The sequence below is a fragment of the Sphingobium psychrophilum genome, assembly GCF_012927105.1.
Taxonomy (GTDB): domain Bacteria; phylum Pseudomonadota; class Alphaproteobacteria; order Sphingomonadales; family Sphingomonadaceae; genus Sphingobium; species Sphingobium psychrophilum.
The window spans coordinates 56,264-113,934 of record NZ_JABBFV010000011.1 but is presented as its reverse complement, the minus strand read 5'-3'; the positions used below and the strand labels follow the sequence as shown (position 1 = coordinate 113,934).

55 protein-coding genes (2 of these 55 running past the window's edge) are annotated in these 57,671 nt (G+C 63.3%); 24 read left to right on the top strand and 31 right to left on the bottom strand.

The features are described 5' to 3' along the window. The 9 genes from HHL08_RS15715 to HHL08_RS15675 all read right to left on the bottom strand — a co-directional run. On the bottom strand, window positions 1-386 hold the 5' portion of the coding sequence (locus HHL08_RS15715; RefSeq protein ID WP_182914071.1) for a copper-binding protein. Its footprint begins 7 nt before the window's first position; the window shows 386 of its 393 coding nt (coding positions 1-386); its start codon is at window positions 384-386; its stop codon lies beyond the left edge, outside the window. Between the two features lie 11 nt (window positions 387-397). Then, window positions 398-3,541: an efflux RND transporter permease subunit gene (locus HHL08_RS15710; RefSeq protein WP_169574014.1), complete on the bottom strand. Its 3,144-nt coding sequence runs from the start codon at window positions 3,539-3,541 to the stop codon at window positions 398-400. Next, a complete protein-coding gene (locus tag HHL08_RS15705) occupies window positions 3,538-5,025 on the bottom strand; it encodes an efflux RND transporter periplasmic adaptor subunit (protein WP_066608847.1) in 1,488 nt (495 codons plus the stop codon). Before HHL08_RS15705 ends, HHL08_RS15710 begins: the two co-directional genes overlap by 4 nt. Then, the gene (locus HHL08_RS15700) at window positions 5,022-6,251 is read right to left on the bottom strand and encodes a TolC family protein (RefSeq protein ID WP_169574013.1); all 1,230 of its coding nucleotides are present in this window, start codon (window positions 6,249-6,251) and stop codon (window positions 5,022-5,024) included. Before HHL08_RS15700 ends, HHL08_RS15705 begins: the two co-directional genes overlap by 4 nt. A 128-nt stretch (window positions 6,252-6,379) precedes the next feature. Continuing rightward, the gene (locus HHL08_RS15695) at window positions 6,380-6,661 is read right to left on the bottom strand and encodes a hypothetical protein (RefSeq protein WP_024018517.1); all 282 of its coding nucleotides are present in this window, start codon (window positions 6,659-6,661) and stop codon (window positions 6,380-6,382) included. A 103-nt stretch (window positions 6,662-6,764) separates the two neighbouring features. Further along, complete coding sequence (locus tag HHL08_RS15690; protein WP_024018516.1) at window positions 6,765-7,124, bottom strand: hypothetical protein; 360 nt, start codon at window positions 7,122-7,124, stop codon at window positions 6,765-6,767. A gap of 43 nt (window positions 7,125-7,167) precedes the next feature. After that, window positions 7,168-7,614: a DUF411 domain-containing protein gene (locus tag HHL08_RS15685; protein WP_031308719.1), complete on the bottom strand. Its 447-nt coding sequence runs from the start codon at window positions 7,612-7,614 to the stop codon at window positions 7,168-7,170. Window positions 7,615-7,942: 328 nt separating this feature from the next. Further along, window positions 7,943-10,627, bottom strand: a complete 2,685-nt coding sequence (locus tag HHL08_RS15680) for an NAD-dependent epimerase/dehydratase family protein (RefSeq protein ID WP_024018514.1) — start codon at window positions 10,625-10,627, stop codon at window positions 7,943-7,945. Between the two features lie 127 nt (window positions 10,628-10,754). Continuing rightward, complete coding sequence (locus HHL08_RS15675) at window positions 10,755-11,312, bottom strand: DUF305 domain-containing protein (RefSeq protein ID WP_037529695.1); 558 nt, start codon at window positions 11,310-11,312, stop codon at window positions 10,755-10,757. Between the two features lie 645 nt (window positions 11,313-11,957). Here HHL08_RS15675 and HHL08_RS15670 point away from each other — a divergent pair. The 17 genes from HHL08_RS15670 to HHL08_RS15590 all read left to right on the top strand — a co-directional run bounded on the left by HHL08_RS15670 (window position 11,958) and on the right by HHL08_RS15590 (window position 28,140). Continuing rightward, window positions 11,958-12,317 carry a hypothetical protein gene (locus HHL08_RS15670; RefSeq protein ID WP_024018512.1) on the top strand — a complete coding sequence of 120 codons (360 nt, stop codon included), beginning with the start codon at window positions 11,958-11,960 and terminating at the stop codon, window positions 12,315-12,317. A 135-nt stretch (window positions 12,318-12,452) separates the two neighbouring features. Then, window positions 12,453-12,815, top strand: coding sequence for a hypothetical protein (locus HHL08_RS15665; protein ID WP_024018511.1), 363 nt, complete (start codon window positions 12,453-12,455; stop codon window positions 12,813-12,815). Window positions 12,816-12,989: 174 nt separating this feature from the next. After that, window positions 12,990-13,469, top strand: a complete 480-nt coding sequence (locus tag HHL08_RS15660) for a MerR family transcriptional regulator (protein WP_082679233.1) — start codon at window positions 12,990-12,992, stop codon at window positions 13,467-13,469. Window positions 13,470-13,471: 2 nt separating this feature from the next. Next, window positions 13,472-13,687: a hypothetical protein gene (locus tag HHL08_RS15655; protein WP_024018509.1), complete on the top strand. Its 216-nt coding sequence runs from the start codon at window positions 13,472-13,474 to the stop codon at window positions 13,685-13,687. 86 nt (window positions 13,688-13,773) lie between these two features. Continuing rightward, complete coding sequence (locus HHL08_RS15650; RefSeq protein ID WP_024018508.1) at window positions 13,774-14,112, top strand: hypothetical protein; 339 nt, start codon at window positions 13,774-13,776, stop codon at window positions 14,110-14,112. Window positions 14,113-14,214: 102 nt separating this feature from the next. Beyond that, a complete protein-coding gene (locus tag HHL08_RS15645; RefSeq protein WP_024018507.1) occupies window positions 14,215-14,679 on the top strand; it encodes a heavy metal-responsive transcriptional regulator in 465 nt (154 codons plus the stop codon). Window positions 14,680-15,139: 460 nt separating this feature from the next. Continuing rightward, the gene (locus HHL08_RS15640) at window positions 15,140-15,511 is read left to right on the top strand and encodes a DUF1622 domain-containing protein (protein ID WP_024018505.1); all 372 of its coding nucleotides are present in this window, start codon (window positions 15,140-15,142) and stop codon (window positions 15,509-15,511) included. A 134-nt stretch (window positions 15,512-15,645) separates the two neighbouring features. Continuing rightward, on the top strand, window positions 15,646-16,032 hold the full coding sequence (locus tag HHL08_RS15635) for a hypothetical protein (protein WP_088181972.1): 387 nt from the start codon (window positions 15,646-15,648) through the stop codon (window positions 16,030-16,032). Window positions 16,033-16,044: 12 nt separating this feature from the next. Then, complete coding sequence (locus HHL08_RS15630) at window positions 16,045-18,024, top strand: FAD-binding oxidoreductase (RefSeq protein WP_024018503.1); 1,980 nt, start codon at window positions 16,045-16,047, stop codon at window positions 18,022-18,024. A gap of 1 nt (window position 18,025) precedes the next feature. Continuing rightward, window positions 18,026-18,709, top strand: coding sequence for an iron reductase (locus tag HHL08_RS15625; RefSeq protein WP_024018502.1), 684 nt, complete (start codon window positions 18,026-18,028; stop codon window positions 18,707-18,709). Further along, the gene (locus HHL08_RS15620; RefSeq protein ID WP_024018501.1) at window positions 18,706-19,401 is read left to right on the top strand and encodes a cytochrome c3 family protein; all 696 of its coding nucleotides are present in this window, start codon (window positions 18,706-18,708) and stop codon (window positions 19,399-19,401) included. The genes HHL08_RS15625 and HHL08_RS15620 overlap by 4 nt, the downstream gene beginning before the upstream one ends. A gap of 277 nt (window positions 19,402-19,678) precedes the next feature. Further along, window positions 19,679-20,965, top strand: coding sequence for an NRAMP family divalent metal transporter (locus tag HHL08_RS15615; protein WP_052028229.1), 1,287 nt, complete (start codon window positions 19,679-19,681; stop codon window positions 20,963-20,965). 465 nt (window positions 20,966-21,430) lie between these two features. Then, a complete protein-coding gene (locus tag HHL08_RS15610; protein WP_024018499.1) occupies window positions 21,431-23,836 on the top strand; it encodes a glycosyltransferase family 4 protein in 2,406 nt (801 codons plus the stop codon). An 81-nt stretch (window positions 23,837-23,917) separates the two neighbouring features. Next, a complete protein-coding gene (gene gnd, locus HHL08_RS15605) occupies window positions 23,918-24,931 on the top strand; it encodes a phosphogluconate dehydrogenase (NAD(+)-dependent, decarboxylating) (protein ID WP_119750000.1) in 1,014 nt (337 codons plus the stop codon). Further along, a complete protein-coding gene (gene zwf, locus HHL08_RS15600; RefSeq protein ID WP_024018497.1) occupies window positions 24,928-26,358 on the top strand; it encodes a glucose-6-phosphate dehydrogenase in 1,431 nt (476 codons plus the stop codon). Before gnd ends, zwf begins: the two co-directional genes overlap by 4 nt. Continuing rightward, window positions 26,355-27,170 carry a Cof-type HAD-IIB family hydrolase gene (locus tag HHL08_RS15595; RefSeq protein WP_024018496.1) on the top strand — a complete coding sequence of 272 codons (816 nt, stop codon included), beginning with the start codon at window positions 26,355-26,357 and terminating at the stop codon, window positions 27,168-27,170. The genes zwf and HHL08_RS15595 overlap by 4 nt, the downstream gene beginning before the upstream one ends. Before the next feature lie 202 nt (window positions 27,171-27,372). After that, window positions 27,373-28,140 carry an HAD-IIB family hydrolase gene (locus HHL08_RS15590; protein ID WP_024018495.1) on the top strand — a complete coding sequence of 256 codons (768 nt, stop codon included), beginning with the start codon at window positions 27,373-27,375 and terminating at the stop codon, window positions 28,138-28,140. Between the two features lie 100 nt (window positions 28,141-28,240). On the opposite strand, the gene HHL08_RS15585 is transcribed toward HHL08_RS15590, so the two are convergent. From HHL08_RS15585 to HHL08_RS15570, 4 genes are all read right to left on the bottom strand, one after another. Then, entirely contained in the window at window positions 28,241-29,530 is a 1,290-nt protein-coding gene (locus tag HHL08_RS15585; RefSeq protein WP_024018494.1) for a glycoside hydrolase family 130 protein, read from the bottom strand. Window positions 29,531-29,711: 181 nt separating this feature from the next. Beyond that, complete coding sequence (gene adhP / locus HHL08_RS15580; RefSeq protein WP_169574012.1) at window positions 29,712-30,749, bottom strand: alcohol dehydrogenase AdhP; 1,038 nt, start codon at window positions 30,747-30,749, stop codon at window positions 29,712-29,714. A 57-nt stretch (window positions 30,750-30,806) separates the two neighbouring features. Next, entirely contained in the window at window positions 30,807-32,327 is a 1,521-nt protein-coding gene (locus HHL08_RS15575; RefSeq protein WP_024018492.1) for an aldehyde dehydrogenase family protein, read from the bottom strand. Between the two features lie 226 nt (window positions 32,328-32,553). Further along, a complete protein-coding gene (locus HHL08_RS15570) occupies window positions 32,554-33,606 on the bottom strand; it encodes a retropepsin-like aspartic protease (RefSeq protein WP_082679250.1) in 1,053 nt (350 codons plus the stop codon). Between the two features lie 384 nt (window positions 33,607-33,990). Between HHL08_RS15570 and HHL08_RS15565 the strand changes: the two genes are divergently transcribed. The 7 genes from HHL08_RS15565 to HHL08_RS15535 all read left to right on the top strand — a co-directional run bounded on the left by HHL08_RS15565 (window position 33,991) and on the right by HHL08_RS15535 (window position 39,432). Continuing rightward, a complete protein-coding gene (locus HHL08_RS15565; RefSeq protein WP_024018490.1) occupies window positions 33,991-34,353 on the top strand; it encodes a hypothetical protein in 363 nt (120 codons plus the stop codon). Between the two features lie 225 nt (window positions 34,354-34,578). Further along, window positions 34,579-36,297 carry a copper resistance system multicopper oxidase gene (locus HHL08_RS15560; RefSeq protein ID WP_031308709.1) on the top strand — a complete coding sequence of 573 codons (1,719 nt, stop codon included), beginning with the start codon at window positions 34,579-34,581 and terminating at the stop codon, window positions 36,295-36,297. A gap of 44 nt (window positions 36,298-36,341) precedes the next feature. After that, on the top strand, window positions 36,342-37,232 hold the full coding sequence (locus tag HHL08_RS15555; RefSeq protein WP_370569401.1) for a copper resistance protein B: 891 nt from the start codon (window positions 36,342-36,344) through the stop codon (window positions 37,230-37,232). Window positions 37,233-37,280: 48 nt separating this feature from the next. Next, window positions 37,281-37,730 (top strand): four-helix bundle copper-binding protein, encoded by a 450-nt coding sequence (locus tag HHL08_RS15550; RefSeq protein WP_024018487.1) that lies wholly within the window; start codon window positions 37,281-37,283, stop codon window positions 37,728-37,730. Between the two features lie 300 nt (window positions 37,731-38,030). Next, window positions 38,031-38,537 carry a hypothetical protein gene (locus HHL08_RS15545; protein WP_169574011.1) on the top strand — a complete coding sequence of 169 codons (507 nt, stop codon included), beginning with the start codon at window positions 38,031-38,033 and terminating at the stop codon, window positions 38,535-38,537. 35 nt (window positions 38,538-38,572) lie between these two features. After that, entirely contained in the window at window positions 38,573-39,010 is a 438-nt protein-coding gene (locus tag HHL08_RS15540; RefSeq protein WP_169574010.1) for a YeeE/YedE family protein, read from the top strand. Continuing rightward, a complete protein-coding gene (locus tag HHL08_RS15535; RefSeq protein WP_031308708.1) occupies window positions 39,007-39,432 on the top strand; it encodes a DUF6691 family protein in 426 nt (141 codons plus the stop codon). The genes HHL08_RS15540 and HHL08_RS15535 overlap by 4 nt, the downstream gene beginning before the upstream one ends. Window positions 39,433-39,484: 52 nt before the next feature. On the opposite strand, the gene HHL08_RS15530 is transcribed toward HHL08_RS15535, so the two are convergent. From HHL08_RS15530 to HHL08_RS15450, 18 genes are all read right to left on the bottom strand, one after another. After that, window positions 39,485-40,648: an MFS transporter gene (locus HHL08_RS15530; protein WP_161633892.1), complete on the bottom strand. Its 1,164-nt coding sequence runs from the start codon at window positions 40,646-40,648 to the stop codon at window positions 39,485-39,487. A gap of 226 nt (window positions 40,649-40,874) precedes the next feature. Continuing rightward, window positions 40,875-41,294 carry a response regulator transcription factor gene (locus HHL08_RS15525; RefSeq protein ID WP_024018482.1) on the bottom strand — a complete coding sequence of 140 codons (420 nt, stop codon included), beginning with the start codon at window positions 41,292-41,294 and terminating at the stop codon, window positions 40,875-40,877. 94 nt (window positions 41,295-41,388) lie between these two features. Then, a complete protein-coding gene (locus HHL08_RS15520) occupies window positions 41,389-42,015 on the bottom strand; it encodes a response regulator transcription factor (protein WP_031308706.1) in 627 nt (208 codons plus the stop codon). After that, window positions 42,005-43,537, bottom strand: a complete 1,533-nt coding sequence (locus tag HHL08_RS15515; protein ID WP_088181988.1) for a PAS domain-containing sensor histidine kinase — start codon at window positions 43,535-43,537, stop codon at window positions 42,005-42,007. The genes HHL08_RS15520 and HHL08_RS15515 overlap by 11 nt, the downstream gene beginning before the upstream one ends. Before the next feature lie 467 nt (window positions 43,538-44,004). After that, window positions 44,005-45,483 (bottom strand): multicopper oxidase family protein, encoded by a 1,479-nt coding sequence (locus HHL08_RS15510; protein ID WP_031308704.1) that lies wholly within the window; start codon window positions 45,481-45,483, stop codon window positions 44,005-44,007. A gap of 447 nt (window positions 45,484-45,930) precedes the next feature. Beyond that, window positions 45,931-47,127 (bottom strand): acetate/propionate family kinase, encoded by a 1,197-nt coding sequence (locus HHL08_RS15505; protein WP_031308703.1) that lies wholly within the window; start codon window positions 47,125-47,127, stop codon window positions 45,931-45,933. After that, a complete protein-coding gene (locus HHL08_RS15500; RefSeq protein ID WP_066608841.1) occupies window positions 47,124-48,545 on the bottom strand; it encodes a bifunctional enoyl-CoA hydratase/phosphate acetyltransferase in 1,422 nt (473 codons plus the stop codon). Before HHL08_RS15500 ends, HHL08_RS15505 begins: the two co-directional genes overlap by 4 nt. A 3-nt stretch (window positions 48,546-48,548) precedes the next feature. After that, window positions 48,549-50,306: a PHA/PHB synthase family protein gene (locus tag HHL08_RS15495; RefSeq protein ID WP_169574009.1), complete on the bottom strand. Its 1,758-nt coding sequence runs from the start codon at window positions 50,304-50,306 to the stop codon at window positions 48,549-48,551. A 158-nt stretch (window positions 50,307-50,464) separates the two neighbouring features. Continuing rightward, window positions 50,465-52,846 (bottom strand): phosphoketolase family protein, encoded by a 2,382-nt coding sequence (locus HHL08_RS15490; RefSeq protein ID WP_031308588.1) that lies wholly within the window; start codon window positions 52,844-52,846, stop codon window positions 50,465-50,467. A 2-nt stretch (window positions 52,847-52,848) separates the two neighbouring features. Next, entirely contained in the window at window positions 52,849-52,980 is a 132-nt protein-coding gene (locus tag HHL08_RS25950) for a hypothetical protein (protein ID WP_024018192.1), read from the bottom strand. Between the two features lie 79 nt (window positions 52,981-53,059). Beyond that, complete coding sequence (locus HHL08_RS15485; RefSeq protein ID WP_024018191.1) at window positions 53,060-53,926, bottom strand: F0F1 ATP synthase subunit gamma; 867 nt, start codon at window positions 53,924-53,926, stop codon at window positions 53,060-53,062. Further along, window positions 53,923-55,443: a F0F1 ATP synthase subunit alpha gene (locus HHL08_RS15480; RefSeq protein ID WP_024018190.1), complete on the bottom strand. Its 1,521-nt coding sequence runs from the start codon at window positions 55,441-55,443 to the stop codon at window positions 53,923-53,925. The genes HHL08_RS15485 and HHL08_RS15480 overlap by 4 nt, the downstream gene beginning before the upstream one ends. Further along, window positions 55,424-56,176 carry a F0F1 ATP synthase subunit B family protein gene (locus tag HHL08_RS15475; protein WP_024018189.1) on the bottom strand — a complete coding sequence of 251 codons (753 nt, stop codon included), beginning with the start codon at window positions 56,174-56,176 and terminating at the stop codon, window positions 55,424-55,426. The genes HHL08_RS15480 and HHL08_RS15475 overlap by 20 nt, the downstream gene beginning before the upstream one ends. 1 nt (window position 56,177) lies before the next feature. Beyond that, window positions 56,178-56,420, bottom strand: coding sequence for a F0F1 ATP synthase subunit C (locus HHL08_RS15470; protein WP_010405656.1), 243 nt, complete (start codon window positions 56,418-56,420; stop codon window positions 56,178-56,180). Next, window positions 56,417-57,121, bottom strand: a complete 705-nt coding sequence (locus HHL08_RS15465; protein WP_024018188.1) for a F0F1 ATP synthase subunit A — start codon at window positions 57,119-57,121, stop codon at window positions 56,417-56,419. Before HHL08_RS15465 ends, HHL08_RS15470 begins: the two co-directional genes overlap by 4 nt. Further along, entirely contained in the window at window positions 57,118-57,384 is a 267-nt protein-coding gene (locus tag HHL08_RS15460) for an N-ATPase subunit AtpR (RefSeq protein WP_024018187.1), read from the bottom strand. Before HHL08_RS15460 ends, HHL08_RS15465 begins: the two co-directional genes overlap by 4 nt. Continuing rightward, window positions 57,381-57,662, bottom strand: coding sequence for an AtpZ/AtpI family protein (locus tag HHL08_RS15455; protein ID WP_024018186.1), 282 nt, complete (start codon window positions 57,660-57,662; stop codon window positions 57,381-57,383). Before HHL08_RS15455 ends, HHL08_RS15460 begins: the two co-directional genes overlap by 4 nt. Beyond that, window positions 57,659-57,671, bottom strand: partial view of a F0F1 ATP synthase subunit epsilon gene (locus HHL08_RS15450; protein WP_024018185.1) — the 3' end only. 398 nt of this gene lie beyond the right edge of the window; only the last 13 of its 411 coding nucleotides appear in the window; the start codon falls outside the window, past its right edge; the stop codon is at window positions 57,659-57,661. The genes HHL08_RS15455 and HHL08_RS15450 overlap by 4 nt, the downstream gene beginning before the upstream one ends.

The window sequence follows — 57,671 nt, the reverse complement described above, 5'->3', positions numbered from 1 at the left end:
TTCTTTTGGATCGCTGTTACCTCACCGGCGCTGCCCACAAGCGTGACATCAAAATCGACCTTGTCGCCCACCTTCGCCGCGTCGGATATCGCAGGCGCGGCCTTGAACGCCATGGTCATTGCCGGCCAGTTGGCTTCCGGGATCGGGCCATGGTCGAGCGTGATCGTGCCAGCGGTCTTGTCGATCGCGGTGACCGTGCCATGACCCTTGGCCATGATCGGCGCAGTGGCAGCTGGTGCCATCGCCATATTGCCCATGTCACCGCTCATGGCGGCGGCGGGCGCCGCCTGGTTGGTCTCGGCCGCAACCGGCGTTTCCGCTTTCTTACCGCACGCAGCGGTCAAGGCGGCGAGGCCGAGGGCAATAGTCAGTCGTGCATGCTTCATGGTCTTCTCCTTCATGAAATAAGAGGTTGAGGTGTGGGCTTGCTCTTCGGCCGCCGGAGCAGAAGATAGGCCGCAGGAAGTACGAACATGGACAGGAGCGGCGCGGTGAGCATGCCGCCGATCATCGGCGCGGCGATCCGGCTCATCACTTCCGAGCCCGCGCCAGATCCCAATAGGATCGGCAGCAGGCCGGCGAGGATAACCGCGACCGTCATCGCCTTAGGCCGGACGCGGAGCAGCGCACCTTCGCGCACCGCAGCCTCGACCTGAGTAGCATCGGGACCGGCGCCGCGTTCTTCCAGTGCGTTCTTGAGGTAGATCAGCATCACCACGCCGAACTCGGCCGAAACGCCGGCGAGCGCGATAAACCCGACGCCGGTCGCGACCGATTGGTTGAAACCTAGCAAATAGAGAATCCAGATGCCACCTGTGAGCGCAAACGGCAGCGTGCCCATGATCAGCGCGGCTTCATCGAACCGGCCGAAGATCATGTAGAGCAGCACAAAGATGATCAGCAGGGTCGCGGGCACAACCAGCTTCAGCTTGTCGACCGCACGCTCGAGATATTCGAACTGGCCGGAATAGGCGATGCTGACGCCCGGCGAGAGCTTGACCTGCTTCGCCACCGCGCGCTGGAGATCGCCGACGACGGAGGCGAGATCGCGCCCGCGAACATCGACATAGACCCAGGTGGAGGGGCGCGCATTTTCGGTCTTGAGCATCGGCGGCCCTTCAGCGATCGATATGTTCGCGACCGTGCCGAGCGTGATCTGCTGCCCCGATGGCGTCAGGACCGGGAGCGTGCGGAGGCCTTCCAGGCTGTCGCGCACCTCGCGCGGGTAGCGCACGCTGATCGGGTAGCGGGCTAGGCCTTCGACCGTTTCGCCAATCGTCTCGCCCCCGATCGCACCCGAAACGATCGCCTGCACATCGGTGATGTTGAGCCCGAACCTGGCGGCGGAAGCCCGATCGATGTCGACATCGACATAGCGCCCACCGGTCAGCCGCTCGGCCAGCGCCGAACTGACGCCGGGCACGGTCTTCGCCACCGTCTCGACATCATGGGCGATCCGGTCGAGCTGGACGAGATCGGACCCCGACACCTTGACCCCGATCGGGCTCTTGATGCCGGTCGCCAGCATATCGATGCGGTTGCGGATCGGCGGCACCCAGACATTGGCGAGGCCGGGGAGCTTCACCGTGCGGTCCAGTTCTTCAACGAGCTTGTCGGGCGTCATGCCCGGCCGCCATTGATCGCGCGGCTTGAACTGGATGGTCGTCTCGAACATTTCGAGTGGCGCCGGATCGGTCGCGGTCTCGGCACGGCCGGCCTTGCCGAATACGCTCTCAACCTCGGGCACGGTCTTGATCAGCCGGTCGGTCTGCTGGAGCAGTTGCGAGGCTTTCGCCGCCGACAACCCGGGCAGCGCCGAGGGCATGTAAAGCAGGTCGCCTTCGTCCATATTGGGCATGAACTCACCGCCGAGGTGTGTGAGTGGCCAGGCCGTGGTCGCAAAGACCAGCGCCGCGATCAATAGCACGGTCTTGGGTCGCCGCATCGTCCAGTCGATCGCGGGCCGGTAGATGTTGGTGAGCCAGCGGTTGACCGGGTTGGATTGCTCGGGCGGGATCTTCCCGCGGATCAGCAGACCCATCAGGATCGGCACCAAGGTCACCGATAGGATCGCCGCCGACGCCATCGCGTAGGTCTTGGTGAAAGCGAGCGGCGCGAACAGCCGCCCTTCCTGTCCTTCGAGTGTAAACACCGGAATGAAGGAGAGCGTGATGATCAGCAGGCTGAAGAACAGGGCGGGGCCAACCTCTGCGGCGGCTTCGGTGATGACAATCCAGCGCATCTCGCCCTCGAGATGCTTGCCCGGATGATCCTGTTCCCAGTGCTCGATCTTCTTGTGGGCATTCTCGATCATGACGACGGCCGCATCGACCATCGCGCCGATCGCGATGGCGATGCCGCCCAAGGACATGATGTTGGCATTCACCCCCTGGAAGCGCATCACGACGAACGCCGCCAGCACCCCCAGCGGAAGAGTGAGGATCGCGACCAGCGCTGAACGGACGTGCCAGAGGAACAGGCCGCAGACGATGGCGACGACGATGAACTCTTCGACCAGCTTGTGGGTGAGATTCTCGACTGCGCGATCAATGAGCTGCGAACGATCGTAGACCGTCACCACCTCGACGCCGGGTGGCAGGCTCTTTTTCAGTTCGGTGAGCTTGTCCTTGACTCCGGCGATCGTTTCGCGCGCGTTCTTGCCCGAACGCAGGATCACCACGCCACCGGCGACCTCGCCTTCGCCGTTCAGCTCGGCGATGCCGCGTCGCATCTCCGGGCCGATCTGGATGGTGGCGACATCGCCCAACCGCACGGGCACGCCACCGGCGCCGGTCCTGAGCGGAATCGCCCGGAAATCGTCGAGCGTCTTCAGATAGCCCGAGGCGCGAACCATATATTCGGCTTCGGCCATCTCCAGCACCGAGCCGCCCGCTTCCTGATTGGCTTGGCTGATCGCCTGGACCGCTTGCTGATGGGTGATCCCATAAGCGGCCAGCTTCACCGGATCGAGCAGCACCTGATACTGCTTGACCATGCCGCCCATGCTGGCCACCTCAGCGACGCCGGTCACGGTCTTCAGCTCGTAGCGCAGGAACCAGTCCTGAATCCCACGGAGCTGCGACAGGTCGTGGCGGCCGGTGCGGTCGACCAGCGCATATTCATAGACCCAGCCAACCCCGGTGGCGTCCGGTCCGAGCGCGCTGCGGGCGCTTGCCGGCAGCCGTCCCTGCACCTGATTGAGATATTCGAGCACCCGGCTGCGCGCCCAATAAAGGTCGGTGCCGTCTTCGAAGATCACATAGACGAAGCTATCGCCGAAGAAGGAATAGCCGCGCACCGTCTTCGCGCCGGGAACCGACAGCATGGTGGTGGTCAGCGGATAGGTGACCTGGTTCTCGACGATCTGCGGCGCCTGTCCCGGATAGCTGGTGCGGATGATGACTTGGGTATCGGAGAGATCGGGCAGCGCATCGATCGGGGTCGAACGCACCGCCCACAGCCCCGCCCCGACCAGCGCAAGCATGCCGATCAGGACGAAGAACCGGTTACGGACCGACCAGCGGATGAGATGGGCGATCACTGGCCCGCGACCTTCGCCATGCGCCGCACAGTGGCTCCGGCGGAAGGTTGATCGAATCCAAAACGGACCCGATCGCCGGTCTTGAGGCCGCGCGCGATCTTAGGATCGGGTAGCTGGAAGGTCATCGTCATCGCCGGCCAACCGATCGCAGGCACCGGCTCATGGCTGAGCGTCACCGAATTGGCGGTGATCTGCTCGATCTTTCCAACGGTCTCGTAGAGTCTGCCAGTAGCAGCGGGTTTGGCGGCTATAGGCGCGCCACCCCCGATCGGCCGCGCCTGGACTCCGGACAGGCTCGCCTCGGAGTCTATCAGGAACTGGCCCGACGCGACGATCTTCTCACCCTCGCCCAGGCCCGCCAGGATCTCAGTCTGGCCCCCGGATTCCCGCCCGGTCTGGACCTCGGCCGGCCGATAGCGGCCCTTGTCGAGCGCGAGCATCACCAATGTCCGCTTGCCGGTACGGATCAGCGCTTCGGAGGGCACCAGCAGCGCCGGTTGCGTGGCTCCGCCAAACGACACGGTTGCGAACATGCCGGGACGCAGGCGTCCGCTGCGGTTGGGCAACTCGATCCGCACGGTCAGCGTCCGGCTGTCGGCTTGCGTCTGCGGCAGGATCGCTGAAACGCGGCCCGACAAGATCTCGCCGGGAAATGCCGCGAGCGTCGCCCGCACGGTTTGCCCGGGTTTGAGCGGTCCGGCGATCGCCTCGGGCACGGCGGCATTGAGCCAGACAGTGCCGAGACCATTCACCTCTGCGAGCGTCTGTCCTGCCGTCAGTGTCATGCCGGCTCGCACGTCCAATGTTTTGACAACGCCGCCGATCGGCGTGGAGATCGTGATGACATTGTGCGGACGGCCGCCGCGCTCGACCGACGCGATGGTGCCAGACGGCATGCCAAGCAGCATGAGTCGCTGGCGGGCCGCCTGGGTCAGTGCTGCGTTGCCGGTGCGGCGCACCGCGAGAAACTCGGCCTGCGCCCCGCCCCACTCCGGCACCAGGATATCGGCGAGCGGCGCCCCCGCGCCGACCACGTCACCCGGCGCGCGACCATAGACTCGCTGCACGAAGCCCCCGGCACGTGCCTGGACGATCGCGACATCGCGCTGGTTGAAGTCGATTGTACCGGTCGCGGTGAGGCTGCTAGCCAGCTCGCCGCGTTGCACCGTGGCGATCCGCAGACCGAGCGCCTGCGAGGCGGAAGCGTCGACCGAAATGCCCGGCACCTGCGCGCTTGCTCCGCCCTCGTCCGCATAACGAGGGATCGTCTGCATACCCATGGATGAGAGACCCGGACCCTCATGGTGCTCGGCCGGTATCATCGGATCGTACCAATAAAGAATCTTGCGCGCTGCCGGCTTTACGGCCCCACCATCTTTTGTGCCCTGGAAGCCCGCTAGAGCGAACCCGAGACCGCCGGCAGCAAGCGCAAGAGCAGCAGCTGCGCCAAAGAGCCACCCGCGGGCTATCATAACCTGGCTCATCGATTTCCGCTCCGGTAGGTGAGTGTCAGCCGCGCACCGTCCGCGGTGACCAGGGCTTCACGATCAAGAGTCGTGATGGTGGCATCGGCCAGCGCGGCATAGGCGTCGGCGATATCGACGAGACTGGCACGACCAGCCGCATAACTGGCGGTTTCCAATTTCACGCGCTGCTCAGCGAGCGGTTGCAGTGTGCTCTGCGCACGCATCCATTGCTCATGGTGCATGACATGGTCGGCGATATCCGCATCAAGGTCGGCGGCGAGCGCGCGCCGCGAGGCCTCGCGTTCAGCCATCACTCGTCCGGCATTTGCCTGGGCTGCCGCGATCCCGGCATTCTGGCGACTGCGCGTGAAGAACGGCAGGCTGACCGTCACACCGGCCGAGACATAGTCGCCGAACCGGGGATCGCGGCGCTGGTAGGCCAGGTTGACACCAAAATCGGAACGCCGGCCGGCATCGGCTACGCGCACATCGGCATCCGCCTGCCCGGCCTGGGCATCGATCATCTGGATGGTGGGGTGGCGGTCGAGTCCTGCGCGCAGACCCGCTGCGTCGACCGCAAAATCGGGGATCGGTCCGGCGATCTCCGGCGCGGGGTCTCCGGTCCACCGGGTTAGCGTCGCGCGTGCCCGCGCCACGTTCGAGACCAGTTCACTGCGGCGATCCTGCATCGCGGCGACGGCTTGGCGCCCTGCAAGGGTCTGCGCCGGGCGCGCGCCTCCCGATGCGACCGCACCTGGCGTCGTTCCCACCACACGCTCGAGACCGGACAGAATATCGTCGAGCACGGCGAGCCTGCGCTCGGCATAGGCCAAGTTGATCCAGGCTAGCGCGGTGCCAACCTCGACCGTGCGCGCCTGGACTGCGGTATCAGCCTCGGCCGCCTTTATGTCGCTGTCGGCGCGCGCCTGTTGCGCATGGCGCTTGGCGAGATTGGGAATGTCCTGGGACACGCCGACCCGCGCCATGCTGAAATTGTCGCGCTGCGGCTCGAACGCGAGCGGTCCCGATACCGGGAAACTGTCGATCCCAACTGCAAGCGTCGGATCAGGCAGGGCGCCGGCCGCGCCGCGCACGGAACGGGCGGCGTTGGCACCGAGCGCCTTCGCCTTGAGCGACGGCGCTTCCTGCCGGGCGCGCTGGAGGGCCGCGTCGAAGGTGAGCGGCTCGGCGAAGGCAATGCCGGGGATTGCCGCTAACAGCGGCATACACAAAAATAATCGCATGGAGATCTCCTGATCGGAGGTTCAGGCAAGCGTGGCACACCAGGCATGTCAGTGGCGGCAGGAAGGGGTATCCCGCCGCCACTGCTGGCCTAGCCGTCTATGCGACCTGAAGCGGCCAGAACCTGCTGCTAGCCAGCCGAGGCGCCGGACGGAGACATCATGCCATGCATCTCCTTCATACAATCCGCGGAGCTCATCTTCATCATGTCGCAGTCGCAGTTGGCCATCTTCGCGGTATCAGGCACCCAGACGCGCCGCTGAGCCGGTCCCGTGGCGCGCGGGCCATATTGGGGAACCGACTTCCACTCATAATGACCGGATTGTTGGCTGTGGTCGGGCTGGCCGGCGAATGCGGCGGCAGGCGCGGCAAGGGCTACGCCCAGCAGGGCGTAGAAAACACGGTTTTTCATGACTGTAATCCTTTGGCAAATCATCGTGGTAGCCGCAGATCGGACAGGATGTTTGAGTGCGCGATAGGCGCACCGATCCTGTCAGCCTGACGGCTGTGGTCGATCAGCCAAGGATAGTCGGTGGTTCAGGCTCGGGGGTCAGATCACTGCCATGCAGGGTCGACGTCGTGGTCCAGAATGCCATAGCTCCGTGAGCCACCGGCGATGCCGGGACGCGCGGCGCGTCGCGCAGAACCATCGGAACGACACAGCCCATTGATGCGACGCAGTCGAGCGTCAGCCCCTTGCAGGGCTTGCCCGAGGGCTGTTGTTTCTGAGCCATCGCATTCATGCAATCTGCGCTCATTCCCGAAATCGCCATCGGCGCGGAAACCGGGGCCGGGTTAGAGGCATAGGCCGCCGCTTGGCCCATGAGGCCAACCAAGGCTCCCAGCAGGAGGAAGAGATGCAGTACCCGTTTCACAGCCGTTACTTCTTACACCCGTCCTTATCGTAGAACAACGACATCATCGTCCGCCATGACGCGCAAAGACATGCTGTCCACCTGGACCGAAGGCGACGACATTATAGGGGTCCACGTGTTGCCCCGGGACTTCCATCCCCGGCGAGCCCATCGGCATCCCGGCAACCGCAAGTCCACGCACGCCGCGCGGCTTCTGGGCAAGGACGCGCTTCATGTCGGTAATCGGGACATGACCCTCGAATGCCATGCCGTCTACAATCGCTGTATGGCAGGATGACAGGCCCGAAGGAACGCCTTGGGTCCGCTGGAAGCTGGAGCGCTGGCGATCGTCGATGATGGTTACTTGGCGCCCGAACTGCTTACGCACCTGCGCCGCCCACTGCGCGCAGCAGCCACAGCCCGGATCGCGGTGAACCACGATAGGCGTCGCCGCCGCGCTGGCGACCGAAACCGACGCAAGGACCAACGACAATGCGACTTTGAGTTTCATATCGTCCTTCACCGCACCCATTCATCAAGGCTACCACTCTTCATAATACGCGCGACCGCCGCCTACCCCTCAAAAAGTGGCAGACGGTCGCAAGATTACCGTAGCGATCACGAACCGACATTCGTCGATGGGCAATCCAGGGTCGTTGCAGACCTCTCGCACTCGCGTCGATTTATGCAGTCGAAAAGCATTATTGCACCCGAGCAGGCCGCATTTCACATCTCAGCGACCCGGTCGCACGGCCGTAAGTTGACCGTTCGGAGTCCCGCATTCCCAACAGACGTGACGTATCTTTTCCTGTTCAATTCCACGTCGAGCAGAGCGACCCTCAGATCACATATTTGTCCCAGCTCGCATAATGTTCAGCGCTGCGCTTGCCGCGCGGAAGGCTGAGACCGACGAGGGCGAGCCCTATGATCACCGAAACGATCGTTCCCAGGTGGCCGGCCCCCGTCAGCAGGAAAGGGGCAGCAACCAGCCAGGCGCCGAGCGCGCCATTGATGAAGCGCACGGCGCGGGCAACTTCGGCGGTGGCGATGATCGCGACGGTGATGACCAGGGCACCAATGACATGGTCGCTGTTCGCCATGGCGCCCTCATTGCCCAGTGTCACCCGCGTGAGCATGAGGAATGCGCCGAGCGCGATACTGACCGCCAGCGTCCACGGCAGGGTCAGCCCCCGCTTTGCATCGGCCCAAAATGCGGCAGGCGACGACATCAGGTCGGAGGCGTCCTCACTGCCGGCCTCGCTCGCGTCGCCCTGGAAGAAGGTGCGAATCAGCGGCTTGCCGCGGCATTTCGCCCACACAAGGAACTGACCCATGGCGATGACCTCGTCGAGCGCGAAAGGGATCATGATCAGCATGGCGAGGGCGGCGATCAGCGCCAGCGTGCTCCAGGTGCCAATGACGATGGGCTGGCTGATGATGAAATAGATGCTGACCACGCCGAGTGGAATGACCAGGATGCCGAAGAAGGTCACCATCCACGGCATCGTGCGCCAGCGGTCGCGGGTGCCCATCACCGCCATCAGGATCTCGAGCACGTAGCTGATGGTGCCGAGACCGCCGTCGGGAATCGGCCACGCCTTTGACATGTTAGACGTGATGATCTCCTCGGTACCATTGCGCGGATCGCTCAACGAGCCGACAAAGAAGGGTTCCCAGACGCTATCGATGTGGCCCAGTTGGTATGCCGTCAGGATGCGCGAGGTAAGAAGACCTATCAGACCCATCACGACGATCGGCAGCCGCTGGGCATCGGTAGACGGCGAATAGGTCCAGCCGGGTGGGATGTTCTTGGGGTCCATCATCCCTGCCATGCTCATACCCGGCATCATCGGCACGAGCACCGACAGCGCGATCACAGCCGAGCCGATGAGCAAATCGTTGTTGTACTGCGCCGCGCTCGGGCTCCAAAAGATCAACGGCGCGAACAGCAGCCAGATCCCAACGAATGCGACCGCCCACTGAGCCCACGTCTTGGTGCGTGGTACAAGCGACAGCGCACCGAACAGCGCGATGGCAAGCCCGCTGACAAGATCGCTTACGGCCAGCGCGCTTGCACGCCACTCGATCGACGGCAGACCGCGATCGACCGTTACGAACCGCGCCGCCTCACCGACGCGCTGCGCGGTCATGGAGTCGTAGATGAGCGGGCTCGAGGCGAGCCACAGACCGAGGCCGATGTTGGCGTAGAGCGCCCAGCGCGCACGGCGCTCGTCGCGGTCCATCATGGCCATGTGATCGCCATGTGCACCGTGGCTGGACATCGCCATGTCCCCAGCCCCGTGCCCCACAGCGGCATGATCCATGTTGCCATGGTCCTTAGCTCCGTGCTCCATGCCGGGCATCGCGCCGGCTGCCGCTTCAGGCGGGTTATGGTCCAGCTCGGCCGGCTTCGGATCGGACTTGTCGTTCCAGGCGACGAGGTTTTCGTTGAGCTTGTTGTTCCGGTACCAGGCGCGCGGGTGGCGCTTCAACGCCGCAACGATCGTCGGAAGCGTTTCGCGAAGACTGTGCTTCGGCTCCCATCCAAGTAGCGACCGTGCGCGCGAGATATCGAGAATGTAGTGGTCGTTGCTGCTGTCGATCATCCAGGGCTGGATGAAATCGTCGTCGCCGAGTGCCTCGTTCTGAAGAACGATACCAGCCTTCGCGAGCGGCTGCGGGATGCGGATCGTCTTCCAGCCCTCGCCGTGGAGCGCCTCGCCGACGATGTCCTGGATTTCGGCGTAGCCGGGGGCATCGGGTTCGCCGATGAGCAGGGGCAGTTCAGACGGAAGATCGTGCCGCCGATCGACCAGGCGCACCACGGCTTCCGCCAGGTCATCGCGGTGCACCGATGATTGCGCCGCGCACAGCATGCCAGGATAGAAATGCGAGATCAGGCGGTGCTCGTAGATCTGCGATATCTGCTGTGCGAGGAACGCTGAGCGTCCCTCGTCGGCATAGACTCCTGCGGGTCGCAGGTAGACGACGGGTATCCGTCCGTGACGCTCGTGCAGCAGCGCCTCTGTGTCGACTTTGGACTGCGGATACGCCCAGGAGGCACCGATCGGCGATTCCTCGTTGATGCGCTCCTGCGGAGTGGCGGTCGGTTTATGGACCAGCATCGTGCTGGCGAAGACGAATTGCTCGACATCGAACGACTGGAGTCCGTCGATCAGCCGCCGTGTCCCTTGGACGGTTACCTTGTCGTAGAGCGGATTGGGATCGCCAGAAATGTCATAATACGCGGCGAGATGAATGACGGAAGCAATGCGGTTGCCGTATCGCGCGCGAACCTCCTCGAGCGCAGCGTGAACCGCTTCATCCGAGCCGACATCAATGTCGATAGCGGCGGCGGGCGGTGGTGGCTCGGGCGGACCGGCGCGATCGAGACCGACGACCGTGTAGCGCTCGCCGAGCCGGGCGATCAGGGCCGCGGCGATAAAACCGCTCGCTCCGGTGACGAGGACGATCTCAGAAGCGCCTTTGGCGCCACTCGGACCGCTGCGCTCGATGTCGGTCATACTTCCACCATCCTGCTTCTTTCGCGAAGAGCGTCGATCGCTGGATATTTGAGCAAGATGCGCATGACGAAGCCTTTCCGACAGTACCCGATCATGTGCCCATCCTGTTTACTTCGAAGAACACACCTCAGGAAATCGGCTTTCGTGTATCTATTCCGGTGCTTTCGTCGGTTTGCGGTGGCGGGGGCGACGCACCGCGATCGCGATAGGAGGGCAGGTCCGGAGCGCCATCCGGCGCCGGGTTAGCTTGCAGGCGCGCGATCATCTGTTTCATTTGGGCGATCTCGCGTACCTGCGCGTCGATGATGCCATCGGCCAGCTTTCGAACCTCGGGGTCCTTGATGTGCGCGCGCTCGCTGGTCATGATCGCAATCGAGTGGTGCGGGATCATCGCCTTCATGTAGGAGACGTCGTCGACCGTTTCCTGGCTCCGCACCAGCCAAAGCGCTAAACCAAAAATGGCAGCGCTACCGAGCAGGATGCCGATATTGAGGCGGGTGTTCTTGTACATGCCCCACATGAAACTGAGCATGATCACCGCCATGACCGCGCCCATGACGAGCGCCATCCAGGTGCGCGTCTGGCTGAACTGGACATGGCTCAGCGCATAGGTGTTGAGATACATCAGCCCGAACATCACGACCGTAGACGTCGCAATCATCGCCACGAACCGGCCATAGCCCATGCCTATGCCCATGCCATTCTTCTTGTCTTCCATTGACCGACTCCGTCCTACCTCTAGGCTCCTCACCCTCCTCGGCTGCCAAGGGGGCATGCCTGCAACTCACTTCATACCCAAAGGGATCCAAGATCACCTGGAGTATGACCGGGAGGATGGACATTCAACTTTGATCATAGCCGGGTTTCCGCTGCGCCGTACCTCTGCATTGTTCAGCCAGGCTCTTGGGCGGCGACGCTTAACCGGCCAAGTTCTGAGGGCGCCCTGATGTCGACCGGCTTTGTCGCTATCAATTCCTTGAGCGGCCCGAGCAGCTATGATGATCCTGTTGCATACTGCGGGCGTGAGTGATTTGATCCTTGTACCGCCCGACGGCACCCTGGACCGCGAGAATCGCCCTAATTTACAGGCCATCGAGTACGCGTACCCCTTATCGCCAGAGCACAACCCGCTAGTAGCGGGAGCGTATCAAAAGATGCGATTAGTGCGACGACGTTTTGGCACGGGGTTTGCCCGGAGCTTTGATGGGGCTTCGTAAGATTACGCATATTGAGTCGGGAGCCGGGTCCATAGTCTTGGTGGCGAAGAAAGGTTCTTCACCGCCAGTTTTCCTCGGCGGGTCTTGTAAACTCAGCCAAGGAGGCTTCCACCATGTTGCTCAAGAAGAAGATCACCATAGCGCTTGCAGGCCTCGCCGTGCTCGGCGCCGCGCCTACCTACGCCCAGGGCATCGGCCACAGCTTTTTCATGCGTGGATCGATCGTCGGCAAGGACACGACCGGAACGGTCGTTTGTGTGGGTAAGGCCGACGGCGCGACCGTAGGCCAGGTCCTCGAGGTCTACCGTGTGGAAAGCACACCTGGACCTTCGAAGACCCCCGGCGCGGGCTTCCGGCGCGTGGCCGTCGGGCACGTCAAGATCGATCACATTTTCGATGACCATTTCGCGCATGTGAGCATCGCCGACGGCACGCCGAAGGTCCACGACATCGTCGAACTCCGCAGGAAATAAGTCGGCAGCGGGGACGGCGACCGCCGTCCCCACCATCAACGCCACCTCGCTGCAGAACGAGACCGGCACGATCGCTCGCAACCAAGCGACGAACACCGGCCTGGGTGCACGAGACATGAATTGAAAGGAATCGAGATGCGCTTCAAGAAGTCAATATCGATGGCCATGGCGAGTATCGCCCTCGCCGGCGCGGTCCCCGCTCTGGCGACCGGCATCGGCCACAGCTTTTTTATGCGTGGATCGATCATCGGCAAGGACACGACCGGAACGATCGTGTGTGTCGGCAAAGCAGATGGCGCGACAGTCGGACAGGTGCTTGACGTCTATCGCGTGAAGACGCTGCCCGGCTCCGGCTACAAAGGAAGCGGCCCCGCTTATCGCCGAGACCTCATCGGCCACGTCAGGGTCGATCATATATTTGACGACCATTTTGCGCATGTGAGCGTCGCCGACGGCGCTCCCGCAGTTCACGACATCGTCGAGCTCCGCAAGAAATAAGGGCGTGCCGGGGAGGGGCTTGCCGCTCCCCATGATGCCTGATGGCGGCCGCAAGCGACGAAAAGTCGCGCGGCCTTTGAGCGGACAGGAGAGCGGCGATGATCGACCGACGTCCAAATATTTCTCTTGACCCTGGACCTAGGTCCAAGCGGCACTGTGCCTCCGAGACTTGCCATGTCACGGCTTAGAATCGGTGAGCTGGCCGAGGCTGCCGGCGTTCGAAAGGACACCATACGTTATTATGAGCGCACCGGCCTGCTCCCCGCTCCGCAACGGACCAGTGCAGGATACCGCGTCTATCATCCTGCAGACGTCGAACGCATCAAGTTCGTTCGCGCTGCACAGGGGCTCGGTTACACCCTCACCGAAACGCACGCGCTCCTGCTGGTGCGGGCCGGAGACGCCCTCGCCGGGTCGGATATCCTCGCCGTCACGCGGGTCAAACTGCGCGAAGCACTGGTCAGGGTGGAACAGCTCAAGCTTATCGAAACAGGCCTTGAGCAGCTGGGTGAAGCGCCCTCGCACGAAGCCGAAAGCGACCCTTGCCCGATCCTCTTTCTGGTTCGGGACGGGCGGCTGTCTCAATTGGCCGCAGATCAGCCAGAACAAATGTCCGTGGGAGAGGACCACACCACCTGCACAGGGAAGGACTGAACATGAAATACTCTATCTCGCTGGGATTGCTACCACTGGCGCTGCTCGGCGCTTGCGCGACCCTTCCGCCGACTAGCGCGCAGATCGCGAGCTGCAAGGCCATGGAAGACAATATGGGTCTCGCGACGCCCCATGATCACAACGAGATGAAGGGACAGGGGCGCAACCCGATGAATCTCTCGCACGATCGCTGCCTGCAGATTCTCAAGCAGCAATGACACCCTGATCTGTCGGTCGAGCACGCTTATCAAGCTCGTCCGACGGGATTTGCGTTCGACCGCTCACTCTCATTCGGAGACACATCATGAAGACTCACCTCACGAATACGTCCGGGAAGATCGTCTCGGGGCTCACAGCCCTTGCGCTTCTCGGAACGCTTGCTGCGTGCGGCAAGAAGACGGACGGCACGCAAAACCAGGCTGCCTCCAATGCCTCTGCAAGCGCGCCCGGCGCTCTTGAAAACGACACCGCCGCCGCCACGGACTCTGTCGGGACCGACAACACGGCGGCCGATATGGATGAGCGCCACCGTCAGGATATGGACCACAGCGACATGCGCCGGGGTGGGCCGATGATGCCCAATGGCGCCCCGCCTACGAGCACGCCCGACAACAGTCAGTCCGCCCCGATGAAGGATATGTAAGCCGAGCAGGCTGAAAACCCCGGCACTGCCCGACCTGAGCAAGACCAATTCGAAGGAATAATGCCGCGACCTTTCGAATGGTCGCGGCAACGGAGACGCGCCATGACATATTTCACGATCGGAAAGCTGTCGCGTGCGCTCGGCATCCGTCCCGATACCATCCGCTATTACGAGCGCAACGGTCTGCTTCCTCCGCCCGCCCGGTCTTCTGCCGGTTACCGCACCTATGGCGACGCCGATCTCGAGCGCGTGCGGTTCATTCGCAAGGGGCAGCAGCTGGGTTTCACGCTTCGCGAAATCGGAAGCCTGCTCGATTTGCGCGCGTCCGACACCGCGACAACCGCCGATGTCCTGGCCATCACCGAGAGCAAGATAAATGAAGCGACCACCCGTATCGATGATCTGACCCGCATCAAGACCGCCCTGTCCGCCCTGTCCGCCCAATGCTCGATCGACATTCCCATCGCGGATTGCCCGATCCTCGCGCATCTCGCGAGCATTCCCAGGGGAAGCCCACCTGGCGACGGCGACCCTCATGCCGCCCGCGCAGTGAAGGCGTCCATATGAGACCTGTTTTGCAGCGTTTGGGTTTACTGCTGCTTTGGGCAAGTCGGCGCCAAGCGCGCGCGCTCCTCAGCCGAGCAAGTTTAGCCTTGGCTGTTATCGCTGCGGTTGGCGGCCTGGCCCAGCCTTCTGTTGCCGAGCATCTGCCCGGTCAGCATTTGGGCTCGAAGACGGATCTCATCGGTATCTGGTCATTCGACGCCCGGTCCGGGTGCAAGACCGGTACAGCCTGGGAGTTCCGGGCGGATGGATCTTATAATGAGATCAGTTTGCCCGACCGTGCACCGCAGGCCACCGGGACGTGGTACGAACGCGGTGACATCATCTTTTATTCCCTGGCGCGGCCAGAGACAGTCGCCCCGGGGCGGCCTGACAAACGCATGGTGATCATCGAACGCGAACCCGATCGCCTCGTCGCATTGGGAGGTCGCAGAGTTCGCCACGTGATGCACAGGTGTCCGTGATGACCGAGAGCCTCATTGTGGAGGGCATCCACTGGATCACGCGTGCCATCGAAGTCACCGGGACGGCGATCATCGTCGTGGGCGCCGGTTCTTCGCTGATCAGATTCCTGCAGCAATCCCTGAAAGGTCCGATCGACCAACATGTCGTCGGCAACTTCAGGTCGAGCCTCGGTGAAGCCATTCTTCTCGGACTCGAATTCCTGGTTGCGGCCGACATCATCAACACTATCGCGATCCAGCCAACGCTTAGCAGTCTCGCGGTCCTTGCCGGCATTGTGCTGATACGAACCTTCCTGAGTTTCTCGCTAGAGGTCGAGATCAAGGGTCGTTGGCCCTGGCAGCGGGCGACGGGAACCCCGCGCGATGATTGAGCATCGGCGCCGGCTCCGGGCGCCCGGGCGACAACGCCGGGGAAACAGGAAACTACGTATATTGGCGAAAATCGATTTGTGGTCCCTCGGGGCCGTTGCCAGCCGGATGTTCGGCCGGTCATAGCAATGGAGTATTGATCATGATCATGACGCGTTCTTCCCGCTTGCGCGCGCTCGCCCTAGGGGGTGCAATCGTGCTGTCGCCCGCCATCGCCTCGGCCCAGGGGCAAACCACCGGCCATCCGTCGACCCAGTCTGCGCCCTCCGCCAACGGGTCGATGCCGGCAGGCGGCATGGAGAAGCACGACGCGATGCCAGGCATGGCCGGCATGCCGATGCAGGACGACAAGATGCCTGCGGCCATGCCTCCGATGGCAAAGAAGGCCGGATGCTGCGGCATGAAGAAGATGCCGATGGCCAAGCACAAGGCAGCCCCGCACCGCCGCCATGCGAAACCCGCCACCGCGAAGCCGGCGCCGATGCCCGCGGACAAGCCGATGCCCATGAAGGATGACATGTAAGGAAGTCCTCAGGTGACGCGCCCTCACAACAACATCACCGGCCTCAAGCTATCGCGGGCTTTGAGGACGAGCGGTATCGCACTCGCGCTGGCGATGATCTCCGGATCACCGCCAGCGTCGGCGCAGATGGCCGAGTCAGAGCACGCGTCGCATCATCCAGCGGGCGGAGCCGCCGCGCCAGCGGCGATGCCAGCGGGCAACGTGATGGGGGCAGCAGCTCCGGCCGCGGCGAAAGCTGCCGATCCCATGGCGGCGATGATGAAAGGGATGATGGTGCCGTCGCCGGGTACCAAAATGGGCGCGGGACCGGCGGGATGCTGTGGAAACGGCGGCGCCAAACCCTTCTACCCCTCGCTGATGGACTGGCCCGTCCTGACCGATGAGGCACGACGGACGGTACGCGCCGCGGCTCTCGCCCGCCTGGGGTCGGGCGCCGAGGTCCTGACCGCGGAGCAAGCCCGGCTTCACCACGCTCTCATGTCGAACGACACGAAAGGAGCCCAGGATGCGATCAGGGGCGCCCGCGAAGGCCTCGCACTCGCGGACAGCGGAGCAGGCGCGCTCAGGGGCCTCGAAGAGGGCCGCCCTCCCCGGCAGATTGCCCTGAGCTGGTTCAAGACCCAGTCGGGTTTTGCCGTCAGCGACCAGATGGCATACGGAAACGAGCTGGCGGGCCTTTCCTGGTGGCACCTGATCGCGATGGCGCTGCTGGCGGCGGCTCTGGTTGCGGCGCTGCTACTCCGATGGGCGCGGCTGCGCCGCATCGCAAGCTTGGTGGAGCGGCTCGCACCAGGCGGGGCTACACCACCGGCCAGTCCGGCCACCTCTCCGGCCCCGGCCCCCATCGTGCCGGCGCCCGCTGCTCCTGCAGGCGCAGCTACGCCCGGCAGCGCCACGCCGGCAGCGCCGCGCCTGTGGAAAGGCGTCCTGCGGATCACCGCGATCTTCGACGAGACCCCGAGCGTCAAGACGTTCCGGCTCATGGAACCGAACCGCGGGCCGATGCCGTTCACGTTCCTGCCCGGCCAATATGCCTCGATCACCTCGGAGATCGAAGGCCAGAAGGTCCGACGATCCTACACGATCTCGTCATCGCCCACACAGCGCGACTATATCGAGCTCACGATCAAGCGCGAACAATATGGGCTGGAATCGCGCCATCTCCATGATCATGCCGCTACGGGCGACCTTCTCGAGATTGCGGCGCCCGCGGGCCGGTTCTTCTTCACCGGCAAGGAAGCCGAGGGGATCGTCCTGATCGCCGGCGGAGTCGGCATCACACCGATGATGAGTGTGCTGCGCAGCCTGACGGACCGCTCCTATGAACACGACATCTACCTCCTCTACGGTGTCAACACGCCGACGGATCTGATCTTTCGCGAGGAATGCGACTATCTGGCGCGGCGCCACCACAAGCTTCACATCGTCTCCATCGTCGCAAAGCCCGAAGGGACCGACTGGGCCGGGCCTTCCGGTTATTTGACGGCCGATTTCATCGCTGCTTCCGTTCCCGAAATCGCCAGCAGGCGCGTTCACCTGTGCGGCCCACCGCCGATGATGGACGCGGTGAAGGCGGCGCTTGCGCAGCTCAAGGTGCCGGCGGAGCAGGTCAAGACCGAGGAATTCGCGCCCCCCAAAGGCGGTCCCGTCCTTGAAGATGAACCGGCGGAGACCGCGACCGACAGCTCGGCATCGGCCGCCCCGCAGACGCCGCCCGCCATTCCTTCCGCGCAGGCGACGATCGCTTTTTCGAAGTCCGGCAAAAGCGGTGCACTCGCACCCGATCAGTCCGTGCTCGAGGCGGCGGAGGCCATTGGCGTGGCCATCGACTATGAATGCAGGGTCGGCATCTGCGGAAGGTGCAAGGTCCCGCTGCGGCAGGGCCAAGTGACGATGGAAGTGGAAGACGCTCTCGCCGCCGACGAGAAGGCCGACGGTATCATCCTCGCCTGCCAGGCAAAATCGGTGGGCGATCTCGTGGTGGACGCTTGAGATGACCGAAACCGAGAAAGTAACGGTCGGCGCTCTCTTGACTGCTCTTGCGCTGCTGGTCCCGGCCTTCCTGCTGCATTCCGCGCCGCGGTTCCCCGGGAGCCTGGCGGGAGGCCTGTTCGGCATCGCCGCCGCCCTGCTTTTCGTGCTCCTGCTCGTCTACAGCATCGTGAAGCGGCAGGCGTGGGTCAAGCAGCGCACGCAGCGTCTCGTCTCGCTTGGCGGACTGCTCAGTTTCCATGTGTATGCCGGCGCGATCGGCGCGCTGCTCGGGATTATCCATTCAGGGCACAAGTTTCAAAGTCCGATCGGCATCGCCCTCGTGATCGCGATGCTGACAGTCGTCGTCACGGGCTTCATCGGCCGATATTATCTGGCGCAGGTCGGCCAGGAATTGCGGTTTCAGCAAAAGGAACTCAAGGTCCTGCGCGACCGCTATGACGTCCTGGCGGCCGTATCGGCCGATCTGCACGGTCAGAACATCGTTGATCCATCAGGACTGCCGCTGGACTCGCTGCTCGGCGCGATAGCCGATCTCGAATTCACGATTACCGCACGCGACGTCATCAAGGCCACGCTCGACAGGTGGATCGTCGTGCATATCGTCGCGGCGATCATCATGTACGGATTGCTGACGATGCACATCTGGAGCAGCATCTACTTCGGCCTGCGGTGGTGGCCATGAACCGGACGACCATCGTCTATCTGATCCTTGCGACGCTCGCGGTGGCCGCCGCGATCGCCGTCCCCCTCACCATCTACCGCTCGGGCAGCACCGCGCTGCCGCAATGGGCGTCGTCGGTTCGACCCGGGCCGCTATCGAACGCCCATGCATTTCTCGAAGGCAAGTGCGAGAGCTGTCACACGCCCAATCGCGGGATCAAGGCCGAAACCTGTATTGCCTGCCATGCGTCGGCGCCGGAATTGCTTATGAAGCCGGAGACCGCCTTCCACGTTAACGTCACGGAATGCGCCGGCTGCCATGTCGAACATCAGGGGAGAGACATTCGGCCGGTCCGCATGGATCATGCCGTACTCGAGAAGATCGCCCAGCGTGGCATGAACCATCCCGCGGGGCTCGACTGCCAGTCCTGTCATGCCCCCCGGGACACGCATAAGGGCTTCTTCGGCACGGACTGCGCCAGCTGCCATCTCACGAGCAGCTGGAAGATCAGCGGATTTCTCCACCCCAGCCCCAAATCAACCGAATGTTCGCAGTGCCACAAGCCGCCGCCGAGCCATAACATGATGCACTTCGAAATGATGGACAAGACGATCACCGGCGAGAAGAGCGCCCGCGTGGAGCAGTGCTTCGCGTGTCACCAGACCGACTCATTCAACAATATCAAGGGTGTCGGCATGGTGAAGGTCCATTGACCCGTCATAGGGGTGTACCGGCAACAGTCGCTACGCGCGCTTTACTCCAGCCCGAAAGAGCAATTCGAGGATTTCCCGGAGTTGGAAAGGGCGCTGCCCGACAGCTTTTCCTCGCGCCACGTCCGTTCGCGCGAAAATGCCGCTGCCCGCAGACCACATTCACGAAACCGAACTCAAGGATCCGTAACCGGCCGACCAAAGAACTGGAAAAATGGGACCAGCGTGCACGAGAACCCCGTTGGCGCGCGAGCCGGATTCCCAACAGGACGGCCCTTTGATGAAAGCTCCACGCCCAAAGGCGTCTCGCACCCGCCGATTGCGACGCATCCGCCAAATATTTGGCCCAGGATTTATTGCCGGAGCCGCCGACGACGATCCCAGCGGGATTGCAACCTATGCGCAAGCCGGCGCGGCTTATGGATATATGCTTGGCTGGACCATGCTTCTCACCTGGCCGCTTGCCGCGGCCGTGCAGGAGATCTGTGGTCGAATAGGGCGAAGTACCCGCGCCGGGCTGGCTGAAACCATTCGTCGTCGTTGTCCATCACCCGTTCTAAGGCTCGTTGTCCTCCTCCTGTTCATCGCAAATATCATCAATCTCGGGGCCGACCTGGGTGCAATGGGCTCGGCGATGTCTCTCATAGGCGGCGGTCCCCCGCACCCCTGGGTGATCGTCTTTGCGCTTGCTTCAACATTGCTCGAGACGTTTGTGGACTATCAGCGATATGCCCGGCTCTTGCGATGGATGACCCTGGCGCTCCTGGCTTATGCGGCGACGGCATTTGTGGTGCATGTATCCTGGGGCTCGGTCTTGCGCGGGCTTGTAGTACCAGCCATGCCCGGCTCGGGAGCGTGGATGCTGGTGGCGGCGATCTTTGGCACCACGATCAGCCCCTATCTTTTCTTTTGGCAGGCCTCGCAGGAAGCCGAAGAAGCGGGCCTGGCCAGCGCTGGTGATGCGGAGCCAGGGCCAGACTGGCAAGTGCGCCGTATCCGACTGGACAGCTGGCTCGGAATGCTGTTCTCGAACGTCATTGCCATCTTCATCATCGTGACGACGGCCGCAACTCTGAATGTCGCTGGAACCACCCAGATTGATACGGCTGCTCAAGCGGCCGAGGCGCTTCGACCGCTTGCAGGCGATTTTGCCTTCGCGCTTTTCGCTGTCGGAATCATCGGGACCGGCATGCTCGCCATTCCGGTGCTCGCCGGCTCTGCGGCCTATGCCGTTTCTGAAGCATTTGGTTGGCGGACCGGCCTTGCGCAAAGCGCTGGGCGGGCCAAGGCCTTCTATGGCGTAATTGCTGCCGCGGGGTTGCTGGGTGTGCTTGTGCACTTCTCCTCGATCGATCCGATGAGGGCATTGCTATGGAGTGCTGTCGTCAACGGCTTTGTTGCAGCCCCACTTATTGCCCTGGTGATATGGCTCGGCTCGGATTCCGAAGCGATGAACGGCCAGCCCATTCCTCGGCGGCTGCAACTGCTCGGTGGCGCAGCCTGTCTGGTCATGGTCGGTGTTGCCATAATGACCACAGTTTCGTGGATCGCCCCGACCGCGCGATAAATGATGATGATCCCCTGGCGATCCAGCGCTCGCACGCACAGATCAAGCTTGGCACGAGATTGACGCGTTCCGCCCTCAGCAATTTCAGCATCGTGAATCCGGCCGACGCGCGGCCTGGCTCAGGCGACGCCGGTCAGCAAGTCCTGCGCACATTACGTAACGCGACGTGTGTGTGCTTGCCATAAATCGAAGAAATGCAAGCCAATCGCCCAAGTCACCGCGCCAGCATTAACGCCGTCAGGCCGGCGCGGCCGCGCAATCCTGTGTCCAAGCTGCTCAGGCGTGGAGACAGAATATTGGCCTTGACTCTGGACGGTGGTCGAAGCCCGACAACATGGTCGGATCATGAACCCCATTGCTCGGCAACCGTCGTCTTGCCGCGGCGCGAACACGAGGGAGCAGCGGACGCGGCCCCCAAGGCGGCATGAGCCGCTCTGAGAGATATTTTCATATTTGAGGTCGAGCATGAACCACTCTGTGATCATTCCCCCGCTCAAGCGTATCGCTGTCGTAGGAACCTGCATTCCAAGGCAGTGTGGCATCGCCACCTTCACCAACGATCTGCAGCAGGCGTTGAAGAACTGCGATTCCGATCTCTCTTCAATGACGATCGCGTTGACGGACGATGCCAACACTTACGCCTATCCGCCCGATGTCGCCCTGGAGATCCAGCAGGCCTCGCCCGCGTCCTATGCAGTCGCCGCCGACTTCCTCAACGTGTCGAACGTCGATCTCGTTTCTCTTCAGCACGAGTTCGGGATCTTCGGAGGTGAGGCCGGTGAATTCATCCTTGGCCTTCTCAGCGGCCTCAACGCTCCGATCGTCACGACGCTGCACACCGTACTGGCCAACCCCAACCCTGCACAACGTCGCGTCATGGATGGCATCATCAAACACTCATCCCGCCTCGTCGTCATGGCGGACAAAGGACGGCGCATTCTGCAGGACGTCTATGATGTCCCGACCGAGCACATCGCCGTGATACCCCACGGCGTTCCGGACCGCGCCTTTATCGATCCGGCGATGGCGAAGCACAAACTGGGACTTGCAGACCGGACCTTGTTGATGACCTTTGGCCTGCTTGGTCCAGGCAAAGGTATCGAAACGGCAATTCGCGCAGTGCCGGCACTCGTTCGCGACCATCCCAATCTGCTCTATATGATTGTCGGCGCGACCCACCCCAACCTCGTTAGGGATGAAGGCGAACGCTATCGCGATAGCCTCGTTGCACTCGCAACCGAACTCGGCGTCATCGAGAATATTTGCTTTGTCGACCGTTATCTCTCACTGGATGAGCTGCTCGACCATTTGGCTGCATGCGATATCTACCTATCGCCTTACCCCAATGAAGCGCAGATCGTTTCAGGAACGCTCGCTTACGCTGTTGCCCTTGGTAAAGCGGTCGTCTCCACGCCCTTCTGGTATGCGCAGGAACTGCTCGCCGACCATTGTGGCGTGCTGGTGCCTTTTTCGGAACCGGATGCACTCGGAGCTGCCGTCGCTCGATTGATCGTCGATGGCGCGTCGCGTAGCGAGATTAGAACCCGCGCGTACGAGCGCGGTCGCGCGATGATCTGGTCGAGCGTGGCGAAGCAGTACCTGAAAGTCTTCTCCGATGTCCGATTTGAAAGACGCTCCGGCGCTTCTCGGGCTATACGTCCTGTAAATGACGAAGCCTGGAACAGGGCGCTTCCACCGATAAACACGGACCATCTCGCCGCTCTTACCGACATGGTCGGCGTAACCCAGCACACAAAATTCGCGGTTCCGGACCGGAGACACGGCTATTGCCTCGATGACAACGCGCGCGCGCTGTTGCTTCTCTCCGAACTATCGACGCTGCGTTCTCTTACTCCACACGAGGAGCAGCTTGCGTTGACATATGCCGCATTCGTTGAGCACGCCTGGTCGCCAAAGGATAACCGCGTCCACAATTTCATGGGGTTCGACCGCACATGGCTCGACGATGCGGGAGCCGACGACGCGCATGGCCGCACGGTCTGGGCGCTGGGGGCGGTCGCAATGCGAAAAGACGATCGATTCCTGGACGGATGGGCCGCCGCGCGCTTGCTGGAGATGGCGCCGGCGTTGGTAGCGCTGACCACGCCGCGTGCCTGGGCCTACGGGCTGCTCGGCATCTCAAAGCTTCTCCGGCGCTTCCCGGGCCATCGCAATCTGGAACAGCTGCGAGGAGAACTGTCCAATCGCTTGTTCCAACGTTGGTCTGACGCCGCCGCGCCCGACTGGATCTGGTTCGAAGACAGGCTCGGCTATGACAATGCCCGATTGTGTGAAGCTCTCATCGAAAGCGGCCATGACACTGGCAACGAGTCTCACCTTGATGCCGGCCTCGATACGCTGCGCTGGCTGATGACGCTGCAGACGGCTGAAGCTGGGCACTTTCGGCCGATCGGAACCGAAACATTTGGAAGCGACAGGCGGCGCCCGCAGCCGTTCGACCAGCAGCCTCTCGAGGCTTGTGCAGCGGTGAGCGCATGCCTTACCGCGGCCCGAGTCACCAGCGACGTCCGGTGGAAGCGCGAAGCGCGCCGGGCCTTCAATTGGTTTCTCGGGGCAAACGACCTTGGCATCCCCGTCGTGGACGTCGAACGAGGCGCCTGCTTCGATGGTCTCCATCCAGACCGGCGCAATGCCAACCAAGGCGCTGAATCGACGCTCGCATATCTTTCCGCACTGACCGCGATCCTGAGCACGGCCGAACAGGATAGCTCGTCGAGCAGAGCGGCACGCGTAGTCGAACTCTGCGCGGCCGGTACTAAGCCTCTCAGGCGGGTACCCAACGGGGTCCGAACAGGTCTTCCCGAAGACCGCCCAGAAGCTCAGCTTTCCTGTGGATGCCCAAATCCATGACGACGGTATCGGCTCAGCCGGCTGAAAAGGCCCGAGCGCTCAAAAGGTCCGCGACCGACTCCATCGGTCCGTTGGCGATGGATGCCGTACAGAAAGCTGAGGCATGAGCAGATGCGTATAGCGATGATCGGCCTCGGCAGGATGGGTGCCAATATCGCGCGCCGTCTGATGCGCGGCGGTCACGAGATCGTCGCCTATGATCGGAACCCGCCGCTGGTGGCCATGCTGGCCGGCGAAGGCGCGACCCCCGCCGCTTCGCTTGAGGAGGTCGCAGCCACGCTGGAGGGGCCGCGCATCTTCTGGGTGATGCTGCCAGCCGGACCGCCGACGGAGAGCACGATCGAGACGCTGATGGGCCTCGCCTCCCCAGGCGACATAATCATCGACGGCGGCAACAGCTTCTACAAGGACGACATCCGCCGGGCGAAGCTGTGCGCCATGAAGGGGCTCCACTATGTCGATGTGGGCACCTCAGGCGGCGTGTGGGGCCTCGACCGAGGCTATTGCATGATGATCGGAGGCGATGCTGCGACGCTCGTCAGTCTCGATCCTCTCTTCGAGGCCCTGGCACCAGGCTTCGGGACGATCGCACGCACGCCGGATCGCGGCGATCCCAACGAGGATGCCCGTGCCGAGAAGGGCTATATCCACACCGGTCCCGCCGGCTCGGGCCATTTCGTCAAGATGGTGCACAACGGCATCGAATATGGCTTGATGCAGGCCTATGCTGAGGGGTTCGACATCCTGAAGGGCAAGTCATCGGCCAAGCTGCCGGAAGACGAGCGCTTCGACCTCAACCTGACGGACATCGCCGAAGTTTGGCGTCGCGGAAGCGTCATCTCCTCGTGGTTGCTCGATCTGACCGCAACGGCGCTCGCGAAGGACCAAATGCTGGAACAATTCTCCGGCCAGGTCGCGGATTCCGGCGAGGGTCACTGGACGATCGAGGCGGCAATGGAGGAGGCAGTCCCTGCCTACGTGCTCTCAGCGGCACTGTTCGCGCGCTACCGCAGCCGCGTCGACACAACGTTCGGCGACAAGCTGCTCTCGGCGATGCGGTTCGGCTTCGGTGGCCATGTCGAGATGCCGCAATGAGCGATGCTCCGACTGCGCCCTCTGCCACCTTCGTTATCTTCGGCGCACTCGGAGACCTCGCCCGCCGCTTGCTGATACCCGCGCTCGTCAACCTCGCTCGGGCCGACTTGCTGAAGGAGGATTTGGCGCTCGTCGGTGTCAGCCATCATGACATCGACGACGAACAGCTGCGCGCGGCGCTTGACGAAGGCGTGGAGGACGATGCCAACTGGCAATGGCTCCGCAGTCGTATCCGCTATTTGAAAGGCGATTTCGCCGACCCGGCAATGTATCAGGGTCTCGGCCGCCAACTCGCCGGCAACGCGATATTCTACCTCGCCACCGCGCCGACTTTCTTCGGGACCGTCGTCAATCAGCTCGGCGATGCAGGACTGCTCACCGAGACCGATGGTTTCCGCCGCGTCGTGATCGAAAAACCGTTCGGGACCGACCTTGTCTCCGCGCAGGCGCTGAACCGGCAAATCCTTTCCCGCGCCAGCGAGTCCCAGATCTACCGGATCGATCATTTCCTTGGGAAGGAGACCGTGCAGAACATCATGGTCACACGCTTCGGCAACACCATGATGGAGGCCGTCTGGAACAACCGCTACGTTGACCATGTCCAGATAACGGCGGCCGAGGCAGTGACCGTCGGCACCCGCGGCAGATTCTACGACGCCACCGGCGCATTGCGGGACATGGTTCCCAATCATCTCTTCCAGCTACTGGCGATGATAGCGATGGAGCCCCCGATCAGCTTCGATGCCGATGCGATCCGCACGGAGAAGGAGAAGGTGATTGCCGCCATCCTGCCGATCGACCCGGCCGAGGCCATTCGCGGGCGCTATTGCTCGGGCTCAGTCGCTGGCAAGGCCGTTCCCGCCTATCTCGACGAGCCCGACGTGGACCCTGCCAGCCGCACGGAGACCTTCGCCGCACTCAAGTTGCACGTAGAGACATGGCGGTGGTCGGGCGTGCCCTTTTATCTACGCACCGGGAAGGCGCTGGCGACCCGTGATACCGAGATCGTCGTCCAATTCCGCGACGTGCCGCTGGCGCTTTTCCAGGAGACGGTGGTGGACCGGCTGCCCCCCAACCGTCTTGTGGTGCAAATCCAGCCCGACGAGGGCATCAGCCTCGAGTTTGTGGTCAAGCGGCCTGGGCTCGTCGTGAACACTGCGCCAGTGGCAATGGATTTCCGCTACCGTGACCATTTCGACGTTGGCCACCAGACCGGCTACGAAACTTTGCTGTATGACGTGCAATCCGGCGACCAGACGCTGTTTCAGCGCGCCGCGCAAATCGAAGGTGGCTGGCGCGCTGTGCAGCCGCTCCTCGATCTGTGGACGCAGGGCACTCCCGAGGACTATGCCGCAGGCAGCGCCGGCCCAGAAAGTGCGGATGCGCTGATGCACCGCTCGCATCGACGCTGGCATCACCTGGGATGAGCAGCCCTATTCGCCTGATCGTCTCCGATATAGATGGCACGCTCGTCCGCCAGGACAAAAGCCTCTCCGAAGGCGTCATCTCTGCAGTTGGACGCGCCAGAGCAGCTGGTATTGCGGTGAGCCTGATCAGTGCTCGCCCGCCCAGCGGCATGCTTTGGATCGCGAGACGGCTGGAACTCCCGGGCGTCATCGGCGCTTTCAATGGCGGCACGATCGTCGAGACGGATGGGGCTGTCATCTCGGCCGACCAACTCGATCCCGAGTGCGCCGCGCGGACGCTCGCCCTGCTCGAGCACCCAGCCGTCACGCCCTGGCTGTTCACGGGCGGCCTCTGGTACGCACGCGCGGCCGACGATGTGTACGTTCCGCGCGAGCGCCGCGCGGCAAACATCGAGCCGATAATCAGGGACAACTTCGCGGGATTGCTCGCACACACTGACAAGATCGTCGGCGTCAGCAACGACCAAGCACTCCTCGCGCGACTTGACGGCGATATCGCGGCAGCGCTCGGACGCTCTGCGACTGTCGGCCGTTCACAGCCTTACTATCTCGACATTACCGCCGCCCAGGCCAACAAAGGTGATGGCGTCGCCGCCCTGGCAGCCGCGATCGGAGTGCCGCTCGCCAACGTTGCCGTCTTGGGGGACGAGCGCAATGACCTTCCAATGTTCGCGCGCGCTGGCCTCTCAATTGCGATGGGACAGGGTCCCGACGCGGTCCGCTCAGCCGCTGACCAGGTGACTGTGTCGAACGAGGAGGACGGCGCTGCCCAGGCGATAGACAATATCATCCAGACGGAGGCTGCGAGATGATCCAGCCATTGTCGGTCGCGCCATCGATGTGCGCGACGAGGTGGCGCGCAAAAAATGTGCAGCGCCGCACGAGCCGGGCCAAAGGCGGATCCGCTGCGGCATCTTGGAAAGGCGCATCGCGTTCGGAGATCCACCAGAGCCGGCGATCGTGCCTTAGCGCCGCCTACCTGCCGAGCGACCGCACCCTGATTGGAGTCCACCGATGAAGCGACTTTTCGCCTTCGATCTCGACGGCACGCTGGCTGAAAGCAAGCAGCCGATCGACCAGAATATGGTCGAGTTGCTTGCCGCGCTGCTCGATCTCGTCGGCGTCGCGGTTATCTCCGGTGGCGACTGGCCGCAGTTCGAAGCGCAAGTCGTGTCGCTGCTGCCGAGCAGTGCCAACCTCCGGCAGCTCTTCATTATGCCGACGACGGGCACCAAACTCTACCGTTTCGAGAGCAGCTGGAAACCAGTCTATGCTGATGTGTTCGACCCCGACGAACGCCAGCGCATTCTGCGCGCGTTTGAACAGGCTCTGGACGAGATGGACCTGGCGCACGAGAAGATATGGGGCGAGCGGATCGAGGACCGCGGAAGCCAGATTACTTTCTCTGGACTTGGACAGGAGGCGCCGCTCGATGCAAAGAAAGCGTGGGATCCCGACTTCGCCAAGCGCAAGGCACTGCAGGCGGCGCTTCGATCACGACTGCCGGAATTGTCCGTCAACGTGGGAGGATCAACCTCCATCGACATTACTCGCCAAGGTATCGACAAGGCCTACGGAATGCGCCGTCTTTCCGAGGAATCCGGCATTCCGCAGTCGGCCATGCTGTTCATGGGGGACGCGATCTATCCCGGTGGCAATGACGATCCCGTTCGCGCAGCCGGAATCGACGTAATCCCCGTGCGAGACGTGGCGGAGACCCGAACCGCGATCATGGCAATCCTCGCTTGCCTCGCGCCTGATCCCGCTCTGGCCGAGCAATAACCACAGGTGCGAGATGACCCGCCGCCCGGGCGCGTCTCACGCCGGCCGGAACAAGAATTCTCCACCCGGCGGCCGACTATTCCCTGTGAGCCAAAGTGACCTACTCCATCACATCGAGGAGATTGTCGATCGATGCCGTAGCGAAGGCAGTAAAGCTGTCCGCCACGCCATAAGGGAGCAACATCGTCCGACCCTGAACAATCGCACCGCAACTGTAGACGACGTTGGGCACGTAACCGTCTCGCTCGTGGGGACTGGGGAAGAGCACCGGGCGCGGCGTGCGGGCCAGCAGCTTCGATGGGTCGTTCTTGTCGAGCAGACACGCGCCGATGCAGTAGTTTCGCACCGTGCCGACACCGTGGGTCATCACCAGCCAGCCTTCGTCGAGCTCGATCGGCGACCCGCAATTTCCCACCTGCACGAATTCCCAGGGGAACTTTGGCGTAATGAGCTTTTCGCCCCCTTCCCAGTTCAGCAGCTCATCGGAAAAATGTAGCCAGATGTTCTTGCTGTCCTGACGCCCAAGCATTGCGTACTTGCCCGCGATGCGCCGCGGAAAGAGGGCCATACCCTTTCCGCTCGAGGCGCGACCGCTCAGAACGCGCATGTCGAACGACCGAAAATCGGACGTCGTCAGCAATTCCGATCGCACTTGGCCCCCGCCGAACGCGGTATAGGTTCCATGATAGATCATGCTGCCGTCATCTTCGCAGAAGCGGACGAGGCGCGTATCTTCGATGCCTTGCGTTTGGCTTGGCAGTACCGGGAACAGCACGGTCTCCGAAATCGACCTGCCACCAGCGCAGCAAAGGCGCGCCGCTACGCCCTCACCTCTCGGACAGGTATCGATAAGGGGCGCTACCGATGTCGGACTGGCATCATCGACGACGAGCGCTCCTCCCGGCGTCCAGGTGCCAGTGCGGAACGTCACGGACGACACATGTCCCTCGCCAATTCCCCGCAACGAGATCACGAAACGGATGGTGCCTTCGGCAAGACCCGACTGGTCGGGATGGAGTACCGCGCTTGGATTGAACAAGGCGGCCGCCTCATATGCAAATTCCTCGCTGCAATAGGCACCGATCAATCGTCGTTGCGCAGCGTTCGTCCGATCAGCGCCTTTAATCCGACCGGCGATATCGTCGAATTGGCGAAGCAGCATGGCATCAACATCACGATGGTTCTCGTCCAGCGACAGCGTCACGCCTTTCAACTGGCGGGCCAACTCAGCCTCGTCGAGACCCATGATCAGGTCGACTGTCTCCTGCGTGCGGGATGGACCGTCGTCGAAGCCTCTGGGGTAACTCGGCTCAAATGGCCGGACGACAGTGCGTGATGGATCGGGTCGAAGCACGCGGTCGTAAAAGGTGAGCTTGGCGCGTTCGGTCATGCCGGCCGGTCTCCACCCAGGGCGCTGCCGCGACCAAGGAGATCTATGACCGCTTTGTGCCGGTCCCACGGTACGAGAAAACTCGCCCCGGGGTCGCGGCACGTGACCCGCCGACGTCGAGAGCCGAGGCTAACTCGATGCGAGAGCGGTTGTTCCGCGCAGGCTTTGAGCGAGCGCGCCGTCACTGGGCGCCGCCCTCGAAGTCGATCACGATCCGGCCTTCGATTTCGCCATGATGCATGCGCGCGAAGATGTCGTTGATATTCTCCAGCGTGTCCGTCGTGACGGTCGCGTGAACCTTGCCCTCGGCGGCAAAATCAAGGGCTTCCTGCAGATCGAGGCGAGTGCCGACAATGGAGCCGCGAACGGTGATCCCGTTGAGGACCGTGTCGAAGATCGACAGCGGAAAGTCGCCTGGCGGAAGCCCGTTCAACGCCACCGTGCCGCCCCGCCTGACCATGCCGAGTGCCTGCTTGAATGCGATCGGCGACACGGCGGTGACAAGTGCGCCATGGGCGCCCCCGATCTCCTTCTTGATGAATGCCGCGGGGTCGACGTTGCGCGCGTTGACGGAGAGATCTGCGCCCTGTCGCTCCGCGAGCGCGAGCTTGGCGTCGTCGATATCGACGGCCACGACATTGAGCCCCATCGCCTTGGCATATTGCACGGCCATATGCCCGAGACCGCCGATGCCCGAGATCGCCACCCAATTGCCGGGCCGTGTGTCCGTGACCTTCAGCCCCTTGTAGACCGTCACGCCGGCGCACAGGATCGGGGCGATGTCGATGAACCCGATATTGGCCGGCAGGTGACCGACATAGTTGGGATCGGCGAGAACATATTCGGCAAAACTGCCATTCACCGAATAGCCGGTATTCTGCTGGGCCTCGCAGAGCGTTTCCCATCCGCCGAGGCAATGAACACAGTGCCCGCAGGCGGTGTAGAGCCAGGGGACGCCGACACGGTCGCCCTCCTTCACATAGGTCACGCCGCTACCCACCGCGACCACATGACCGACACCCTCATGGCCGGGAATGAACGGTGGATTGGGCTTGACCGGCCAGTCCCCCTCGGCCGCGTGAAGGTCTGTATGACAAACGCCGGTCGCCGCGATCTTCACCAGGATCTGGCCCGGGCCAGGCATCGTGACCGGCACTTCCTCGATCACCAGCGGTTGGCCAAATTCGCGTACGACCGCAGCTTTCATGGTCTTGTTCATCGTGGTGTTCCTTGCAGAGGCGGCCGCGCGGATTGGCCGCGGCCTGGGTGAGCCGGGTCAAAAGAGGCCGAGGGCCGTCTCGTCGTAGCTGACCAGCAGATTCTTGGTCTGCTGATAGTGGTCGAGCATCATCTTGTGGTTTTCACGCCCGAACCCGGAGGCCTTATATCCTCCGAACGCCGCGTGCGCGGGATAGGCATGATAGCAGTTGGTCCACACCCGACCGGCCTCGATCGCGCGGCCCAGCCGATAGGCATGATTGCCGTTACGGGTCCACACACCGGCGCCCAATCCGTAGATGGTGTCGTTGGCGATCGAGATCGCGTCCTCGATCGTCTTGAACGGGGTCACCGACAGGACCGGCCCGAAAATCTCCTCCTGGAAGATCCGCATCTTGTTGTTGCCGACAAACACGGTGGGCTCGACGAAGAAGCCGTCGTCGAGCTCGCCTCCCGGACGGGCGCGCTGCCCCCCCGTCAGGCACTCGGCGCCTTCCTGCTTGCCGATGTCGATATAGCCCAGGATCTTGTGGAGCTGGTCCTCCGACGCCTGCGCGCCCATCTGCGTGAGCGGATCGAGCGGGTCGCCGACCCGGATCGCCGCGACGCGCGCGACCGCCCTTTCGACAAACCGGTCGAAGATCGATTCGTGGACCAGCGCGCGCGAGGGGCAGGTGCAGACCTCACCCTTGTTGAACGCGAACAGGGCGAAGCCTTCCAGCGCCTTGTCGAGGAAATTGTCGTCCTCGTTCATGACGTCCGCCAGGAAGATGTTCGGGGACTTTCCGCCCAGCTCCATCGTCTGCGGGATCAGGTGCTCGGCGGCATAGCCCATGATCTGCCGGCCGGTCGTCGTTTCGCCGGTGAAGGACACTTTCGCAATCCGCGGATTGGCCGCGATCGCGCGTCCGACCGACCCACCCGGTCCGGTCACGATATTGACCACCCCCGGCGGCAGGATATCGGCGGTCAGCTCGGCGAACAGCAGCAGCGAAAGCGGCGTCTGCGAGGCGGGCTTGATGACCGTGCAGTTGCCGGCCGCGAGCGCCGGGGCAATCTTCCAGGCCGCCATCAGCAGCGGGAAATTCCACGGAATGATCTGTCCGACGACGCCCAGCGGCTCGCGGAAATGATAGGCGATCGTCTTCTCGTCGATTGTCGAGATCGACCCTTCCTCCGCGCGGACGCAGCCGGCGAAATAGCGGAAGTGATCGATGGCCAGCGGCACATCGGCGGCGCGGGTCTCCCGGATCGGCTTCCCGTTGTCCATGGTCTCGGCCAGCGCGAGCAGCTCGAGATTGTCCTCGAGCCGGTCAGCCACGCGATTGAGGATCCTTGCGCGCTCGGCGGGGCACATGCGCGCCCAGCCCTCCTTCGCCCGGTGGGCAGCATCCAGCGCTGCCTCCACATCCTCTGGCGAAGACTTCGCGATCTCGGCGAGCTGCCGGCCGTTGATCGGACTATGGTCCGTAAAATATTCGCCGCGTATCGGCTCCACCCATCGTCCACCGATGAAGTTGCCATAACGCGACGGTGCGTGACCCTTCGCCCGGACGGTGTCGATCGCTTGCTGGAACATGAAACATCTCCGCTATACATGGCCCGGCGCCCAGGTGTGCGGCACCGCGGACTCAATATTCTCCCTCGCAGGAGGGCTGCGTTGCGGATGTGCGAGATGACGACTTTGCGAAGTATTGGGATTGTTACGTAGCGGCTGATAGAGCAATCCGGGGCCGGTTGGATGCGGTGTCGATCGGCAACAAGAAGCCGTGCGTCGCGACCGAACGCCGACACGGGCGTCAACGTCAGTAATAATCTGCGAGCGTCAGCAGCCGCACGATACCGGATCCGTCGACGAGCCTGAAGTGGGTGCCGGCAGGAAGGAAGCGCCAGCGCCAAAGCTGCCCACGCGTGTAGCTTGCATTGATTGGCCGCCCGTCGATACGGACGATCCGATCGCCGACCGACCAGCCGCTCTTCTCGGCCGGACTATGGACCGCGACATGGGCGACGGTCAGGGCGGAAGGCGAAACCGCCAGGCCGAAGCCTGAACGGTCTTTCAGCATCGGGAGCCTGTGTTTTGGCGGCGCCGGACGCAGCCACAGGCTTTCCGCAGTGATATCCATGATCACATCGAATTGCGCGATGAGCGGCAATCCGATGCTCCCCACCGCGCTGTCGGATTGCCAATGATCCAGCCCCGCCACCGGCACCCCGGCAATGTGCACTTCGCCGATAACAATGTCGTCCAGAACAAAGGCGGTCACAATCTGGACCCCATCAAGGCTTCCCAGCGCCGCGGTCGACCGGGCCTTGCCGGCGAGGAGGTCCTGCGCAGCGACAAAGGGGGTAGAGAGCATGAGCGCATTTGCGCTCCCGAGATCGAAAATGAGTTGCACGGGGCTCCCGCCCCCGATCGACGCTGTGACCAGCAGTTCGCTGCGAGTCCCGTGCGTCAGAGGAAGGCGACGCCAGCCGCTCCCGCCGGCAAAACTCCCCGTCGGGGCGAAGCCGATCCGGTCCTGCGTGAAGTCGAGGGCGACACAGCGCCCCGCCAAGATGTCCTCCCCCAGGACCAGATCGATCGGGCGCCCGAATGCGGACGATATCGCCGCAAGGTCGCTCACGATGGCGAACGGCAAGCGCCTGCGATCGTCGGCGACGGTGAGGGCAACGTCGCTGATCTCGGTGACCTCGACGCGGCCACCGGTGCCGCGAATGATCCGTTTCCCGGATGGGGCGATATCCAGACTCTCCACCAGGCGCGTATTGATGATCGAAGCGGCGCTTCCGCTGTCTAGAATGGCGCGGACGGGACTGCCGGCCACCTCTGCCGAGACCATCAGCGTATCGCCCATCGCGATCTCCGCTGACGTCCAGGCAAAGGAACCCCACCCATCGCCTGCGCGGGCGAGAGACGTCAGAGGGAAGCCAGCCGACGAGGCGCCCAGGAGCGACGCGGCGGACAGGCCGCGGGCGAGAAGCGTCCGGCGATGCATCCTGTGATAAGCGTCCGCGTCGTTTTCCAATCTGCCCTGCCTGCTTCTGGAAAACCGCCCCGTTCGATCGACGCCGCACAGGCGGTCTCATTGCCCGGCATGATCGTTCGCATGCTGCGCCGGCGGCAGGCATCCGTAACAAAACGTATATTTCCCGAACGGCTCGAACGGCACTTCTGCTGGCATCTTCAAACGGATCGAAATCTTGCGGTCCCCACGTCCAATTCTTCGAGGAGCCAAGTCATGCAGAATATTTTCCGTAGCAAAGCTGGCCTGATCGTCCCCGCCATCGCTGCGCTTGTCGCGCTCTCGGCGACGCAGGCTTGGGCGGATGAGGCCCCGCCGGTGCCGGCAAAAGTCGTCAAGCACCAGAACCACGAGGCGCATCAGGCCCATCAGGCAGGGATGAAGCATGGCGCGAGACAGATGCATGACGAGATGATGCACGACCATCAGATGGGCGTGAACGCGTCGGGCGGCATGCAGATGGGATGTGGCGGGGCGGCCGGGTGCAAGGACAAGATGCCGATGGCGCCCAAAGCGAAGCCGGACCAGGCGCCGCCCGCCGCCAGCATGCCCGCCACGCCGATGAGCGACGACATGTAGGAAGCGCGGAAGTGAAGGGCCGACAGCGTTGGCGAGACAGATGCGAGGGTCCGGCAGATACGGATGTCTCCACCGGACGCTGATCCTGCGCGCCTTTCACTTCCTCGGCCGGGTTTCATGCGCCCCTGACCCCGCCTGCCCGGTCGGCCGTCTCTGCGACCATGCCCCCGCGGGGCAATCGGCTCCGCGGCGTCTCTTCAGGTCTGGTTCCGAAAGTTCAAATTGATGCGGACTCTACTTCCCCCGCTTGCCGATACGACCACCGGTCGCCGAGGCTTCGTGCAAGGTCTTTTGCTCGCGACAGCCCTTGCCACGCTGGGTTGGCCCGCGCACGCGCTCGCGGCACCGGCGGTGAAGACGCCGGACGTGCTGAGCGGCACCGAGATCGATCTCGACATCAGCCGGGTCACGGTCAACTATTCCGGAAAAGCGAGCGTCGCCACGGCCGTCAACGGGAGCGTGCCGGGCCCGCTGATCAGGCTGCGCGAAGGCGACGCTGTAACGATCAGGGTCAAGAACAGTCTGGATGAAATGACCAGCATCCATTGGCATGGCCTGATCCTGCCGACGGACATGGATGGCGTGCCAGGGATCAGCTTTGGCGGAATAGCGCCGGGCGAAACCTTTACCTACCGCTTTGTCGTGAAGCAGAGCGGCACCTTCTGGTACCATGCTCATACATTGGCGGAGCAGACGGGCCTTTATGGCCCGATGATCATCGAATCGAAGAGCGAGACGCCCCTCGCCGCCGACCGCGACTATACGGTCATGCTCAGCGACTGGACGGACGAGGCTCCGCTTCAGGTCTATCTGAACCTGAAGAAGATGAGCAGCTATTATAATTTCGCGCAGCCGACCGCCGGCGATTTTGCGCGCGATGCCGGCAAGCTCGGGCTGGGCGGTGCTTTGTCGAAGCGCGCGATGTGGAACAAGGCGCGCATGAATCCGACCGATCTGAGCGACGTGTCCGCCGCCACCTACACCTATCTCCTGAACGGCGCGCCCTCCGCCAGGCACTGGACGGGCATCGCGAGCAAGGGCGAAAGGGTTCGCCTGCGCTTTATCGGCGCCGGAACCGCCACCTATTTCGACGTTCGGATTCCCGGCCTGATGCTCACGGTCGTCGCCGCCGACGGACAACCCGTCGAGCCGGTCGACGTGGATGAATTCCGGATCGGACCCGGTGAAACCTACGACGTCATCGCGACCATCGCGGACGACAAGGCCTATGCGATCTTCGCCCAGTCCATGGATCGCACCGGCTTTGTCCACGGCGTGCTCGCGCCGCGTGACGGCATGAGCGCGGACATTCCCCCGGTCGATCCGCGCTCCTGGCTCGATCCGATCGACATGATGGGTGGGATGGCCGGGATGGCGGGGATGGGACCGGCCGGTCACGACCATGGCATGGTCGAGACGACACCCAAAGCCCGCCATGCGCGTACCGAATATGGTGCCAATACCGACATGCGCGTCGACTTTCCGCGTACCAATCTCGATGATCCCGGCGTCGGGCTGCGGCGCAATGGGCGCCGGACCCTGACCTATGCGGATCTGAAGACAGCAGGGCCGGCGGCAGACCCCCGCGAACCGCAGCGCGAGATCGAACTCCATCTGACCGGCAACATGGAACGCTTCGTGTGGGCATTCGACGGCGTGAAGCTCAACGATTCGAAGCCCCTGCATTTCACCCCGAACGAACGGCTCAGGATCATCCTCGTCAACGATACGATGATGACCCACCCGATGCACCTGCACGGGATGTGGAGCGATCTTGAATCGCCCGACGGACAGTTCCAGGTCCGCAAGCACACCATTTCGGTGCAACCGGCCCAGCGCGTGGCCTTTCGCGTGACGGCCGACGCGATGGGCCGGTGGGCCTTTCACTGCCACCTTCTCTACCACATGGCGGCGGGCATGTTCCGCGAGGTGGTCGTGGCATGACAAGCTCGCGCTCAACTTGGTTGCTGGCTCTCACCGGGCTCGCGATGACCACCATCACCGAACCCGCGCTCAGCCAGCAGGTGAAACCCGCGGGCAACGCCGAGGCCGCCAGCTCCAATGATCAGGCCATGCCGCCGGATATGCAGATGGGCGACCAGCAAAAAGATGGCAGCAGCGCGCCCCCGATGAACATGCCCGGCATGGACATGAGTGGCGGAAAGCCCGGCGCCGATGCGCGCGACCCGGACGCTTATTCCGACGGCTACAGGAATTCGACGCTGCCCGGCTATGAGATGGCCGACAAAATTTCGGTGGCCAAGGTGCTCGTGGATGAGCTCGAGTTCCTCACGAACAAGCAAGGCCAAGGCATCAGCTGGTCGGGTCAGATTACCAATGGCCCGGACAACGACAAACTCTTGCTGCGGAGCCAGGGCCTGAAACAATCCGGTGAGCGGCTTGATCCGGAATCCTCGGTCGAGGCGTTCTGGTGGCACGGACAGCGCCCGTTTTGGGGAACGATCCTTGGCGTGCGTCAGGACATCGGCCCGGGAGCCCATCGCTGGATCGCCGGGGGGATCGAGGGCCTGGCCCCCTATTGGTTCGATGTCCAGCTGACCGGCTACGTTGGAGACGATGGCCGTCTCGCGGCACGTCTGAAGGCATCCTATGACGTGCTGCTCACCAACCGCCTCATCCTCGTACCGCAGCTGGAATCGAACGCCTACAGCAAGGCGGCTCCCGAGCGCGGGCTCGGCGGAGGCCTGAGCAACCTCGAGCTCGGCTTGCGGATGCGCTACGAGATTCACCGAAAAGTCGCTCCCTATGTCGGCTTTGTATGGGAGCGCTCCTTTGGTGAGACGGCGGATTTTCGTCGCCTTGCTGGCGAAAATCCCACCGAACACCGGTTTGTGGCTGGCTTACGGATCTGGTGGTGAGACGCGCGCTGAACCGCAGCGGCTAAACTTTTTGGAAAGGACCAAATCATGCTTGATCGTCGCGCCGTCATCGGTTCGGGACTCACCTTCGCGGCGCTTACCGGGGCTGTCGCCGCGGCAGGCCCGGCCATCGCGGCGCCAAGGAAGCGTGGTGACGGCATGATGACGCTCGACGAGTGCGTCGACAGCTGTATCGCATCGCACCGCATGTGCCTGGAAACCGCGCGATACTGCACCGAGCAAGGCGCACCGGCTCATATCGAGGCGACGCACATCGCTTTGCTTCTGGACTGCGCGGAGCTCTGCCAGACAACCGCCAATTCCATGCTGCGCCGATCGCCGCAGCATGCCCTGTTGTGCGACGCCTGTGCCCGGATGTGCGAAGCCTGCGCGCGCGATTGCGCGAAGATCTCCGGCGACGCCCGCATGCAGGCCTGCGCCCAGACCTGCAGGGATTGCGCGGCGAGCTGCAAGGAAATGGCCAGTATGGGAATGTGATCTGGCCGGTCACCGCTTGCCTCCGGATCCGCACCCGACGTTCATTCCGCAAGCCACGCGACCGGCCAATCAGCCGCGGGCACGATCGTGCCAGATTTCCGCTGCGGACCGCATGTTTGCCGGCCCCAGGCCACCCGTCTGAGCCAGCAACAACTTCCCGGCGCTTTGCGTTCTGGCGCAACAGCATCTGGCATATCCGTCCCGCACTCATAGGGCGCCGCATCCGAGCCGGCATAAGCACGAGAAGCATTCGTATATTTCCGTAGAGACCCGGCGCGACCCAATTGCGACTTTCAATGCATGGAGGCGGTCATGAACGAGTGCGATATTCCTTACTTGCTACGGCGCGTGCGCGCCCACCGGTCACAGGCAGCGGCGGCGAATTGCCCCGAGGCGCGCTTGATCCACCGACGCTTCGTCGAGAATTATCAGCATTTGCTGGTGGGAATACGGCGGGACCAACTTCGTGAGCGAGGCGACCGGGGAAGCCAGCCTTGTGCTGAACGCGCCTGCCTTTGCGAAGGGCAAGACCCGGAAATGGCCCAGAGCCGTCGCGCAACATCCGCAGCCGCCGCAGCGGGTGAACGTGGAGAAAATGAGGCGGTCCCAGCCATTCGGTACAAGCCGGCCAGCGTACTGGTCCATCACGACCTGACCGCCCTTGGCCGACAGAGCGTTCCTGAAGCCCCTCAGCTTTTCAACGCGAACGTAACTGTCGCGACGGCCAGTGCTGCGACGGCGGCACACCAACGCATCAACCCTGCCGACCGCCAGGCTCAAGCGATGGCGATGGACGCCACAGCCTGAATGGCGCCATTGAGGTTGCCGCTGGATATGCTCTGATGGACTGGACCAACGCCACGCCGCTCGCTGCCTTGACGGGCGGAATATTGATCGGATTGGCGTGCGCGATCATGTTGCTCGGCCTCGGCCGGATAGCGGGCGTGAGCGGCCTCGCCGCGCGTGCCTTCGCCCTCTCACAGACTGGCCCGCCCTGGAGCATCGCTGCGGCTTTCATTGTCGGCCTGCCGTTCGGAGCGGGGATCGTGAACCTGATCTCAGGTCCGGTAATTGCCCGTTTTCCATCCTCGCCGGCGGTGGTCCTGATCGGCGGGCTGCTGGTCGGCTTCGGTACCCGGATGGGCAGCGGCTGTACCAGCGGCCACGGCGTGTGTGGCCTCTCCCGCCTGTCAGCGCGATCGATCGTAGCAACTTTGAGCTTCGTGAGCTTTGGCTTCGCGACCGTCGCGGTGATGCGCGTGCTAGGCGTTTTGTGGTGAGGGTCCGCATCCCTATCGCACTCATTGCCGGGCTCCTGTTTGGCGCAGGACTCGCCTGTTCCGGCATGTCAGATCCGACCCGCGTGCGTGCCTTCCTCGATCTGTTCGGAGGCCGCTGGGACCCTACGCTTGCTTTCGTGATGGGAGGCGCCATCGCCCCGATGGCCTTGGCCTGGGTGATCCGGCGGCGGATGGAGACGCCACTTGCCGACAGCCGCTTCTCGCTGCCGGATGCCCGCGAGATCACCGCGCGCCTGATCGGCGGTAGTGCAATCTTCGGGATCGGCTGGGGAATTGCCGGCCTCTGCCCCGGTCCGGCGATTGCGGACCTTGCCATCCGCCCGACGCTTGCCGCGCCCTTCGTGATCGCGATGCTGGCAGGGTTCGCGGTGCACCGCTTCATCGATCGCCCGAAGATCTGAATCGGAGCCGGCCCTTTGATGTACTTTGACGACGGAGCGAACGAGAGGCGCCTCAATCTTTCAACCGTAACGTCATCGCCGTGACCGCCAACGCGGCGGCAGCGGCAAGCCACAGCATCAAATGCTCCGACGCGCTTGCCCATCCAGTGACGATCGACGCCGCAGCCTGACTGGCGCTCACCGCCGCGTACTGGAGCGCAAGGCCCGAACCCTGCGTGCCCGGAGACGCTTTCGACGTCAGATAATTGGTGAGCAGCTTCAGCGTCGCGGTGCTCCAGCCGGCGAGCAGAAATACAGGCACGAGCACCCACAAGGTCCGGGCGAAGACGGCAATGATCAATGCGGCGGCCAGCCCGGCGAGCATTGGCCGCAACAGCCAGGCCGCGCCGACCGTGACTCTGCGCCCTGTGAACGGGACGAGCTGCGCCACCAGCATCGCTGCACCGCACAGAGCGAACAGCATCGAGACGTTCTCGCGGAACAGATCCCGCGCGCCCGATCCAAGCGACAACGTCAGATGCAGAACGGTGAGGCACCCGGACGCAATGGCCGAGATCAGGAGCAGCGGGACAAGCGCCTCACGCGCTTTCGGGCGTGGAACGCTGCCGACCGGACCAGTGGCACTTTCCCGTGAAACCAGAAGAAGACCGGGCATGGCGATCGCGCTCAATGCAGCTGGCGCCAGGAATGGCGACGTTGCTCCGAGCGCCACCGAAATTTCTCCAAGGAGCGGGCCGGTCAGGTCGCCCGCGAAGACCAGGGCGTTCAGCCAGGTGAACTGACGCGCTCGCCGAACCAGATCTGGTGAACGATCGGCGACCATCGCAAATGCCGTCGGCACGACGGCCGCCGCAAACACGCCATTGAGCAACCGCAAAACATAGAGTCGCTCGAATCCGACCGCGGAATACAACGCCATTGTCAGGCTGAAACCCAACAGCCCCACGACCAGGATCGGCCACCGTTTCCACCGGTCGGAAATCCAGCCCCATAACGGCGCCGAGAGACACCCTGCGATCTGGGAAACCGTGACCAGGGCGACGACAAGGCGCCCTCTCGCGAGGGCACTCGCGTCCGGAGACATTTGACCCACCATTTCTGGCAGGAATGGCAGGACGACGCTATTACCCAGGGCAACCGCCGTGGCCGCGAAGAGAAGAACGACGAAGCCAAGTTCGCCCCGATCGCGCGCCGCTTCGATGACCGTGGCGGGCAAGCTCGCCTCCATATGCTACGACCCGGCCATGAATACCCGGATCGCGCTGGCCCCGCCCTTGCAGTCACCAGGGCCGGGCGCGCCCGCGAAGAAGATCGCACGCGGAATCGCGCGCATATCCACCATCAGAAGGCGGCGGAGAAAATGCCTTGTGGGACGAGCGCCGGTCCCGGGAAGGTGCGAGGATGTCGCAGAGGTTCCGATCACGGCGCGATATTCCATTTCCCTAGCAGTGATCGCTGCCAACTTTCCGCCCGGCGGAGATTACTTCGCCGATGGTCTGTACCAGCACACCATCGCGCAGAGGTTTCTCGAGCACAGCGGCAAAGCCCGCTTCCTGCGCGCTTTCGGCGAGCTTATCGGCGTAATGCGCCGTGATCAGGATCGCCGGCCCACACCAGCCCGCCGACCGAAGCTTCCTCAGGATCGAAATGCCGTCGATGTCCGGCATAAGATAATCGACCACGAGGCAATCGCCCGATTGCGTTTGCGGATCGAGCAGCAAGGCAGTGCCACTCGCATAGGACAGGACGCCAAAGCCGCGGGACCGCAACAAGAGATGAAGGGACCTGCGTACCGAGACATCGTCGTCAGACAACAGGATCAGGGCCGCTTTCTCGCTCGTTTGGTGATCGATAACGCCCATGACCGACGATGCTGCCTCTTCGCTGATCCACCCTCGGATCCTGGGCATGCATCGCAAATGAACAGGAGGCCGTCGCTACGTAGTGATCCCAAGCTCACGATTCCGGCGCATCGCCCAATCCGGCCGAAAACGCGATCCTCAGCGCGTCCGACAGGCTATGCACTTCGAGCTTGGTCATGAGGTTCGCCCGATGAACTTCCACCGTTCGAGTCGATATGTCGAGATCATAGGCGATGGTCTTGTTGGGAAAGCCGTTGGCGAGGCCGATGAGAACCTCTCGTTCGCGAGGCGTGAGCACGGCGACCCGCACCCTCGCCTCCGCCTCTCGAAGCGACCGCGCGTCGGACTTATCGAGCCTCGAGAAAGCCACGCCGATCGAGGCCAGGAGCGCGGTCTTCTCGAACGGCTTCTCCAGGAAATCGACCGCCCCTGCCTTCATGACGCGAACCGCGATCCCGACATCGCCATGCCCGGTCAAAACGATCACCGGCATGGTGACACCACGCTCTGCAAGCACCTCCTGGACCTCGAGCCCGTCCATGCCGGGCATGCGAACGTCAAGCAGAATGCATCCCGGCTCAGCGGTCTTGACGGCTTTCAGAAACGCAATGCCGGAGGCATAGGTCTGGACGGCGAATCCCGATGTCTTCAGCATGAAGCCGGCCGACTTGCGGATGGATTCTTCGTCATCGACCAAATGGACAATACGTTTAGGCGTCATGCTCATCCTCCGGGCGGGCCTGCATCAAGGTGAAATGAAAAGCAGCGCCTCCGTTCGGCGCGCCGTCGGTCCAGATCCGGCCGCCATGGGCTTCGATGATCGTTCGACAGATCGAAAGGCCAAGGCCCATGCCGTCGGTCTTGCTGCTCACAAAGGCTTCGAAAAGTTGGGGCGCGACCTGCTCGGATATGCCTGGGCCCGTGTCCGCCACGGACACCTGAACCATTGCCTTCGGCCGCCGCCGCGTCGTGATCGTGAGGTCGCGAATGGCGACCTGCGCCATCGCCTCGACCGCATTGCGGATCAGATTCACGAGGACCTGCTGAACCTGTATGCGATCGGCGAGCACCGGCGAGGCCGCCGGATCAAAATCGAAAAAACTGCGAACGCCTCGTTCACGGGCGCCGACAAGGCCGAGAGCAGCGGCTTCCTCAATCAGCCGCGGCAAATCCTCGATCCGCTTCTCGGTCTCCCCTCGCGCCACGAAATCACGAAGTCTTCGGACGATATGCCCCGCGCGGTGGGACTCCTTAGCTGCCTCGTCGAGCGCGTCGCGCACGATCGCGACGGTCTCGGCATCGGGATCGACAAGCAGGTCGCGCGTCGTTTCCAGATAATTGGCGATCGCGGTAAGCGGCTGGTTCAACTCATGGGCCAGCGTCGACGCCATCGTGCCCATCGCGCTGAGGCGCGAGACGTGAATCAATTCGGCTTGCAGCTCCTTGAGCTGCAGTTCGTTGCGGTCGCTTTCTGTCAGGTCGTGAATGAAGCCCGTGAAGACGCGGTGGCCACGGTGACCGGCCTCTCCGATCGAGAGTTCCATCGGAAAGGTGGTACCGTCCCGCCGTTGGCCAACGACGATCCTGCCAATACCGATGATCCGCCGTTCGCTCGTCGACAGATATCGGCCGATATAGGAATCATGCCGTTCACGGTCCGGGGACGGCATGAGGCTGCTCACATTGGCGCCGAGCACCTCTGCTTCCGAATATCCGAACAAGCGCTCGGCCGCGGCGCTGAAGGACGTTATCAGCCCGCGCTCATCGATGATGACCATGGCATCGGGAACTGTATCCAGGATCGACTGGAGATGCTGCTCGCGGGCAACGATCGCTTCCTTGGTCGCGGCTTCATCGGTCGTGTCGCGCAGGATCTTGCCATAGCCGCTCAGCTGGCCGGCCTCATCGTGGAGCGCCGTCGTCGTCAGATGGGCGAGGAACTCCGACCCGTTTTTCCGAACGCGCCAAGACTCTTGCTCGACCCGGCCAAGCTGCTCCACCTGCGCGAGGTGCCTATCCGCAACGCCCGCCGCGATATCTTCCGCGCAATACAGGAACGAATGGTGTTTCCCGATCGCATCGGAGCTGGCCCATCCCGTAATTTCTTCACAGCCGGCGGTCCAAACTGTCACGAGGCCCTTAGGGTCAAGCGCATAGACGGCGTAATTTGGCGCGCTCTTCACTACCTGAATGATCGTGCCCGAATCGGGATCGAGGCCATTCGCCTTTTGGCTCTCAATCATGCCCCCATCCATCTCCCCGTCATCCACAGTCAAACAAGGTTAGAATGGATTTGCGGACAGGCGCCGACAGCCGTCGGAGGCAGGGTTTCTGCCATCGTTCCCACCATGCACCCGGCGAGCGAAAATCGGCGTTGGCTTTCGAAACGAGACATCAAGCGTGGCTCCCCATAACTCTATACGCAGGAGCAGCGGTTACCCCTCACGCTCCGTTTCCCCGGTCACGGCGTCCGAGCTATCGGGCTGCGCCAAGATCATCATTGTGGACCTTGGACCATAGTCCTGGGTCAAGCGATATTGACGAGCCTAAAACGGCAGCGCCTGGAGAGTTCATGCTGTCACGAAGATGTCGCTGGACGAGAGTGGCACGGCCAGGCGTTGCCGTCCGAGCGACAGGGGCCACCGGCGTTGGCCGCGTCCGTGAGATGCACCCGCTCCTGGCAGGCTTTGGGCGACGCACCCGGATTGAATCAACCGACCGTGAATTGCCCCATCATGCCTTCATCCTCATGTTCCAGGATATGGCAGTGATACATAAAAGGTGCTTTGGTGGCCGGCTGGTCGAACCGGACCAACAATTCTACCGCCTCCTTCACGACGATCGTATCGCGAGGCCCCTGATCGAGAAGGTCCGGGTCGTCGCCATCGCGGCGTAGCACGTCGAAATGCACGCCGTGGATATGGAAGGGATGCGCCATCTTCTTCCCGGAGACTTTCCATATCTCGACGTCCCCGAGACCGACTTCCTCGTCGATGCGATCAATGTCGAACGGCCTGTCGTTGATCGCGTATGCGCCGTCATCGCTGTCCATCATACCGCCCATCGACATATTGAGCACGAAGCGCCGGCGCCTTACGGCCGCTTCAGGATCTGGTACGGTGCGTGCCGCCAGGAGCAGTGGTACAGCGGCTGCGGCCCGCCCGCCCAAGCCCGGGCGCGGTGAGAAGGTCAGCACCGTCTCCGTCGTTGAAGCGTCGTCTTCATCGTCGTGATGGTCGCCCATCATTCCCATACCTCCCATCATCCCCATCATCGACGCGCTCGCATCTTGAGCGGTGACCAGAGCGACCGGCTTGCCATCGGCGAAGCTTACCAATATCTCGGCACGCTGGCCGGGTGCCAGGGTGAGGGCCTGCAGTTCGACGGACCTCGCCAGGAGACCGCCCTCGGTGCCGATCCAATGAAACGTCCGGTCATCGCTGAACGAAAGCTCATAGATGCGGGCGTTCGAACCGTTCACGAGCCGCAACCGCACCAGGCGGTCCGGAACATCGGCCCGAGGCGTGGGTGCGCCATTGACCAGAATCGTGTTGCCACGGCGGCCCTGCGAAGCAACCATCATGCCGGTCGGCATGACCAGCCGGCCATCCTCGAATTGCCGGTCCTGAATCAGGACGGGCAGATCATCAACGCCATAGTCCGACGGCAGTCCAAGGCCCTGCTCTTCCTCATCCGTCACAACCAGCATGCCCGCGAGCCCCGAATAGACTTGCTCACCCGTCAACCCATGCGCATGCGAGTGATAGAAGAGGGTCGCCGCCGGCTGGCGGATCGGCAGCGTAGGACGCCAGGTCGCACCGGGAGCGATCAGCTGGTGCGGGCTACCGTCCAGTTCGCCCGGCACGAGCAGCCCGTGCCAGTGAACCGTTGTGTCAGCCGACAGGCTGTTGCCGACGGTCATCGTCACATCGTCGCCGCGGTGAACCCGCAGCGTCGGGCCGAGATAGCTACCATTGTACCCGAGCGTGGCGCTTCGCCGGCCAGGGAAGAACGTGGTCTCGCCTTCCTGTGCTCTCAGGTTGATCAGCTGGCCGTGTTGGCGCGCGTCGACCAGGCGCGGGATCGGAAGCGTCCCGGCACGCTCGGGCGAACCGAATTTTCGCGTACACGCCGCCGCCAGGAGCAGACCCCCGCTCGCCAGCAACGTCCGCCGGTTCAGTAACATCATGACCGCCTCCTGGTTGGCGCGGAGCGCCTGCTTTGCTAAATGCGAATTCAGCGAGCCACCAGCTGATCGAGGATCGGGCATCCCGACCGGTCGTCACCACCGCATCGATCCGCGAGATCGAGCAGCGGCACGCGCGTCGTCTGGAGCTTGCGAGCCTGACAGCTGTTCGGCGCGCGTGATGGGCAAGCGACATGACCTCGGCCTGGAGCGCTCGAAATCGCTCCAAAGGGAGAGGGAGACGAGATCCGCGATCTCCACGATAGGAAAACCGAGATCGCGAGCGATCGCGCGATAAAATGGCAACTGGTGGGCGGGAAACGAACAGTCGCGATAACCCGTTATCGCTGCGAAGCCTGGTTCGCATCAGGGCGATCTTCTCATAGTGCCGGATCACCCGCGGTGATACACTGCTCCGCCGGTGCGTGACCGAAGGATCAACACGCGGCCTCACCGCCGCCCCCTTCCATGGCGATTGATAAGAGCGACCGTATGATCGGCGATCACGCGCTCCTCATCAGTGGGAACGATCCGCACGATCACTCTGCTATCTGGCGCGCTGATGACAGGCGCATTCGATGCATTTGCGTCGAGATCAAGAATGACGCCAGTCCAAGCTAAGCGCTCGCAAATCGCAGCCCTAATCTCTGAATCATTCTCGCCAATGCCGGCGGTGAAGACGAGACCGTCGAGACCGCCGAGCGCGGGAATGAGAGCGGCGGCCTGACGGCCAGCTTGCTGGACGAAAAGGGCGACCGCCTCCTTCGCTTCCGGCGCGTCGCTTGCATGCAACGTACGCATATCGCCTGAAATCCCGGACACACCGAGTAAGCCCGACTGCTCATAGAGCAACGTCTCCACCGCCTGTGCGGCCATACCGACCTGAGTCTGAAGATGAAGCACCACGCCGGGGTCGATCGCGCCCGAGCGCGTGCCCATCATCAATCCGTCAAGCGCCGTGAAGCCCATCGTCGTATCGACGCTCGCCCCGGCACGCATTGCGCACATGCTCGCACCGTTGCCTAGGTGCGCGGCGATGACGCGGCCTGCGGCCAGAGCAGGGTCGATCTCGCGAAGGCGGCCCGCAATGTATTCATAGGACAAACCGTGAAAGCCATACCGGCGCACGCCCTGGCCGTGAAAAGCGCGCGGAATCGGCAGGCGCGTCGCCAACGGCGGCATGCCATGGTGAAACGCGGTATCGAAGCAGGCGATCTGCGGCAGCAAAGGCGCCAGCAGGCGCAAGGCCCGGACCGCGGCGAGGTTATGCGGCTGATGGAGCGGCGCCAATGGGATCAAGGCATCGAGCGCATCCAGCAAAGTATCATCGATGATCTGCGGCGCGGCGAAGCGCACGCCGCCATGGACGATACGATGGCCGATCGCGGCGACCTTGCGGTCTCCCAATTGGGTTGCCGCCCAGGCAAAGAGGTCCTCGAGCAGATTCTCGTGCGAGAGTGCGTCCCCGCCCGGCCACGTCTTTTCCACGATGGTCTCGCTGCCCGCGTCGCGCGCGACGAGCCGGGGGCTAGTGCCGATACCCTCGATCTTGCCGCCCGCATCGAAGTCGAGCTGTCCGCCCGACAAGCGATAGAGCGCGAACTTGATGCTCGACGAGCCGGCATTGAGACTGACGATCGCCTTCATGCCGGCTTCGCTATCGGGCCGGGCGTGGCTCTGGGGGCGGCCCGCGCCAGCAACAGCGCGATTGCGCATGACGCTACGCTGGTGCGGAGCGAATCCGCCCGGCTGGTGAGAATGATGGGTACCCGCGCGCCCAGCACCACGCCGGCCGCGTCCGCGCCGCCGAGAAAGGTCAGCTGCTTGGCAAGCATATTGCCGGCTTCCAGATTGGGAACGACGAGGACTTCGGCGCGCCCTGCAACGGGGGAGACGATGCCCTTGTCCTTTGCCGCCTTCTCGCTGATCGCGTTGTCGAAGGCGAGCGGACCGTCAAGGACGCCGCCGACGATCTGTCCGCGATCGGCCATCTTGCACAAGGCGGCCGCATCGAGCGTCGAGCGGATCGCCGGATTGACCGTCTCCACGGCAGACAAGATCGCGACCTTCGGACAGGCGATGCCGATGACATGCGCGAGGTCGATCGCATTGCGGATGATATCGGCCTTGTCTTCCAGGCTCGGATCGATGTTGATCGCCGCGTCGGTGATGATGAGCGGCGCCGGATGCCCGGGGACGTCCAGCAGATAGGCATGACTGATGCGGCGCTCGGTTCGCAGGCCCGTCGCAGCCGGAACGACAGCACCCATAAGTTCGTCGGTGTGCAGCGATCCCTTCATCAGCAGCAGTGCTTCGCCCGAGCGGACCAGTTCGACCGCACGCGCCGCGGCGGCATGGCTGTGGGGCACGTCGATCAGGCGGAGGGCACCGATATCCTTGCCGGCGTCCTTGGCAGCCACACGGATGCGAGCCTCGGGGCCGATCAGGATCGGCACGATCAGGCCGGCTTCGGCAGCGGCTGCCGCAGCCAGGATCGCGGCGGTGGTGCAGGGATGTGCGATCGCCGTGGGAACGGGCTCGACGCTTCTCGTCATCTCGATCAGCCGGCGGAAGCCGTCATGATCCGAGAGCTGGATATCGGGCAGCGCCATGCGCGGGCGCCTTACTTTCTCGGTTGGCGCTTTGACCTCAGCCTCGCCGTTGATCACCTCCTCGCCGGCCTGGTTGATGCAGCAACAGTCGAAGACGACGATATGATGCTTGGCGCGCTTCTCGCGTACCGTGACCGACGCGACAATCGTATCCCCCAACCCTACGGGTCGCTTGAACCGAAGGCTCTGGCTCAGATAGATCGCGCCCGGCCCAGGGAGCTGCGTGCCGAGCACGGCCGAGATCAGACCACCACCCCATAGGCCGTGCGCGATCACCCGCCCGAACATGTCGCCGGCGGCATATTCGGCATCGAGATGGGCCGGATTGACGTCGCCCGAAACCAGGGCGAACAGCTGAATGTCCTGCTCGCCCAAGGTCCGCGTGACGCTCGCCGTCTCACCCACGACGATCTCGTCGAAGGTCCGGTTCTCGATCATTTTGAGGCTGCCCATTGCTCAGCGCTCCAGCACATAATGGCCGGGTGCATCGCAGAGCGCTACGAGGCCCCTGTCCGGATTACCCATCGGCGGCGGGGCCTGCGGCGCGCCGGAATGATCGCCGAGCCAGGCCACCCAGTCCGTCCACCATCCCTCGCGCGCCTCGGCCTGGTCCAGCCAATCGTCCGGATCGAGCGCGGGGCGGTCGAGGACGCGGGTCGCGACATGATAGCTGCGGTGGCGATGCCCGGGCTCGGACACGATGCCGGCATTGTGGCCGCCGCTGGTCAGGACGAAGCGGATCTCGGCGCTGCTCAGCCAGTGCAGCTTGTGGACCGACCGCCACGGCGCGACAAGATCGCGCTCGGTCCCCACCACGAAGATCGGCTGACGCAGCGACGAGAGCGTGATCGTGCGCCCTTCGACCTTGAACCGGCCTTCGGCCAGATCGTCGTCGAGAAAGAGCGTGCGCAGATATTCGCTGTGCATGGCGTAGGGCATGCGGGTGCCGTCCGCATTCCATGCCATCAGGTCGGTCATGGGTTCGCGCTCGCCCATCAGGTAGGTGCCGAGGATGTGCGACCAGATCAGGTCGTTGGACCGCAATATCTGGAAGGCGCCGCCCATCTGGCTACTGTCGAGATAGCCACGGCTCCACATCATATTGTCGAGCAGGTTGAGCTGCGCCTCGTCGATGAACAGGCCGAGCTCGCCCGGCTCGCTGAACTCGGTCTGCACCGCGAACAGGCTGAGCGATGCGAAGCGTTCGTCGCCGTCGCGAACCATGGCCGCCGCCGTGATCGCCAGCAGCGTCCCGCCCAGGCAATAGCCGACGCCGTGGACCTTGTCCGAGCCCGTGATCGCTATGACCGCGTCGAGCGCCGCCATCGGCCCGAGGCGAAGATAGGCGTCGATATCGAGGTCGCGGTCCGCGCTCTGGGGATTGTGCCAGGACAGGACGAACACGGTATAGCCCTCGGCCACCAGCCAGCGGATTAGCGAGTTCTCCGGCGACAGGTCGAGAATGTAATATTTCATGATCCAGGCGGGAACGATGAGGATCGGCTCGGGGCGGACAATCCCGGTCGTCGGCGCATATTGGATGAGCTCGACCAGCGCGTTGCGGAACACCACCTTGCCGGGCGTGATCGCCACCGTCTCCCCGGCGCGGAACGCCTCAGTCCCTACGGGCGGCTCGCCTCGGGCGCGCCGCTCCGCATCCTCCATCCAATGCTTCGCACCCTCGACCAGGCACTCACCACCGGACTCGATGATCTTGCGCTGGAGCACGGGATTGGTCGCGAGGAAGTTGGTGGGCGCGATGACGTCGAGCATCTGCCGTGCCGCGAACGCCACCATCTCTTCATGATGCCTGGACACGCCGCTGATGCCGGTGGTCGCCGCATGCCACCATTGCTGGGTGAGAAGGAAGGATTGCGAGATCAGGTCGAAAGGGAACTGCCGCCAGGCCGGATCGATAAAGCGCCGGTCCTGCGGTAGCGGCTCGATCGCCGGCGCGGCATCGACCTGCCCCACACGTCGCACGGCATAATCGGCAATCCGCTGGACCTTTCGCCCTGCCTTGCCGGCAAGCTGCAGCCGCTTGCCCGGCGATATGGTGAGATGAGCACACCAGTCCAGCCACGCCTGCATCATTGTCACCGGCGACAGGCCAGAGGTCATCTGCGCGATTGCCGCGGCCGAGGCATGGTCGAGCGTCCGAGCGATGCCGTCGAGTGGGTCGCACTTGGCACAGTCTGCGGACGTATCGATCATGCAGCGTTTCTCCGGGGGACGTCGCGGCATGCCCGGCATGGCTCGAAACAACATTACGTGATGTCCCCAGATGCTTGTCCGTTAACGAGCGCACGCGCATAATGCCTGCCATGTCTCTCGAGGCGGGGCTCTCCCAAACCGCCCGTCTCGGTGACCCCTCAGGCTCCAGAGGGCCACCGCCAGTCGCGAACGGCAGGCATATCGATCCCGTGTGCCGCGATGTACCGCTTGTGCTCGACCAGCTGATCATCGATCGTCTGCTTGGCGTAGGCGGCCGCGCTATCGGGCAGCTCCACATGGTCGATAACCTTCCCCATGAGATGGAAGCGGTCGAGATGGTTGCGGACCACCATGTCGAACGGCGTCGTCGTCGAGCCCTCCTCTTCGAACCCGTGGACGTGGATATTCTGGTGGTTGGTACGCTTGTAGGTGAGCCGATGAATTAGTGCCGGATAGCCATGATAGGCGAAGATGACCGGCTTATCCGTCGTGAAGAGCGCGTCGAACGCGCTGTCGCTGAGCCCATGAGGGTGCTGGCTGTTGGGCTGCAACGTCATCAGATCGACGACGTTGACGACGCGGACCTTGAGCTCGGGGAGTTGCACACGCAACAGGCTGACCGCGGCCAGTGTCTCCAGCGTTGGAACGTCGCCAGCACACGCCATGACGACATCCGGCTCTCCGCTGCGATCGTTGCTGGCCCAATCCCAGATACCGATGCCGCGCGTGCAGTGCTTGATCGCCGCATTCATGTCGAGCCACTGGGGTGAAGGTTGCTTGCCGGCAACGATGACATTGATTCGGTCCCAGCTGCGCAGGCAATGGTCGGTGACAAAAAGCAGGGTATTGGCGTCGGGCGGGAAATAGACCCGCACGATGTCAGCCTTCTTGTTGACGACATGATCGACAAATCCGGGATCCTGATGGCTGAAGCCATTATGATCCTGGCGCCAGACGTGAGAGGTCAGCAGATAATTGAGCGAAGCGATCGGGCGACGCCAGGGCACCTCCTTCGCCGTCTTCAGCCATTTGGCGTGCTGGTTGACCATCGAATCGACGATGTGGATGAACGCCTCATAGCAGGAAAACAGGCCGTGGCGGCCCGTCAGCAGATAGCCTTCCAGCCATCCCTGGCAGCAATGTTCGCTCAGCACCTCCATCACGCGTCCGCTGGGATCGAGATGGACATCGTCCGCGATCGTCTCCGCGTCCCAGCTCCGGTCGGTGGCTTCGAAGATCGTCTGCAACCGGTTGGATGCTGTCTCGTCCGGACCGAAAACGCGGAAGTTGCGGGCCTGGGCGTTCTCCCGCACCACGTCGCGCAGGAACGTACCCATCACCTGGGTCGCCTCGCCGTCGCTCTCGCCGGGATGAACAACCGGGACCGCGTAGGATGCGAAGTCGGGTAACCGCAGAGGGCGCATCAGAGCCCCGCCATTGGCATGCGGATTGGCACTCATCCGCCGGTCGCCGCGCGGAGCCAGAGCCGCAATTTCGGGCCGAAGCCGCCCGCCATCATCGAACAGTTCTTCCGGATGGTAGCTGCGCATCCATTCCTCGAGCAGCCCAAGATGCTCGGGCTTGTCCATCGTGAACGGGACCTGGTGCGCCCGCCAGAAGCCTTCGCTCTTCTGCCCGTCGACGATCTTGGGTCCGGTCCAGCCCTTTAGGCTGCGCAGGACGATCATCGGCCAGAGCGGACGCGTCGTGACCCCACCGTCGCGCGCGGCCTTCTGGATCGCGTGTATCCGATCGACCGCGTCGTCTAGCGCGGCCGCTATCGCCCGGTGCATCGCGTCCGGCTCCTCGCCGTCGACGAAGATCGGCAGGTAGCCATAACCGCGAAACAGCGCGTCGAGCTCGGTGTGCGAAATGCGCGCAAGGACAGTCGGACTTGCGATCTTGTAACCGTTGAGATGCAGGATTGGCAGAACGGCCCCGTCGGTCGCGGGATTAAGGAACTTGTTGCTGTGCCACGAGGTCGCCAGCGGTCCGGTCTCCGCTTCGCCGTCGCCGACGACGCAAGCAACGATCAGATCGGGATTGTCGAAGGCGGCGCCAAACGCATGCAGAAGAGAATAACCCAGTTCACCACCTTCATGGATTGAACCGGGCGTATCGGGTGACGCATGACTGGGAATGCCGCCAGGGAAGGAGAATTGCCGGAAAAGCTGGCGCAGGCCATCTTCGTCGGGACCGATGGCAGGATAGACTTCGCTATAGGTGCCCTCGAGCCATGTGTTGGCGACGACACCTGGTGCGCCATGACCAGGCCCGGCGATGAAGAGCGCATTGAGGCCGCGCGCCTTGATGACACGATTGAGGTGCACATAGAGGAAGTTAAGCCCGGGGGTCGTACCCCAGTGTCCAAGCAGCCGCGGCTTGACGTGATCCATCTTGAGCGGTTCGCGGAGCAGCGGATTATCGAGCAGATAAATCTGTCCAACCGAGAGGTAATTGGCGGCGCGCCACCAAGCGTGGATCAGGCCGATCTCATCGCTGGAGAGTGGCTGGCCTGTCGCCTCGGGCTGCGGGTCCATGGTCATTCTTCCTGAAACTGAAAAGGCATGGTTTCCCGGCCGCCGAGCCGGAGCTGGTGTTTGCCGGAGCGCTGATGCGCCACCGCGCAGCGCTCAAACTGCTTGCGCACCCATGAATGGCGCAGACTGCTCACAACATGCGTATTGATACGGATGGCAGTGCCGCACACTTATACCAGGCAATCACGTCGCTTCCGGCATCAGCTCGGCCCCCTACTCCGATACCGCCCTGGTTCGGCCGCGTGCGCGTGCCCCGGCCGCCAGCTCAACCACCTCGGCGGTGATTTCCTCCTGACGCGTCAGCCGTTCCTCGCGTTCAAGTGCCTGGAGTCTGGCGTCGATATTGGTTTTCGCGGCCGCCATCGTCGCCATGCGAGCCTCGTTTTCAGCGGCGAAGGCCTCGGTGGCCGCTTCGCACAGCTGGGCGAAGACATATTCCTGGGCCAAGCGCTCGACGAGGTCGCTTGCCGGCAGATTGATCAGGGGTATCGACCCAACTGGCTCCGGCGGAAACATATCGGGATCGAGCGGCAAAAGGCTGCGGCGGACGACCGACGCACCATGCCCTGCCGTCCAGACCGGATAGATCATTGCGACCGGGACCGCGCCGGCCACGGCCACATAATCGTAGAGGGCGCCAAGCAGTTCGGTTGCCATATTGGCAAGCGCAGCGGCGCGACTGGGAAGGCTGGTGGCCCAAGCGACGGGCAGTGACCGCTCGGCAGCAAGCGCGGCGGCACGGTCGCCGACGAGGAAGAAGTGCGCCGCTTGGGAATCGCTCGCAGCGGCGTTCAAGACCTGCTCTGGAAAGGCGCCCGCGAACCCCTGCTCTGCGCCGAAGACGATAAGACCTGTCTTGCCCTTTGCGCTGTTCAGCGGCGGTGCCGCAGGTCCTGTCTGTAGCTGCCGCGCCTTCCCAATCGCATGACCCGCCGTCGCGGCATAGGCGCGGATCGCGGGCAACAACGCGCGGCCCTGCTGGGCACGGGCGCCGGCGATGCCGCGCATCGCATTGACCACCGCACCGAGTTGCCGCACAGTGGCGATCCGTCGCCCGACAGTGGCCAGACGATCGCTCATGTCGCGGCGCCAGCGCTGGAACTGGCGATCATCCGTTGCACGGCCGCCAACAATGCGGCCCGCAACGTCGCATCCATTGTCCCCTTATCCTCGACCTGCCCTGTGAGCTCGGCGGCGTTGGCATCGAGCCATGACGGCAGCGTCGCGCGGATCGCAGTGATGTCGGGGATCGCCAGGGCATCCAGGAGGCCCTCCGTGAGCGCGATTGCCAGCGCCACCTGATCGACGACCCGCAGAGGCTGGAAGCGCGGCTGGGAGAGTAATGCGCGCAGCCGCCTGCCACGCTCGATCTGGGCCTTCACGCGCGGCTCTGGCTGCTCGCCGAAGCGGGTGAACATCTCGAGTTCGAGGAACTGGGCATAGTCGAGCCGCATCGTGCCGCTCGCGTCCCGCAGCGCCCGGGCCTGCGTCTTGCCGCCCACGCGGCTGACGCTGGTGCCGACATCGACCGCGGGTTTGTGGCCTTCGGCGAACAACCGGGTGTCGAGCACGATCTGCCCGTCGGTGATCGAGATCAGGTTGGTCGGGATATAGGCGCTGACATTGCCGGCATCGGTCTCCGCGATCGGCAGCGCCGTGAGCGAACCGCCGCCCTTTTCGGGCGACATGCGGGCGGCGCGCTCCAGCAGCCGCGAATGGAGGTAGAAAACGTCGCCTGGATAGGCCTCGCGTCCCGGCGGCTGGCCGGTCAGCAGCGCGATCTCGCGGTGCGTGGCGGCATGCCTGGTGAGGTCGTCGAGCACAACGAGCGCATGGCCGCCCTGATCGCGGAAATATTCCGCCATGGTGAACGCGGCAAACGGCGCGATCCATTGCAACCCCGGTGCGGAAGCCGGGCTCGCGACCACGAAGATGCAGCGTTCCGGCGCGCCATGGCGGCGCACCTGATCGATCACGCGCGCGACACTGGAGGATTTCTGGCCGATCGCGACATAGATGCATATCATGTCGCTCGACCGCTGGTTGATGATCGCATCGACGGCGAGCGCGGTCTTGCCGGTCGCGCGGTCGCCCAGGATCAGCTCGCGCTGGCCGCGGCCGAGCGCGAACATCGCGTCGATGACCAATATCCCGGTCTGCACCGGCTGAACGACGAGGTCGCGATCGATGATCGACGGCGCGGGGCGCTCCACCGACTCGAACCGCTCGGCGACGATCGCCGCCCCGCCATCGAGTGGTCGGCCGAGTGGATCGACGATACGGCCGAGCAGTCCTCGCCCCACCGGCGTGCGCACCACTGCGCCGGTGCCCGAGACGATGTCCCCCGCCTCGATGCTGTCAGCATCCTCAAGCATCACGCAGCCGATGCGATCGCGGTCGAGCGTTTGTACGAAGCCCGCCTGACCTCCGGCAAACTGCAGCAATTCGTCGAGCCGTGCCTCCGCCAAACCCGAGACCAGCGCTACGCCATCGCCGATTGATTCGACGCGGCCGATCTGGCGGACCTGTGCGCCGATTTCCGCCGCGGCCACGCGCGTCGCGGCCCGGGCAAGCCATTCATCCGCGGAGCCCGGCATGATCGTCCTCCTTGAGTGCCGCCAGCTGCGTGTCGAGATCGGCTCGCCAGCTGTTACGGACGAGCATGTGCGGTCCATGGAGCTCGAACCCGGCAATCAGCGCGGGATCGACGGTGAAGTTCGGTGCTGCAAGCCCCGGCAGTGCCTCTTCGAGCTTTTGCACGCATCGCGCTTGGGTCTCCCCATCGAGCGCGGCCGGCGTCACGATGGCGAGAGGAGTGTCACCGGCCAGGGCTCGGCGTTCCTCGACCGGCAAGCGTTCGACCCGTTCGAGCAGGGCAGTGAACATCATATCGGTGGTGCCCGCGGCCGGTAGCCGGCGCAGCAACGCAGACGCCATCTGGCCCGCGAGCACGGCCGCGTTTTCCTCTAGCTGTGTCGCCATGCCCTTTTGCGCGTCCTCGACAGAAGCAAGCGCCTGCTTCGCTTTTGCATCGGTCTCGATCGTGGCCGCATCAAGGAGGCGGCTGCGTTCGGCCTCTATGCTGGCCAGCAAAGCTGACCGGCGTGCCTCTCCATCGGCGGCGAAGGCGTCGGTCTGCGCCTTAAGATCCGCTTCCAGCTTGAGCGCAGCTGCCTTTGCAGACTCCGCATCGGCGAGCAGCTGGTCCATAGCCGTCTGGCGCGCGGTGATAGCCCCCATCACCGGACGAAAAAGGAAGCGTGCGAGCAGCCAGACGAGGATGACGACGTTGATCGCCTGCAGCGCCAGCGTCCACCAGTCGATACGCATGTCAAGCGAAGGGATTGGCGAAGAGCAGCAGCAGCGCGATCACGAGACAATAGATCGCCATCGTCTCGATCATGGCCAGGCCCACGAACAGGGTGCGCGAGACGGTGTTCGCCGCCTCAGGCTGGCGAGCGATCGCATCCATCGCTGCGGCGACCGCCTTGCCTTGGGCGAGTGCCGGCGCGATCGCGCCGATGGCGATGGCGAACGCCGCGCCGAGGATGCTGACGATGTGGATCCAGTTCATGAAGAGACCTCGTGGTTCGGCGCTTTCGGGGATGGGTTCGCTTCGCTGATGGCGCTGCCGATAAAGACCATTGCGAGCGCGCCGAAGATGTAGGCCTGGACGGCTCCGGTCAGCATCTCGAGCGCCATCAGCGGGATCGGTACGAGCAACCCGGCAAGGCTCAGCACGACGCCGATCATGAACACGCCGCTCATGACATTGCCGAACAGGCGCACCATCAAGGAGAAGCTGCGGGTGAACAGCTCAACGAGATTGAGCGGCACGAGCAGGATCGACGGCTGCGCGAAACTGCGCAGATAACCGCGCGCGCCAAGCGCCCGGACACCGAACCAGAGCGTCGCGCCGAACACGATCAAGGCCAGCGCCGCATCGGTTTCGAGGGCCGCCGTAGGCGGTTCGACGCCGGGCAAGAGCGATGACCAGTTTGCGACGAGCAGGAAGATGAAGAGCGTCCCGATCAGGGGCAGATAGGGCCGTGGCTCAGCGTCCATCGTCTCGCGAATCTGGCGCGCGATCACTTCGACCACCAGTTCCAGCGCCGCCTGGGTCCTGGTGGGACGAAGGCCGAGCCGCCGGGTCAGAAGCCAACAACCGATCGTCAGCACCGCCATGATGCCCCATGTCGTGACGACCGGCTGGCTGATCGGAACCGGTCCGATCGTGAACAGGATATGGCTTTCGAGCGGAGAGGCGAACTTCACGACACCGCTTTCAGTCGGTGCAGCACGACCTGTCGCGCCGCCATGAACCCGGCCGCAGCCGCGAGTAGGTCCACCCAGCCCTGCCTTGCGGCAACGAGCAGCACGCCGAGCGTCAGAAGCATCCGACCGAGCCGCAGGCCGAGCGACAGCATAATCGATCCGCCATGGACGAGCAGGTCAGCATCCTTCGCGATAGCCAGGTAATGTGCTGTTCCGGCAGCGGCGCCGAGCAGCAGAAACAGGAGGACGGCCCAGGGCGTCATTGCCGCCCGATCCACTTCCAGGCCGACCAGCAGCCGAGGCTCACGCCAAGGATCAGCAGCGGCGCGGTCCAGAAGATACCGCTGGACAGCCGATGGTCGAGCCAGCGGCCGATCGCGAGCGCAATTAACGCCGGCACGACGACCTGCCAGCCAAGCACGCCGATCTGGCCGAAATTGCGCGCAAAGGAGGGCAATCCCCGCGCCCTGCGTCGACGTTCAGCGCGCTGTTTGACCGCGTCCACGAGCCGTTCCTGCTCGGGTGGCAGATCCTGGGTCATAGACCGATC

Coding starts and splice junctions, on each gene's coding strand:
- HHL08_RS15705 (WP_066608847.1), bottom strand. CDS start 5,025: ATGAGCCAGGTTATGATAGCCCGCGGGTGGCTCTTTGGCGCAGCTGCT.
- HHL08_RS15700 (WP_169574013.1), bottom strand. CDS start 6,251: ATGCGATTATTTTTGTGTATGCCGCTGTTAGCGGCAATCCCCGGCATT.
- HHL08_RS15695 (WP_024018517.1), bottom strand. CDS start 6,661: ATGAAAAACCGTGTTTTCTACGCCCTGCTGGGCGTAGCCCTTGCCGCG.
- HHL08_RS15685 (WP_031308719.1), bottom strand. CDS start 7,614: ATGAAACTCAAAGTCGCATTGTCGTTGGTCCTTGCGTCGGTTTCGGTC.
- HHL08_RS15680 (WP_024018514.1), bottom strand. CDS start 10,627: ATGACCGACATCGAGCGCAGCGGTCCGAGTGGCGCCAAAGGCGCTTCT.
- HHL08_RS15675 (WP_037529695.1), bottom strand. CDS start 11,312: ATGGGCTATGGCCGGTTCGTGGCGATGATTGCGACGTCTACGGTCGTG.
- HHL08_RS15670 (WP_024018512.1), top strand. CDS start 11,958: ATGTTGCTCAAGAAGAAGATCACCATAGCGCTTGCAGGCCTCGCCGTG.
- HHL08_RS15665 (WP_024018511.1), top strand. CDS start 12,453: ATGCGCTTCAAGAAGTCAATATCGATGGCCATGGCGAGTATCGCCCTC.
- HHL08_RS15660 (WP_082679233.1), top strand. CDS start 12,990: ATGTCACGGCTTAGAATCGGTGAGCTGGCCGAGGCTGCCGGCGTTCGA.
- HHL08_RS15655 (WP_024018509.1), top strand. CDS start 13,472: ATGAAATACTCTATCTCGCTGGGATTGCTACCACTGGCGCTGCTCGGC.
- HHL08_RS15650 (WP_024018508.1), top strand. CDS start 13,774: ATGAAGACTCACCTCACGAATACGTCCGGGAAGATCGTCTCGGGGCTC.
- HHL08_RS15645 (WP_024018507.1), top strand. CDS start 14,215: ATGACATATTTCACGATCGGAAAGCTGTCGCGTGCGCTCGGCATCCGT.
- HHL08_RS15640 (WP_024018505.1), top strand. CDS start 15,140: ATGACCGAGAGCCTCATTGTGGAGGGCATCCACTGGATCACGCGTGCC.
- HHL08_RS15625 (WP_024018502.1), top strand. CDS start 18,026: ATGACCGAAACCGAGAAAGTAACGGTCGGCGCTCTCTTGACTGCTCTT.
- HHL08_RS15620 (WP_024018501.1), top strand. CDS start 18,706: ATGAACCGGACGACCATCGTCTATCTGATCCTTGCGACGCTCGCGGTG.
- HHL08_RS15615 (WP_052028229.1), top strand. CDS start 19,679: ATGAAAGCTCCACGCCCAAAGGCGTCTCGCACCCGCCGATTGCGACGC.
- HHL08_RS15610 (WP_024018499.1), top strand. CDS start 21,431: ATGAACCACTCTGTGATCATTCCCCCGCTCAAGCGTATCGCTGTCGTA.
- gnd (WP_119750000.1), top strand. CDS start 23,918: ATGCCGTACAGAAAGCTGAGGCATGAGCAGATGCGTATAGCGATGATC.
- zwf (WP_024018497.1), top strand. CDS start 24,928: ATGAGCGATGCTCCGACTGCGCCCTCTGCCACCTTCGTTATCTTCGGC.
- HHL08_RS15595 (WP_024018496.1), top strand. CDS start 26,355: ATGAGCAGCCCTATTCGCCTGATCGTCTCCGATATAGATGGCACGCTC.
- HHL08_RS15590 (WP_024018495.1), top strand. CDS start 27,373: ATGAAGCGACTTTTCGCCTTCGATCTCGACGGCACGCTGGCTGAAAGC.
- HHL08_RS15585 (WP_024018494.1), bottom strand. CDS start 29,530: ATGACCGAACGCGCCAAGCTCACCTTTTACGACCGCGTGCTTCGACCC.
- adhP (WP_169574012.1), bottom strand. CDS start 30,749: ATGAACAAGACCATGAAAGCTGCGGTCGTACGCGAATTTGGCCAACCG.
- HHL08_RS15575 (WP_024018492.1), bottom strand. CDS start 32,327: ATGTTCCAGCAAGCGATCGACACCGTCCGGGCGAAGGGTCACGCACCG.
- HHL08_RS15570 (WP_082679250.1), bottom strand. CDS start 33,606: ATGGGCGATACGCTGATGGTCTCGGCAGAGGTGGCCGGCAGTCCCGTC.
- HHL08_RS15565 (WP_024018490.1), top strand. CDS start 33,991: ATGCAGAATATTTTCCGTAGCAAAGCTGGCCTGATCGTCCCCGCCATC.
- HHL08_RS15560 (WP_031308709.1), top strand. CDS start 34,579: ATGCGGACTCTACTTCCCCCGCTTGCCGATACGACCACCGGTCGCCGA.
- HHL08_RS15555 (WP_370569401.1), top strand. CDS start 36,342: ATGACCACCATCACCGAACCCGCGCTCAGCCAGCAGGTGAAACCCGCG.
- HHL08_RS15550 (WP_024018487.1), top strand. CDS start 37,281: ATGCTTGATCGTCGCGCCGTCATCGGTTCGGGACTCACCTTCGCGGCG.
- HHL08_RS15545 (WP_169574011.1), top strand. CDS start 38,031: ATGGAGGCGGTCATGAACGAGTGCGATATTCCTTACTTGCTACGGCGC.
- HHL08_RS15540 (WP_169574010.1), top strand. CDS start 38,573: ATGGACTGGACCAACGCCACGCCGCTCGCTGCCTTGACGGGCGGAATA.
- HHL08_RS15525 (WP_024018482.1), bottom strand. CDS start 41,294: ATGGGCGTTATCGATCACCAAACGAGCGAGAAAGCGGCCCTGATCCTG.
- HHL08_RS15520 (WP_031308706.1), bottom strand. CDS start 42,015: ATGACGCCTAAACGTATTGTCCATTTGGTCGATGACGAAGAATCCATC.
- HHL08_RS15515 (WP_088181988.1), bottom strand. CDS start 43,537: ATGATTGAGAGCCAAAAGGCGAATGGCCTCGATCCCGATTCGGGCACG.
- HHL08_RS15510 (WP_031308704.1), bottom strand. CDS start 45,483: ATGATGTTACTGAACCGGCGGACGTTGCTGGCGAGCGGGGGTCTGCTC.
- HHL08_RS15505 (WP_031308703.1), bottom strand. CDS start 47,127: ATGAAGGCGATCGTCAGTCTCAATGCCGGCTCGTCGAGCATCAAGTTC.
- HHL08_RS15500 (WP_066608841.1), bottom strand. CDS start 48,545: ATGGGCAGCCTCAAAATGATCGAGAACCGGACCTTCGACGAGATCGTC.
- HHL08_RS15495 (WP_169574009.1), bottom strand. CDS start 50,306: ATGATCGATACGTCCGCAGACTGTGCCAAGTGCGACCCACTCGACGGC.
- HHL08_RS15490 (WP_031308588.1), bottom strand. CDS start 52,846: ATGGACCCGCAGCCCGAGGCGACAGGCCAGCCACTCTCCAGCGATGAG.
- HHL08_RS15485 (WP_024018191.1), bottom strand. CDS start 53,926: ATGAGCGATCGTCTGGCCACTGTCGGGCGACGGATCGCCACTGTGCGG.
- HHL08_RS15480 (WP_024018190.1), bottom strand. CDS start 55,443: ATGCCGGGCTCCGCGGATGAATGGCTTGCCCGGGCCGCGACGCGCGTG.
- HHL08_RS15475 (WP_024018189.1), bottom strand. CDS start 56,176: ATGCGTATCGACTGGTGGACGCTGGCGCTGCAGGCGATCAACGTCGTC.
- HHL08_RS15470 (WP_010405656.1), bottom strand. CDS start 56,420: ATGAACTGGATCCACATCGTCAGCATCCTCGGCGCGGCGTTCGCCATC.
- HHL08_RS15460 (WP_024018187.1), bottom strand. CDS start 57,384: ATGACGCCCTGGGCCGTCCTCCTGTTTCTGCTGCTCGGCGCCGCTGCC.
- HHL08_RS15455 (WP_024018186.1), bottom strand. CDS start 57,662: ATGACCCAGGATCTGCCACCCGAGCAGGAACGGCTCGTGGACGCGGTC.